Raw genomic sequence first — 57,671 nt, forward strand, 5'->3', positions numbered from 1 at the left:
CAATCGCCGGCGAGGATGTCCGCATCGTAGAAGGGGAATATCAGACCCAGACGGTCCAGCACTGCCACATTGAAGTGCCGGTCTCTTACGCATATATGGAAAAAGGCCGCGTCGTTGTAGTGTCTTCCACCCAGATCCCTCATATCGTTCGCCGCGTGATCGGGCAGGCAAACGGCATTCCGTGGGGCAAAGTCCGGGTGATCAAGCCCTACATAGGCGGCGGCTTCGGAAATAAGCAGGAGGTGCTTTATGAACCGCTGAACGCTTTCCTGACCATGCAGGTTGGCGGCCGCCCGGTGAAGCTGGAGCTTTCCCGCGAGGAAACCCTGTCCTGTACGCGTGTACGTCATGCGATTGACCTGAAAGTAAAAACCGCGGTGCGTCCGGACGGGAGACTGGTTGCCCGCCAGGTTATCGCGGTTTCCAATCAGGGCGGCTATGCGTCCCATGGGCATGCCATTGTGGCAAACGCAATCAATAACTTCCGCCATACCTATCATGACGAGAAATCCCTGCAGGCGGATGCTTACACCGTTTATACCAATATTGCATCCGGCGGCGCGATGCGCGGGTATGGAATTCCGCAGGCGGCATACGCCATGGAGTCCCATATGGACGATATCGCCCGTGCGATCGGGATGGATCCGATCGAACTGCGGGAGAAAAACTGCATGCAGCAGGGATATGTCGACCCGATGAGCGGGATCACCTGCTATTCCTCAGGGCTGCTGGAGTGCATCCGGAAGGGCAAAGAGTATATCCATTGGGAAGAAAAACGCAAAGCCTACCAAGACCAGACCGGGCCTGTCCGCCGGGGCGTCGGCATGGCGTTGTTCAGCTATAAAACCGGCGTATACCCGATTTCGCTGGAAACTTCGTCGGCTCGCCTGATCCTGAACCAGGATGGCTCCGCCCAGCTGCATATGGGCGCGACGGAAATCGGGCAGGGCGCGGACACCGTGTTTATCCAGATGGCGGCGGAAACAATCGGCTTCAGGGAAGAAAATATCCATATCGTTTCCACGCAGGACACCGATGTCGCTCCGTTTGATACCGGCGCTTATGCATCCCGCCAGACGTATGTCAGCGGCATGGCGATTAAAAAGACCGCGGAGCTGTTTAAATCCAAGATTCTCGATTATGCGAATTATATGCTGAAAATTCCGGCCGACCAGATGGATATCCGGGACGGCAATATCGTTAACAAGGAGAGCGGCGAACAGCTGCTCACCATGGAAAAGCTCGCGATGGAGGCGTTTTACAGCCTGGATTATTCAGTTCATATCACAGCGGAAACCACCAACCACTGCAAAGATAATACGTTTTCCTTCGGTGTCTGTTTCGCCGAGGTGGAAGTGGATATCCCGGTTGGGAAGGTCAAGGTTTTGGATATCATCAATGTTCATGACAGCGGAACGCTGATCAACCCCAGGCTGGCGGAGGCGCAGGTGCATGGCGGTATGAGCATGGGGCTTGGTTATGCGCTGGGCGAGCAGCTTCTGTTTGACGACAAAGGCCGTCCGCTGAACAATAACCTGCTCGACTATAAGCTCCCCACCAGCATGGATACGCCGGAACTGCATGCTGATTTTGTTCAGCCGACAGATTCCAGCGGGCCTTACGGAAACAAAGCGCTCGGTGAGCCGCCGGCAATTTCGCCGGCCCCCGCAATCCGCAATGCCGTCCTGAACGCAACCGGTGTCGCGGTGAACAGCATTCCCATGAATCCGCAGAAGCTGGTGGAACAGTTTCAGGCAGCGGGCCTGATTTGAGAAGGGGGAGAAGAAGAAATGTATGATATCGAAAAGCTGTATCTAGCGAAAAGTGTGCCGGATGCAATCGCGGCCCTTACCGCCGACCCCGACGCGGTTATTATTTCGGGCGGAAGCGATGTCCTGATTAAAATCCGCGAAGGAAAGCTGGCGGGCTGTTCGCTTGTCAGCATTCACGGGATCAGGGAATTGAACGGCGTTTTCATGGAGGAGGACGGCACCATCCTGATTCGCCCCGCAACCTCTTTCAGCCATGTGACTTATCATCCGATTATTCAAAAATACATCCCTGTTCTCGGAGATGCCGTTGATCAGGTCGGCGGCCCCCAGATCCGGAATATCGGCACCATCGGCGGCAATGTCTGCAACGGCGCAACCAGTGCGGACAGCGCGTCCACGCTGTTTGCCCTCAACGCGCAGCTGGAACTGCGGGGCCCCGACGGCAGCCGCAGGGTCGAAATCGCGGACTTTTATAAGGGGCCGGGACGCACCGATCGCGCGCATAATGAACTGCTGGTCGCTATCCGCGTCCGGAAAAAGGACTACGAGGGCTTTGGCGGACACTATATTAAATACGCACAGCGCAACGCGATGGATATTGCGACGCTCGGATGCGCTGTCAATGTGAAACTAAACCCGGCGAAAGATGCAATCGAGGATATGCGTTTGGCGTTCGGTGTGGCGGCTCCCACTCCAATCCGTTGTCACAAAGCGGAAGCGCTGGCGAATGGGCAGAAGATTTCGCAGTCGCTGTTTGACGAGGTGGGAAAGACAGCCGTTACGGAAGTGAGCCCAAGAACCAGCTGGCGCGCTTCGAAAGAGTTCCGTTTGCAGCTGGTGGAAGAACTGAGCAAGCGTGCCTTAAAACAGGCGATCATCAATGCGGGAGGTGCGGTCAATGCTTAAAATTATCCAGATGGTGGTCAACGACAAGCCGGTGGAAGTAGCGGTTGACGGGCGGGAAAGCCTGCTGGATACTCTGCGCAACCGTCTGGGGCTGACCAGTGTAAAAAGAGGCTGCGAAGTCGGGGAATGCGGCGCCTGTACCGTACTGGTGGATGGGGAAGCCATCGATTCCTGCATCTATCTGACTGCTTGGGCGGAAGGCAGACGTATCCTGACTGTGGAAGGACTGCGCGGGCCTAATGGGGAACTCAGCCCTATTCAGACCGCTTTTGTGGAAGAAGCCGCAGTCCAATGCGGTTTCTGCACCCCCGGCCTGATTATGAGCGCGGTGGAAATTGTGGGCAGCGGGAAAAAATACAGCCGGGAAGAGCTGCGCAAGCTGATCTCAGGGCATCTCTGCCGCTGCACCGGTTACCAGAACATTCTCAATGCCATGGAACGGATTGTGAATGAAACCTATAAGGTTGTCGGAGACGGAAAATAATCGATTATGGCGGCCGGGTGAACCGGCCGCCGTTTGGCATGTCTGATTTATTGATAATCTCTATATATCGCAGTTTTCTCTTGACTTTGCAGAAGACAGGGATATAATTTGAACAACCGATATGTTTTTATAAACATATCGATGGAGGGAATGAAATGGGATTACACTATTGCATACGCCTGCGGCTTGAAAATCACGCGTCTTTTTTCGGACCCGGAGTTGAGCAGATTCTGTTGCTGGTGGATGAAACCGGGTCTTTGCAGACCGCCGCCGCACAGATGGAAATGTCTTACAGCAAGGCGTGGAAGATTATCAGACATGCTGAACAGGAGCTTGGATTTCCCCTGATGGAGCGCCATGTGGGGGGAAGCGGCGGGGGCTATTCCCGCCTGACGCCCAAAGGCCGCGACTTTGTAAACCGGTACACCGATTTCCGGCAGGAGCTTTGCAAAGTTGCGGACGGCTTGTTTGAGAAATACTTTAATGCAGGTGAACAGGATGAAAAAGATTGAAACCGCCAAAGCGGTCGGCCATGTGCTTTGCCATGATATGACCCAGATTATCAAAGGCGTATCCAAGGACGCCCGGTTCCGCAAGGGGCATATTGTAACGGAAGAGGATATCCCCGTACTGCTTTCTATGGGCAAGGATTACTTGTATGTCTGGGAAAAGCAGGAGGGAATGCTGCACGAGAACGATGCCGCGGATCGTCTGTACCGCTTATGCAAGAATGAATATATGAACGAATCGCCGGTGAAAGAAGGAAAGATTGAGCTTTTCGCGGCAATCGACGGCGTGTTCTGTATAGACCTGGAAAAATTGAATGCCATCAACAGTATTGATGAACTGATGATTGCAACTCTCAGCAATTATTACCCTGTCAAAGCGGGGAATAAGCTCGCCGGAACCCGGGTGATTCCGCTGGTGGTCGATGAGAAAAAATTGCAGGAGGCGGAAAGAATCGCGGGAAATACACCGATTTTCAGCCTGAAACCGTACCGCAGAAAAAAGTGTGGCATTGTGACGACCGGCAACGAAGTATTTTACGGGCGCATCAAAGATACATTCAGCCCGGTTGTTGTGAAAAAACTGGAGGAATTCGGCGCGGAAATTCTGGGAGTAACCTATTGCGGGGACGAGCCGGAAACCATTACGGCAGCAATCAATGAATTTTTGGCGCAGGGTGCGGAAATGGTGATTTGCACCGGAGGCATGAGCGTGGACCCGGATGACCGCACACCGGCGGCCATCCGCGCGACAGGTGCCAACATCATCAGCTATGGCGCGCCGGTTTTGCCGGGAGCAATGTTCCTGCTCTCCTATCAGGACGGCCGCCCGGTTCTTGGTCTTCCGGGATGTGTGATGTACGCTAAGCGCACCATCTTCGATCTCGTTCTGCCGCGTTTGATGGCGGACATCCCGATTGCCAAAAAGGACCTGGCGAAGCTTGGAAACGGCGGGCTGTGCCTGAGCTGCGAAGTCTGCCATTTTCCAAACTGCGGCTTCGGAAAGGGAGGGCACTGATGGAAAACGGATTGACGCATCTTGATGCGCATGGCAACGCGGTGATGGTGGATGTCGGCGGGAAAGCGGTCACGGAACGTGCCGCCACCGCGAAGGGCGAAATCCGGGTGGGCGAAAAGGCATTTGCCGCAATCGAAAGCGGCACCGTCGGGAAAGGCGATGTGCTCGGGGTTGCCCGCATAGCGGGCATCATGGCTGCAAAACAGACGTCCGGCCTGATTCCGCTCTGCCATCCGCTGATGCTGACCAAATGCGCGGTGGAGTTCGAACTGCATCCGGAAACCCAGACGGTGGAGGCGATCTGTACCGTTCAGGTAAGCGGAAAAACCGGTGTGGAGATGGAAGCGCTGACCGGCGCGTCGGTGGCGCTGCTGACCATCTACGACATGTGCAAAGCGATTGACCGGGGAATGGTGATCGGAAATCTCCACCTGGTCAGCAAATCCGGCGGAAAATCCGGCGATTTCCGGTTTGAGGAAAATCAGGGTGAAACAGGGAAACCTTTTTGAGAAAAGCAGGTGAAAAGATGATTGACTCGCAGGGCAGAACCATTGATTATTTAAGAATCAGCGTCACCGACCGCTGCAACCTGCGCTGCGTCTATTGCATGCCGGAAGAGGGAATCGTCCCCATGGCGCATAACGAGATTCTTACCTATGAGGAACTGGAACGGATCTGTGCCTGCGCGGCAAAGCTGGGTATCCGCAAGCTGAAGCTCACCGGCGGGGAGCCGCTCGTCCGCCTTGGCATTGTGGACCTGGTGCGGCGTCTCAAGGCCGTGGAAGGAATCGAGCAGGTCACCATGACCACCAACGGGGTGCTGCTTGGCGAAGCTGCTTCCAGTCTGGCCACGGCCGGGCTCGACGGAATCAATGTCAGCATAGACACTTTGGACCGGCAGGAATTTGCCAGGATCACGCGCCGGGATGAACTGCCCCAGGTGCTCGGCGGCATCAACAGCGCGCTGGAAGCCGGCCTGCGGGTAAAGATCAACTGTGTGCCGACCAGGCAGGCCGATCCGGATGGGCTTTTGAAGATCGCGGCGATCGCAAAGGAAAAACCGGTGCAGGTACGTTTTATCGAGATGATGCCCATCGGTCTGGGCGAACGCTTTGAAGGGCTTCCCGAGGAAAAGCTGAAAGCCTGCATGGAGGAGCGGTTCGGAAAGCTGCTTCCCTGTTCAGACAGGCTCGGAAACGGACCCGCGGTTTATTATTCCCTGAAAGGCTTCGCCGGTCATATCGGTTTTATCAGCGCGGTGACGGAAAAATTCTGCGGCGGCTGCAACCGTGTGCGCCTGACTGCTTCCGGATTTTTAAAGCTTTGCCTGCACTATGACCGCGGCATTGACCTGCGGGCGCCTCTGCGTTCGGGGATGGATGATATAGAACTTCTGCGGCTGCTGGAGCGTGCGATTGCGCAGAAGCCGGCGGCCCATCACTTTGAGCAGGCTGAGGTGGCCCATCGGGAGCTGCACAGCATGGCACAGATTGGAGGATAACGAAATGGGAAAGGTCATTGCGGTCTGTATCAGCGAAAAACGCGGGACGCAGAAGAAAAATATAGGCTCCGCCCGGTTTCAGGAAAACTGGGGGATTCAGAATGACGCCCATGCGGGGGACTGGCATCGGCAGGTCAGCCTGCTTTCTTACGATAGGATAGAGGCATTCCGTGCGCGCGGCGCAGAGGTCGATAACGGCGCTTTCGGAGAAAACCTTGTGGTTTCCGGTATTGATTTCCGCAGCCTGCCGGTCGGAACCATTCTGGAATGCGGCGATGTGGTGCTGGAAATGACCCAGATCGGCAAGGAGTGCCACTCCCATTGTGAAATCTATCATAAAATGGGGGAGTGTATTATGCCGCGGGAGGGTGTGTTTGCACGTGTTTTAAAGGGCGGGACCATTTCCGCCGGGGACATAATGGAGGTGCGCCGTGTTTAAAGTTGCGATACTTACAGCCAGCGACAAAGGATTCACCGGACAGCGCGAGGATATCAGCACACAGGTGGCGCGGGAACTCGCGCAGGAGGCGGGCTACGAGGTAGCCTGCTGTACGCTGCTGCCTGACGAACGGGATCAGCTTGCCGCCGAGATGCGCCGCATCTGCGACGGGGGGCTTGCTGACCTGATTCTGACTACCGGCGGTACAGGATTTTCTCCGCGGGACTGCATGCCGGAAGCCACGATGGATGTGGCGGAGAGGATCGCCCCCGGTATCGCTGAGGCTATGCGTTATTCTTCGATGAACATAACGAAACGCGCAATGCTTTCCCGCGCCGTTTCCGTCATCCGGGGCTCCACGCTGATTATTAATCTGCCCGGAAGCCCAAAGGCGGTCCGCGAAAACCTGACGTTTATCCTGCCCGAACTTCGGCATGGGCTGGAAATATTAACCGGGCGTGCGCATGATTGTGCGCGTACCGAACAAAAGGAGAGAGAGTTATGAAACGAACAATCTGCAGTATGCTTGCGCTTATGATGGCGCTGTCAATGGCGGCATGCGGAGCAAACCCGGCGGCATCCTCTTCACAGGAGCCTTCTTCCGAAGCGGTCTCTTCGGCGGTTTCGCCAGAAGCTTCATCTTCCGAAGCAGCTCCCGCGGAACAGGTGGAACTGATGGTATCGGCGGCGGCAAGCCTGACCGACTGTCTGAACGAGATCAAGGGCCTTTATGAAAAGGAAAACGGCGGAATTACCATTACCTACAATTTTGCCGCTTCCGGGGCGCTTCAGCAGCAGATTGAACAGGGCGCGCCCGCCGATGTCTTCTTCTCTGCCGGCAAAAAACAGATGCAGGCCCTATCAGACGCGGGACTCATGGATGATTCCACGGTCAAGGACATTGTGGAAAACAAGGTCGTCCTGATTACGCCGAAAGGCGGCACAAAGCTGGCATCATTTGAGGAACTTGCCAATGTGAAGCAGATTGGCGTCGGGGAACCGGAAACTGTCCCGGTTGGACAGTATACCGCGGAAGTGTTTGAAAACCTGAAACTGACCGATACTATAAAGGACAAACTGGTCTACGCGAAAGACGTTCGAGAGGTGCTTTCCTGGGTGGAAACCGGAAATGTGGATGCGGGCGTGGTTTATGAAACAGACGCTAAGATCAGCGATAAAGTGGAAATCTCCTGCACCGCGCCGGAAGATTCCCATAAAAAGGTGATTTATCCGGTTGGTGTGGTCAAAGAAAGCAAAGCAGCGGATGCCGCCAAGGCGTTTGTGGAATATTTGTTTGGGGATGAAGCCAAAACAGTATTTGAAAAGTACGGATTTTCACCTGTGGCGTAAGTAATTAATCGTGATAATCACCTAACAGGAAGGAGGTGACCGCCATGCCGTTTGACTGGTCGCCGCTGGCCATATCCCTTCGAACCGTACTTTGTGCCGGAGCGCTGGTATTTATTCTGGGAATTGGCTTTGCCCGGCTGTTTTTGTATGCGGGCGGACGCGTTAAGTGGATTACGGACGTGATATTCACGCTGCCGCTTGTGCTCCCGCCCACAGTGATCGGATTTTTTCTGCTGGTGCTGTTCGGGAAAAACAGCCCGCTGGGGAGAACGCTTGCGCAGATAGGGCTGTCGTTGATTTTTACATGGCAGGCCACCGTGGCGGCTGCGGTCGTCGTATCTTTCCCATTGATGTACCGCGCGGCGAAAGGCGCTTTTGAACAGGTGGACGAAAATCTGATCTGGGCTGCCCGGACTCTGGGAATGTCCGAATGGACCATTTTTATCCGCGTACTGATTCCGCAGGCATGGCCTGGAATTGCTGCGGGCACGGCGCTTTCCTTTGCGCGTGCGCTCGGCGAATTCGGCGCGACGCTGATGATCGCCGGGAACATTCCGGGGCGCACCCAGACGATTCCGATTGCCATTTATTTTGCGACGGCAGCGGGCAACATGCGTACGGCTGGAATCTGGGTCGCGGTAATTACCGCGGTATCCTGTCTGGCGCTCGGGCTGATGAACTACTATAACGCCCGGGCGAAAGGAGGCGGCGCATGAGCCTTCTGGTGGACATCCGAAAGGAGTTTCAGGGATTTTCTCTGAATATGCAGCTGGAAACGGAAGACAAAGAAGTTCTTGGGATTCTTGGGGAATCCGGCAGCGGCAAAAGTATGACTTTACGCTGCATCGCCGGGATCGTAAAGCCGGACAGCGGCAAAATTGTTCTGAACGGCAAAACGCTGTTTGACTCCGAGAAGGGAATCAACCTGCCGCCCCGCAGCCGAAACGTCGGGCTGATGTTTCAAAATTACGCGCTGTTTCCGCATATGACAGTGGAACAGAATATCGCCGCGGGGGTAAGGGATAAACAAAAGCATGAAGCGCAGATTGCGAAAATGCTTCGGTTGCTGCATCTGGAGGGCCTGGAAATCCGCCGCCCGTGGCAGCTTTCCGGGGGGCAGCAGCAGCGGGTGGCTCTGGCGCGGATGATGGCGGCGGAACCGGAAATCCTGCTGTTGGATGAGCCTTTTTCCGCTTTGGATGGCCGCCTGCGCCAGGAGATCGAATCGGATTTCGCAGAAGCATTGGATACGTTCACAGGCCCGGCGGTGCTGGTTTCCCATAATTTCAACGAGATATATCGATACAGTACGCGCACAGCGGTTGTTTCAGGCGGCAAAAAGGTAGAGGAAGGCGGCACAAAATCGCTGCTTGCCAGTCCCGAGCGGATTGCATCGGCGAGGCTGCTCTGCTGTCCGAATTTGGCCAAACTGGACAACTCGGGGTATGCCCCGGATTGGAACCTTCATTTTGAACCGCCCGCCGCCAAAGAAGGCTGCGCATGGGTCGGGATATTCGGCGGGGATATCGAGTTTTGTGCCGAGTGGGATGGCTTTCCTGTAAAAATCCGGGAAATATCTGAGACACTTCGTGAAGCCACTGTCAGGCTGGAAATGAAGGGGGCACGGGAACCGCTTTACGCCACCTGTTCCAAAACACAGGCGGAAAAAGCCCTGCAGCTGTCCTCCGCCGGTGCACTCTTTGCAAAACTCCCCGCGACAAAGCTTCTCTTTTTACAAGACTGAAAAAGTGACTGCCGTCAACGCAGACATTAAAACTGCCCGTATTCTGCGGGCAGTTTTTAATTTATATAATAAATTTCAAATTGTGAGGGAAAATAAAATTGTGATTCTAAGAAAATATTATTTTTTTAAAAATTATTTAATAAAAATCTATTACAAGTGCTAAAAAATATGATATAATCAATTCATTCCTTATTTTTTTATTGGAGGTATTAAAACCATGAACAAAGTCATTTCCGCAAAAAATGCCCCTGCCGCTGTTGGTCCATATTCTCATGCGGTTATGGGCGGAAACGTCCTGTATACTTCCGGCCAGCTCGGTCTTGATCCGGTCAGCGGCGCTCTGCCTGAGGGAGTGGAAGCACAGGCAAAACAGGCTCTGGACAATTTGGGCGCAGTACTGAAAGAAGCCGGAATGGATTATTCTGATGTGGTTAAAACAACGGTTTTCCTTGCAAATATGGCAGACTTTGCCGCAATCAACGCCATTTATGCGGACTATTTTAAAGGGGATTGCCCTGCCCGTTCCTGTGTGCAGGTTGCAGCGCTTCCGAAAGCAGCGTTGTTTGAAATTGAAGCAATCGCAGTTAAATAAGTAATACTTATAACAAATTAAACAAAATTCGCTTTGATATTTTTTTATTAAACTTTGATAATCTTCTTGCAAACCCACCTTACATAAGCTATATTAATAACATAGCAAATAAAAATACAGTTTTCCTAAAAAAAATTTGTAAGGTTGTGTTTGAATGAAGGATCATGTTACAAAAGAACCGAGATCCATTTTTGAACTGGGCGGCGTGCCTCCCATGAAGCAAGTGGTTCCCCTCGGGCTTCAGCATGTTGTTGCGGCGATTGTCGGCGTGGTTACCCCGGCCCTGCTTGTTTCAAATACTGTGGGTCTGAGCGGTCCGGATAAGACTATTCTGGTTCAGGTATCTTTGCTGATCACTGCGATTGCGACCCTGATCCAGCTGTATCCGCTGGGTCGACGTATTGGATCGGGACTGCCTGTGATTATGGGCATCAGTTTTGCTTATGTGCCGACCCTGCTTGCGATTGGCGGAAAGTTTGACCTTGCCACCATTTTAGGTGCACAGATTGTCGGCGGCTGCGTTGCGATCCTGTTTGGAATTTTTCTCAAGCAGCTGCGCAGATTTTTCCCGCCGCTGGTCACCGGTACGGTGATCTTTACAATCGGTCTTTCCCTTTACCCGACCGCAGTGAAATATATGGCCGGCGGCGCGGCAAGCCCGACCTTTGGCGACCCGAAAAACTGGCTGGTTGCGATCATCACATTTGCCGCGGTGATCTTCTTTAACTATTTCACCAAAGGTGTCAGCAAGCTGGCTTCGATCCTGCTGGGTATGATCATAGGCTATGTGGTTGCTCTGATGATGGGGATGGTTTCCTTTGAAGCGGTTGGCACCGCCGGCTGGTTCCAGCTGGTTGCTCCCCTGCATTTCGGCTTGAAATTTAACATCAGCGCCTGTATTTCCATGGCAATTATGTATATCGTCAATTCCGTGCAGACCATTGGTGACCTGAGCTCCACCACTTTAGGCGGACTTGACCGTCTGCCTTCCGACAAAGAACTTTCCGGAGGGATCGTCGCGCAGGGTGCCGCAAGCATTTTGGGTGCGTTTTTCGGCGGACTGCCCACGGCGTCCTACAGCCAGAACGTTGGTATTGTCACTGTAAACCGTGTCGTCAATAAAATTGTATTTGCATTTGCCGCGGGCGTGATGCTGGTTGCAGGGTTTATTCCGAAATTTGCTTCCGCGCTCACAACCATTCCGCAGAGCGTGATCGGCGGCGCTACGATTTCTGTGTTCGCGACGATCACAATGACCGGTATCCGCATGATCACATCCGAAAAACTGACGCAGCGCAATGTTGCGGTGGTTGGTCTTGCGGTTGCGCTGGGCGTCGGTGTTACTTCGGTATCCGGCAGCCTTGGCGGTTTCCCTGAATGGGTAACCACAGTGTTCGGAAGTTCTTCCGTAGTGATTGCGACTTTGATGGCGATCCTGCTGAACACAATTCTCCCGAAGGATAAAGAACAAACAAAATAAACGTCAAGAAGGGGAGGATGATTTGCATAAGTTATTAACCTTCTATCTTCCCATGGTTGATTTTATCGCTGACTGCATGGGCGAGAATACCGAGGTCGTTTTGCATGACCTGACGGATTGGCACCAGTCTGTTGTTGCGATCCGCAATGGACACATCAGCGGCAGAGAGGTCGGTTCGCCCATCACGGATTTATCACTGAATATCTTAAAAACGGCATCGTTTGAACAGCTCCCTTACATGGCCAATTATCAGGGCGTTGCGAAAAACGGGCACAGCCTGAAATCATCCACCTTTTTTATTAAGGACGACACAGGCGCCATGGTGGGCATGCTTTGTGTCAACACAGACTATCACGCGCTCACGGAAGCCCGCCTGCAGCTGGAATCCCTGATTGGCGCGCTGGGCATCCAGACCGGCGGCGGGGTTACGGAGAACTTTACCATGAATGTCAGCGATCTGGTGCAGGCAAACCTGTTTCGCGTCTGTCCCAACCTTGAAGAACTGGTTGGCAGGATGAGCCAGAAGGATAAGCTGGAAATTGTGGAAAAGCTTGACGAACTTGGCACGTTTTTAGTAAAAGGTTCCATTGTCTGTGTAGCAGAAAAGCTGGGCGTTTCCGTCCCAACCATCTATCGGTACCTCAATATGATCCGAAAATAGCGAAGAAGGCGGACGCCGCGGCGCCCGCCTTCTTTGCATCATGGACGGTTCAGTTTTTCGCATCGATGTAACTGTAAAGGGTATATTTGGAAATCCCGAAATATTTGGAGACTTTATCGCCGCTTTTGGTAATCAAAAATGCGCCGGTGTTGTTTAAAAACTGGATGGCGTTGATCTTGTCGTCCTTCGTCATCAGGGCCACCGGTTTTCCGACAAGCCGGACCGACTGCTCAATCAGCTCGTCCAGCAGGTCGTTGACATTCTGCGAAATCCGTTCCGGCTCCTTTTTGTCACTTCCCGTTTCCGTTGTAATCAGCGGCTTGATGGAGTTTTCGATCATCAGAAGGCTGGTGATATCAAAGTTAATTCCAAAAACACCGATTGCCTCTCCGGAGCCGTCACGGATATAAATGGTGCTCGACTTCAGGATTTTCCCGTCTTTGGTTTTCGTCAGGTAATTCAGGTGGTCATGCAGGTTGCTGCGGTCACCGTGGAGCGCTTCCAAAACAACGTGGGAAGGCCCGTCTCCCGGCTTGCGGTTGGTAACATGCCCGTTCACGATGTCGACAATGGAGCTTTCTGTGTTATTGTCTGTCAGGTCGTGTATCACGACTTCACAGTTGCTCCCAAACTGCTGTGCGATTCCGTAAGCAATTTGTTTCAGTGTATGAAGCGTCAATTCCGGAAGCATTTTGAACATCCCTTTCTGAATGGTACTCGATAAATTCTATCATATCAATTTTTTACATAAAAAGCAACAAAAAAAGTAAATACTAAAAATTTTTTTTGAGAATATTGTTTGAAGCTATTGCGATTTGCCGCCGATTATGTTATAATAACCGCGAAACAAACAGCAAAGCTGTTTGTGGCCGCGCTTTGCGCGGTTAGCGGCGCTGGCGCGCCGCGAAACGGATGTTACACCATAATCCGGCCGACAATGTCGGCTATCGCCGCTTTGCGGCGAAGCAAACCAAAAAATGGTTTGCGATTATGTTATAATCATGTCAAAGAGAAACAGGGAATATTCCTGTGCGTTTTTCACAATTTAAGATAGGGTAGCTGCAACGGAGTGCTTCGCGCACGGGCTGGATGATCATTGAAAATTCGGCTTTCCTGCGTCCTCTGCAAGCGGCCGGGTTTCAGGGGTTCATCCGATGGGTGGACGCCTTTTTTGCTGTTACCGGTTTCAAAGCAGAAATAAAGGAGGAACAGATGATGTTGCTGGTAGGAAATGGAAGACTGATTACTCGGGGGGAAAATCATCGGCTGATTGAAAATGGCTGTGTTGCCGCTGATCAAGACCGTATTATAGCGGTCGGCACGACAGAGGAGCTGCGCGCGAACTATCCGGAGGCGGAATTTGTTGATGCGCACGGCGGCGTGATCATGCCCGGCCTGATTAATGCGCATAATCATATTTACAGCGCTTTTGCGAGAGGACTCTCCATCAAAGGCTATCAGCCGAAGAATTTTCTGGACATTCTGGACGGCCAGTGGTGGACGATCGATCGCCATCTGACCCTTGCCGATACAAAAATGAGCGCGCTTACCACCTATCTGGACTGCATCCGCTGTGGAGTAACGACCGTTTTCGACCATCATGCCAGCTATGGCGGCATCGAAGGCAGCCTGTTTGTGATTGCGGACGCAGCAAAGGAACTGGGTGTACGCACCTGCCTCTGCTATGAGGTGTCCGACCGCGACGGCGAAGAAAAGATGAAAGCCGCTGTGAAGGAGAATGCCGATTTTATCCGTTCCTGTCAAAATGATGACACGGATATGCGCAAAGGAATGATGGGCCTGCACGCATCCTTTACGCTTTCGGATTCCACGCTTGCGCTTTGCAGGGAAAACACGCCGGACGGGGTCGGCTTCCATATTCATGTCGCGGAAGGCATGGCGGACGTTTACGACTCCCTGAAAAAATACGGCAAGCGCGTCATCAACCGCCTGCACGACAACGGGATTCTCGGAAGCCAGACCATTACAGGGCACTGCATCCATGTCAATGGAATCGAAATGGACATCCTGAAAGAAACCGATACGATGATCGTGCATAATCCGGAATCCAATATGGGCAATGCGGTAGGTTGCCCGCCCACGCTTGAAATGATGCACCGCGGCCTGCTGGTGGGGCTTGGTACCGACGGCTATACGAACGATATGTTTGAGTCGATGAAAGCGGCGAACTGCCTGCACAAGCATAACCTCTGCGATCCAACCGTCGCCTGGGGGGAAGTCCCGCAGATGCTGTTTGAGAACAACGCGGTTATCGGCGCCCGCTATTTCAGCAAAAAGCTCGGCGTGCTGGAAGAAGGCGCGGCGGCGGACATCATTGTCGTAGACTACGACCCGCTGACTCCGATGCATGCGGACAACTGCAACGGGCATATGCTGTTCGGTATGATGGGGCATGACGTCGTAACTACAATTATTGACGGCAAACTCAGAATGAAAGACCGCGAACTGGTTGGCATTGACGGCGTGGAAATTCTTGCGAAGTCACGGGAGCAGGCGGCCGACCTCTGGAGCCGTATCAACGCCTGATCTTTGGAAACCATAGAACCAACAGCCGTACGGTCTATCCGGCGGCTTCACCGATAGTTGAATCAGGAGGAATACCGATGAGTGATATCATGCGCCCGATCCCGTTTGAAAAACTGATGGACTGGGTTTTGGAAGAATTTAAAACAAGGGGTTCGGTTTTTGGCATCTCGAAATTGTTCTCGCACAGACCGGACGACCAGAAGCTGCCCCTCTTTGCGGAGAAGCTGGAAGCTCCGTTCGGACCTGCCGCCGGCCCGCATACCCAGCTGGCGCAGAATATCATTGCGGCGTATGCTGCCGGCAGCCGCTTTTTTGAACTGAAAACCGTGCAGAAAATGGACGGGGAGGAGCTTTCCGCGTGTGTGAACAAGCCGTGTATTGCGGCGGAGGACGAGTGCTACAACTGCGAATGGTCCACGGAGCTGCGCGTACCCGAAGCGTTCGAGGAATATGTGAAGGCCTGGTTCGCCTGTAAGCTTCTCTCCCGCGAGTTTGAGCTTGGAAGCGACGACGGTTTTATCTTCAATATGAGCGTCGGATATGACCTTGAGGGGATCAAGGGCGAAAAGGTGGACGCTTATATCGAGGGCATGAAGAATGCGGAAAATACGCCGGTTTGGAAAGCCTGTAAGGACTATGCACTGAAAAATATTGCAAAATTCAGCCGGGTCGATCAGGCGTTTATCGAGTCGATCACACCACATGTGAGCGATTCGATTACACTTTCCACGCTGCACGGCTGTCCTCCCGAAGAGATTGAACGCATCGCGACCTACCTGATCACCGAGAAAAATCTCAACACCTATATCAAGTGCAACCCGACCCTGCTGGGCTACGACTATGCCCGCAAAACGATGGACGCGCTTGGCTATGACTATGTGAAATTTGACGATCACCACTTTAAGGAAGACCTGCAGTTTGAGGACGCCGCGCCGATGATCCGCCGCCTGATGAAACTGACCGAGGAGCGTGGGCTGGAATTCGGCGTCAAGCTGACCAACACCTTCCCGGTCGATGTCGCGGCGGGTGAGCTGCCCAGTGAGGAAATGTATATGTCCGGGCGCGCACTTTACCCGCTGACCATCTCGGTCGCGCGGATGATTGCGCGCGAATTTGAGGGCAAACTGCGCATCTCCTTCTCCGGCGGCGCCGATCATTACAATATTGAACGCCTGTTTGCGGCAGGCATCTGGCCGATTACGATTGCGACCACCCTTCTGAAGCCCGGCGGCTACCAGCGGTTCTATCAGATGGCGAAGAAATTGCAGAACTGCGGCGACCAGCCGTTTTCCGGCGTCAACGTCGCGGCTGTCTCGGATTACACCGAAGACTGTATGGCCGACCCGCATTACCGCAAATCCATCAAGCCTCTGCCGCGCCGGAAGCTGAAGAAAAAGGTACCGCTCATCGACTGCTTTACCGCGCCCTGCCGCGGCGGCTGTCCCATCGAGCAGGATATCCCCGCCTACCTGCGGCTAGTCGGGGAAGGAAACTACACCGAGGCGCTCAGGGTGATCACCGAGCGCAACCCGCTCCCATTCATCACAGGCACCATCTGTTCCCACCGCTGCATGGACAAATGTACGCGCAACAGCTATGAAAAGAGCGTGCAGATCCGCAGCAGCAAGCTGGTCGCTGCAAAAGGCGGCTTTGAGGAACTCATGAAATCGCTCAAAAAGCCGGAATCCGCTTCGGAGGATATCCGTGTCGCGGTGGTCGGCGGCGGGTCGGCAGGTATTTCCGCAGCCTTTTTCCTCGCGCGCGCCGGTATTTCTGTTACCGTGTTTGAAAAACGCGATCAGCTCGGCGGCATCGTGCGCCACGTCATTCCCGCGTTCCGCATTCCCACCACGGCGATTGAGAAGGATATTGCGTTGGCGCAGGCGCTGGGCGCGAAATTTGAGTGCGGCGTGGAAATTACCTCTGTGGACGAGCTGAAAAAGAAGGGCTATACCCATGTGATCCTTGCGAACGGCGCATGGAATCCGGGCCGTCTGGAACTGGAATATGGTAAGACTTTGAACGTGCTGGATTTCCTGGAGCAGTGCAAGAGCAATCCCGACGGGCTGAATATTGGCGGGCAAGTCGTAGTAATCGGCGGGGGAAACACCGCCATGGACGCCGCGCGCGCGGCGAAACGCGTCGAAGGGGTCAAACAGGTGCGTCTGGTTTACCGCCGCAGCAAGCGCTACATGCCCGCGGATGAGGAAGAACTGGCTCTTGCGGTTGAAGATGGGGTGGAGTTCTGCGAGCTGCTTTCTCCCGTCGGCGTAAAAGACGGCGTGCTGACCTGCCATAAGATGTCTCTGGGCGCGCCGGACGCATCCGGACGCCGCCGCCCTGTTGACACGGGCGAAGTGGTGGAAGTGCCCGCCGACACCGTAATCGCGGCGGTCGGCGAACGCGTCGACAGCGATTTTTATACCACGAACGGCATTGCGCTCGATGAGCGCGGCAGGGTGAAGGTGAACGCGGATACCCTCGAGACCAGCGTTTCCGGCGTTTATGTGACCGGCGACGCAAACAGGGGTCCGGCCACTGTTGTGGAGGCGATTGCGGACGCGATGAAAGCCGCGAAAGCAATTGCCGGCATCAAAACCGATGCTTACGAGGCGCAGAATGTTAATCCGGACGCGGGACCGGCTTACCGCAAGAAGGGCACGCTTTATTCGAACTGTTCCAAATGCACCGAAGATGAGCGCTGCCTGGAATGCGCGACCGTCTGCGAATGCTGCGTGGATGTCTGCCCGAACCGCGCCAACGTTGCGGTGCGCGTGAAAGGCAAGGCCATGCGCCAAATTGTCCATGTCGACGGCATGTGCAACGAGTGCGGAAACTGCGGCACCTTCTGCCCGTATGACAGCAGGCCGTACAAGGACAAATTCACGCTGTTCTGGAACGAAGAAGATTTCGAAAACAGCACAAACGAAGGGTTCCTGCTGCTGGATGCCGGAAAACAGCTTTACCGCGTCCGTCTGGACGGTCAGGTAGGGGACTATACCGTGTTCGGGCAGGACTGCGGACTGCCCGCGGATATCTGCAGGCTGATTTCGGCGGTTGCTTTGGAATACAGCTATATGCTTTAAAAGTGAATCAAGAAAGGGTGGGCTTTTGCCTGCCCTTTCTTGGCATCATAATCAAGACGGAATGTATGGGAAAGGGGTAAATTTCCATGAAAACACTCATTCAAAACGGCACGGTTGTTACCTCGCAGAAAAAGTTTGACGCGGATTTACTTGTGGAGGACGGCAAAATCGCGGCGATCGGGACGAATCTGCCCAAGGAAGGCTGCGAAACGTTTGACGCCGCCGGATGCCTGCTGTTTCCGGGGTTTATCGACGCGCACACGCATCTGGACATGGACACGGGAACTGCGCTGACAGCGGATGACTTTTACAGCGGCACCCGCGCGGCGATTGCGGGCGGAACCACTATGCTGCTGGATTTCGCCACGCAGGATAAGGGCAAAACATTGTCGGGGGCGCTCAAAATCTGGCACGGCAAGGCAGACGGGAAAAGCTCCTGCGACTACGGTTTCCATATGGCGATTGTGGACTGGAACCCGGCGGTTTCCGCTGAAATCGATGAGATGGTAAAAGAGGGCGTTACCTCCTTTAAGCTCTACCTTGCCTATGACAATCTGCGGGTTTCGGACGGAGAACTGTATGAAATTCTGAAACGGGTGGGGCAGGTACACGGTATCATCGGTGTGCACTGCGAAAACGGCGACCTTGTTAACCGAATGGTTGCGGAAAACCGGGCGGCCGGCAATCTGACGCCAAACTATCACCCGCTTTCCCGCCCCGATTTTGTAGAAGCTGAAGCGGTTGCGCGCTACTGCTATATCGCGCAGGCGGCAGGCGTCCCGATCAACATTGTGCACCTCAGCACTAAGGCGGGTCTGGAGGAGGTACGCCGCGCCCGTGCCCGCGGCCAGAAGGTTTATATAGAGTCCTGCCCGCAGTATTTTACGCTGGATGACAGCCTTTACAGTCTGCCCGGATTTGAGAGCGCGAAATACGTCTGCTCACCGCCGCTGCGCAAGAAAGCCGATCAGGCCGCTTTGTGGGGGGCGCTGGAAGCGGGAGAAATCGACACGATTTCCACCGACCACTGCAGCTTTAACTGGAAAGGCCAGAAGGAACTGGGGAAAGAGGATTTCAGCAAAATCCCCAACGGGCTTCCGGGTATCGAGCACCGCCCGGTGTTGATGTATACTCACGGTGTCATGACGGGGAAGATGACCGTTGAACAGATGGCGAAGCTGTTGAGCGAAAACACAGCGCGCCTGTTCGGCCTTTATCCGCAAAAAGGGGTGCTCGCCGTCGGCAGCGATGCGGATATCGTTGTGTGGGACCCTCTTTTTCAAAGCAGCATCCATGCTGAAACACAGTATCAAAATGTGGATTATACGCCGTATGAAGGCCAGAAAACGGTCGGCAGGACAAAAGCGGTATTCCTGCGCGGTACACAGGTGGTTTGCGACGGCAGGGTAGTCTGCGAAAACAGCGGCATCTATGTGTCCCGCGCACAGTCGGAGTATTACGGGCGCTAATGGGTAATCGCATCCGGTATGTGGGGAAACGCCCGCTTCAGGCGGGCGTTTCCCCTTATGCATTTTTGAATGCGGCCATAGGGCGTTCAATATCGTTGTACACTTCGGACAAAAACAAGAATTCGCGTTTATAAGAATTGCTCTTTTTTTGAAAATGCTGTTGACAATTGCAAAACAAATCGCTAGACTAAAAACATCGGGAACGTGCACGAGCACATACATAAGGACAAGAAAAACGACTCCATTTTTTTTAATTTCTAATTGTGCACGAGCACAAATCGAATTTTGTCGTAATATGAGAGAAGAAAAAGGATCAACAGAAATTATGACTTTTAAATTTTAATCGTGCTCGTGCACTGATTGCGTCGGAAACCGGTTTAACCGGATCAAATAAAGCAAATAGGAGTGAATGAAATGAAAAAGTTTTTCGCGGCTCTTCTTGCACTGTCAATGACGTTGTCTCTGGCGGCGTGCGGCGGTTCTGCGCCTGCGGCTAGCAGTTCCGCTGCCAGCGCTGCTCCTGCTCCCGCATCTTCTGCGGCGTCCTCAGAGGCGGCTGCTCCCGCCGATGATGCGGCCGGAAGCAAAGTGGGCGTCTCCATGCCGACGCAAAGCCTCCAGCGCTGGAATCAGGACGGCTCCAACATGAAATCTACGCTGGAAGGCGCGGGTTACACAGTGGACCTGCAGTATGCGGGGGACAATGATATCCCGACGCAGGTAGCGCAGATTGAAAACATGATCACCGGGGGATGCAAAGTGCTGGTCATCGCGGCAATCGACGGCTCGGCGCTCACCGAAGTCCTCAAAAGCGCAAAAGACAAAAACATTCCGGTCATTGCTTATGACCGCCTGATTATGAACAGTGATGCGGTTACCTATTATGCAACATTTGATAACTATAAGGTCGGTACATTCCAGGGCGAATTTATCCGCGACGCGTTGAAGCTGGACACCGAAGCCGGCCCGTTCAACATTGAACTGTTCACAGGTTCCCCGGACGACAACAACATCAACTTTTTCTTCGGCGGTGCAATGGATGTTCTCAAACCGTATCTCGACAGCGGCAAGCTGGTTGTCAAATCCGGCCAGACAGAAAAAGCGCAGTGCGCCACTTTGAACTGGAATACAGAAGAATCCCAGAAGAGGATGGAAAATCTGATTGCCTCCAATAACTACGGTCCGGGTGCGGATAAAACCAAACTGGACGCGGTTCTGTCTTCCAATGATTCCGTTGCCAACGGTATCACAAACGCGCTGGTAGCTGCGGGCTATACGAAAGACAATTTCCCGATTCTGACCGGTCAGGATTGCGATAAGCCTGCCGTTAAGAATATGATCGCCGGACTGCAGAGCATGTCCATCTTCAAAGATACCCGTACTCTGGCGGATAAAGTGGTCGGCATGGTGGATTCCATCATGAAGGGGACCGAAGTCGAAATCAACGACACCACGACCTATGACAACGGCACAGGCGTAATTCCGTCCTTCCTGTGCGACCCGGTTGCCGCAACAGTTGACAATTATAAAGAACTGCTGATCGACAGCGGTTACTACACCGAGGCGGATCTTGCTGCCTGAGTCCTGGGCTGACAGCGGATCTTTAAAAAACTGCGCATCGAAAGCGGGCGAGCGGATGAAACCGCCCGCCCGCCATCAATATTCGGAGATAGGAGGCGATACTATGCAAACGCCGCTGTTAGAAATGAAAAGCATCACGAAAGTTTTTCCCGGCGTGCGCGCACTTGACAACGTCAACCTTCAGGTGACGGAGGGAGAAATCCATGCGCTGGTTGGAGAAAACGGTGCCGGGAAATCCACGCTGATGAATGTGCTCAGTGGCATTTATCCTTATGGAAGCTATGAAGGCGACATTATTTATCAGGGGGAAGTCTGCAAATTCGGCAGGATTAAGGACAGTGAAAGCAAGGGGATTGTGATTATCCATCAGGAACTGGCGCTGGTTCCCTATCTGACTATTGGGGAAAACATGTTTCTCGGGAACGAACGCGGAAGCAGTCTGCGGGTCGACTGGGACGAAACATTTTCCAAAGCCGATGAAATCTTAAAAACGGTGGGGCTTTACGAATCTTCCCGCATGTTGGTCAAAGATATCGGGGTGGGCAAACAACAGCTTGTAGAGATTGCAAAAGCGCTTGCGAAAAATGTAAAACTATTGATTCTTGATGAACCAACCGCGTCACTGAATGAGTCTGATTCCCGGAAACTTCTGGATCTGATCCTCCAGCTGAAGCAAGCGGGCATGACTTCCATTCTCATTTCACATAAACTGAGCGAAATTTCTTATGTGGCGGATAAAATCACGATTCTGCGCGACGGTTCGACAATTGAAACCTTAGTGAAGGGCGAAGACGACATTACAGAGGGACGCATTGTTAAGGGAATGGTCGGGCGTGATCTGGTGGACCGCTTTCCGAAGCGGGAGGCTAAAATCGGAGGGGTCTGCATGGAGGTGAAGGACTGGACGGTCTATCATCCGGCGTATGAGGGGCGCAGGGTTTGCGACGAAGTCAATATTCAGCTGCGCCGGGGCGAGATTGTCGGTATCAGCGGGCTGATGGGCGCGGGGCGAACCGAACTTGCAATGAGCATATTCGGCAAAAGCTACGGCGCACATATCAGCGGACATCTTTTTATCAACGGCAAAGAAGTGCATCTGCACAAGGTCAAGGATGCAATTGAAAATAAACTGGCTTACGTAACGGAGGACCGGAAGAGCAACGGCTTGATTCTGAACGCACCTATTCGGGAAAATATTACCATGGCAAAAATGGATAAAATCAGCCGGCATCAGGTGCTCGATAAAGATCTGGAGATCAGCGTTGCAAGCGAATATAAAGATAAGCTGAAAACGAAATGCGCAAGCATCGAGCAAAAAGCGTCCAGCCTGTCCGGCGGCAATCAGCAGAAGGTGCTGCTGAGCAAGTGGATGTTTGCCGACCCGGAGATTCTGATTCTGGATGAACCCACCCGCGGCATCGATGTCGGGGCAAAATATGAAATTTACTGTATCATGAACCAACTGGTCGCGGAAGGAAAATCAGTACTGATGATTTCTTCCGAGTTGCCTGAGATACTGGGTATGTGTGACCGGATTTATGTCATGAACGAAGGCAAAATCGTCTCGGAATTGAACCGCGAAGACGCGAGCCAGGAAGTAATCATGTCCTGCATACTCCAATCGAGTAAAGGAGCGTAACAGTTATGACGACAATGAAAGAAGCAGTGAAAAAAAATACCATGCTCATTGCGCTGGCGGTGGTAATGGTTCTCTTTCAGATTCTGATCGGTCTGGCGGGGAAAGGGTCTTTATTCGCACCGTCCAATGTCTCCAATCTGATCAATCAAAACGCCTATGTGGTGATTCTGGCGACGGGAATGCTTTTGTGTATTCTGACTGGTGGAAATATCGACCTTTCAGTCGGCTCGATTGTTGCGATGATCGGCGCTCTTGCGGGTACGCTGATTGTTAATCTGAAACTGAACATCTATCTTTCCATACTCCTCTGTCTCATAACAGGGATTTTGATTGGAATGTGGCAGGGATTTTGGATTGCATATGTACGTATTCCGGCGTTCATCGTGACACTGGCCGGAATGCTGCTATGGCGCGGTGTGGCGCTGCTGATTCTCAACGGACTGACGATTTCCCCGTTCCCGGAAGGCTATCTGATTTACTTCACCAGTTTTCTGCCAAACAACGGCAGTCCGGCATTTGCGATGACGGCAACCATGCTGACGGCGGTGGCGGTCTGTGCAGTTTTTGTAAGCATGCAAGTCTTGGAGCGCGGAAAAAAGAAGCGCAAAAGCTATGAGGTCGAAGCCGGCGGAATGTTTGCTGCCCGGCTGGTGCTGATTTGCGCGGTTGTACTGGCAAGCGCTTATCTGCTCGGGCAGCATAAAGGAATTCCGGTGGTACTTGTGCTTTTGGCGGTAATCGTAATTGCCTATGGATATTTCACGTCGAGGACTGTGCCGGGCCGCCATTTTTACGCGGTAGGCGGCAATGAAAAAGCAGCGAAGCTGTCGGGAATCGATACCAACCGGGTCCTGTTCTTAGCCTACACCAATATGGCGTTCCTGTCCGCGGTGGCGGCGCTCACCTGTGTGGCGCGTTTCAATTCCGCAGCGCCGACAGCCGGAACCAACTATGAGCTGGATGCCATCGGCGCCTGCTTTATCGGCGGCGCGTCGGCTTATGGCGGCACGGGAACTGTCGGCGGAGCGGTCATCGGCGCGATTTTTATGGGCGTGCTCAACAACGGTATGTCCATTCTCGGAATTGACGCGAACTGGCAAAAAGCAGTCAAGGGATTGGTCTTGCTGGCGGCGGTCATTTTTGACGTTGTTTCCAAAAAGAGAAGCAGAGCCTCCTGATCTCCTACAGAAAGGATTTTGATGAATGAACTACTTAATCGGCGTGGATATCGGTACATCGGGCACCAAAACCGTGCTGTTCCGAGGGGATGGAGAACCGGTCGCTTCCGCGACAGAAGAATACCCGCTCTATCAGCCGAAAAACGGCTGGGCTGAGCAGGACCCGCAGGACTGGTGGAAAGCCACTGCGAACACCATCAAAGCAGTGCTCGGCAAAAGCGGGATTGATTCGCGCGAAATTAAGGGCATCGGGCTTTCGGGTCAGATGCATGGACTTGTCATGCTCGATGCGGGCGGTACGGTGCTGAGGCACTCCATTATATGGTGCGACGGGCGTACGGGAAAAGAATGTGAAGAAATCACCCAAAAGGTAGGGGCGCGGCGGCTGATAGAGCTGACAGCCAATCCCGCACTGCCGGGATTCACCGCAGGGAAAATTTTATGGGTACGCTATCATGAGCCGGAACTTTATCAAAAATGCAGGCATATTCTGCTTCCCAAAGATTATATCCGCTATCTGCTGACCGGAGAATTTGCAACCGAGGTCAGCGATGCATCGGGAACCAACCTGCTGGATGTCCCCCGCCGCTGCTGGTCGGATGAAGTGCTCGAAAAGCTGGAAATTGACAAGACGCTGATGCCGCGCGTCTATGAGTCGTGCGAGGTTACGGGCTGTGTCAGCGAACAGGCGGCGCAGCTGACGGGTCTTGCCAAAGGGACGCTCGTTGTGGGCGGCGCCGGAGACAACGCGGCCGCGGCGGTCGGCACCGGCGTGGTGGAACAGGGGAAGGCCTTCACTACCATTGGAACATCGGGCGTCATCTTTGCGCACTCGGATAAAGTGGCGATCCATCCGGAGGGCAGGGTGCATACGTTCTGCCACGCTGTTCCGGGCTGCTGGACGGTCATGAGCTGTACGCTGGCGGCAGGGCTGTCCTTAAAGTGGTTCCGCGACAATTTCTGTGAGGCGGAAAAACAGACCGCCGCCGGTATGGGCGTCGACCCATATTCCCTCATGGATCAGCAGGCGGCGCGGGTACCCACCGGGGCGAACCGGCTGCTTTATCTGCCCTATCTGATGGGGGAGCGCTCCCCGCTTCTGGATGCGGACAGCAGGGGCGTCTTTTTCGGGCTTTCCGCGATCCATACCCGCCAGGACATGCTGCGTGCGGTCATGGAGGGGGTTGTCTATTCGCTGCGCGACTGCTTTGATACGCTGAAAGACATGGGAATTTCTTTCGGCACGATGTATGCGTGCGGCGGCGGGGGCACCAGCCCGTTGTGGCGTCAGATGCTGGCTGACAATTACGGCTGTGACGTGCAGACAATCGCTTCCAAGGAAGGGCCTGCGCTTGGCGTGGCAATCCTTGCGGGGGTGGGCGCGGGCCTTTATCCGGATGTTCAGCAGGCCTGCCGGTCGATCATTCAAACCAATCCCGCGCAGCACCCGATTGATTCCGATTCGGAGGTCTATGAAAAATACTATCGGCTGTACCGTCAGCTTTATCCAAGCCTGAAAGAGCACTATCAGACGCTGGCGGCGCTGTAAAGGGGGATCATATCTTGCAGATCAAACAGGTTTCCGATCCGGCTTTTTGCCAATATGGAAAAATTCTGGGGCAGGATTTCAGCGCTTTGCTGAAAACGCTGAACGAACATACACCCAGACCGGATGACAGCGTGATCTATGTCCCGTCTGACCCGGTTCTGGAGGGTCTGCCCGCATTTCAGATTTTAAGGGGCTGTGTTTATGGCGGCATGCCGATTCAAATCGGTTACTGCAACGGCAGCAACCGGAAGCTGAACTGTCTGGAATATCATCGGGGAAGCGAAGTCAACATTGCCGCCGACAATGTGGTCCTTTTGCTGGCCAGCCTGCAAAAAATGCGCGGAAATTGTCTTGACACACGAGAAATTGAGGCATTTTTTGTCCCGAAAGGCACAGCTGTTCTGCTTTATGAGACAGCGCTTCATTATGCGCCCTGCAGCGAACCGGGTGGGGATGGTTTCAGGGTGGCGATTGTGCTGCCCCGCGGGACAAACGAGGAGATACCCGCTACCGCGGGTGACAGCGAAGAAGACCGTCTGCTTTGGGCACGCAACAAATGGCTGATCGCCCATCCCGATTCCGGTGAAGCAAAACAGGGGGCGTTCGTGGGTTTATCGGGTGAAAATATAGAGATACAATGAAGGAGTGGGTACATATGTTCAACAATCTTCCGGTAGTCAAGCTTGGTATTATTTCTGTCAGCCGTGACTGCTTTGTCATTTCGCTTTCCGAACGCCGCCGCAAGGCAATTGTGGATTCCTGCGCAGCAGGCGGATGCGAAATTGTGGAATCCAAAGTAACAGTGGAAAATGAAACGGATGTCAGGAAAGCGGTAAAAGAGGTTCGGGACGCCGGCTGTAACGCGCTTGTGGTGTTCCTGGGCAATTTCGGGCCGGAAACGCCGGAAACGCTGATCGCGGCGGAATTCAAAGGCCCCGTCATGTATGCGGCGGCTGCGGAGGAATCCGGAAAGGATCTGCTGGGCGGGCGCGGCGATGCCTACTGCGGGATGCTCAACTGCTCTTACAATCTGGGGCTTCGCAGACTGCGCGCGGTGATTCCGGAATATCCGGTCGGGACAGCCGAGGATATCGGCAGGATGATCGCCGATTTTATCCCTGTCGCGCGCGCGCTTCTGGGAATTTCTTCGCTGAAAATCATAACCTTCGGGCCGCGCCCACAGGATTTCTTTGCCTGCAACGCGCCGGTCAAAGCGCTCTATGATCTCGGCGTTGAAATTCAGGAAAACTCAGAACTGGATTTACTGGTATCCTACAAGGCGCACACGGGCGATGAGCGCATCGGCGAGGTTGCCGCGGATATGGCGCGCGAATTAGGGCATGAGGGGAACCAGTACCCGGATATGCTGCCGCGCATGGCACAGTTTGAACTGACATTGCTGGATTGGGCGGAACAGAACAGGGGGATGCGGAACTATGTGGCGTTTGCGAATAAATGCTGGCCGGCTTTCCCGAAGGAATTCGGCTTTGAGCCGTGCTATGTCAACAGCCGCCTTGCTTCACGCGGAATCCCGGTTGCCTGTGAGGTGGATATCTATGGAGCACTCAGCGAATACATCGGCGCATGCGTCACAGGCGACGCGGTGACCCTGCTCGATATCAATAACTCCGTCCCGCGCGACCTGTTTGACGAGTTGATCCGCGGAACCTATGGCTATACGCTGCAGGATACGTTCATTGGATTCCACTGCGGCAATACACCCCTGTGCAAGCTGTCAAAAGGCAAGGTGAACTATCAGCTGATTCAAAACCGCCTGCTGGAAAACGGCGGCACGCCGGACTTTACACGCGGAACGCTGGAAGGGGACATCGCGCCGGGAAAAATTACCTTCTTCCGCCTGCACAGCAACGCGGACACTTCCCTGCAGGCGTATATCGCGCAGGGCGAGGTCCTGCCCGTTCCGACCGGCTCATTCGGCGGAATCGGCGTCTTTGCGATACCGGAAATGGGCCGTTTCTACCGGCATGTACTGATTGAAAAACGGTTCCCGCACCATGGCGCGGTGGCGTTCGGCCATGTCGGAAAAGCGTTGTTTACCGTGTTTGACTATCTCGGGATACCCGATATTTCCTTTAACCAGCCAAAGGGGATGCTTTACCGGACAGAAAATCCGTTCGCTTAATTTTTTATTGACAGCAATGCAAAATCAAGGTAAAGTAAATTGAACATGCCCGTACACGCTAGGAGGATGTAAATGGCCGTTACGATTAAGGAGATTGCTGCCGCCGTCGGGGTTTCCCGCGGAACAGTAGATCGCGTGCTGCACAATCGCGGCGGCGTCAAACCGGAAATTGCGGAACACATCCGCAGAGTTGCCGACACGATGGGATACCTTCCTAACCGGGCGGGGAAAATCCTGGCGGCGAGAAAACAGCCGATTACGGTCGGCTGCCTGATCCCAAGCATCGGCAACCCGTTTTACGATGATGTGATCAGGGGATTTTATACCGCGCAGGAGGAGCTTGCGGACTTCGGCGTAACGGTGAAAGTAAAGGAAATCAGAGGTTATGACCCGGGCGACCATATCCGCGCCATTAAGGAACTTGTGGATGCGGGAAGTTCCGCGCTGTGCATTTCAACGGTGGATATTGCGGAAGTGCGGACATATGTCAACCAGCTGATTGACAGCGGGATCCCGGTTGTAACGGTGAACACCGACCTGTCGCACACCAAAAGGCTTTGCTATGTTGGCAGCGATTACCTCAAAGGCGGGCATACCGCCGCGGGGCTGCTTTCCCTTTGCGCGCGTCAGAAGCTGAACCTGCTGATTGTTACCGGTTCGCTGAAGATCAAAGGCCATAACGAGCGGATTAAAGGCTTTTCACGCACGCTTCGGGAAAACGGCGTCCAGTATAAGCTGGTGGATGTGTTCGAATCACAGGATGACGACGACTACGCCTATAAAACCGCTCTGGACATTCTGTGGAAGAACCCCCAGATCAACTGTGTCTTTATAGTAGCGGCGGGCGTAGCGGGCGTTTGCAGGGCAATCGCCGAGCTTGGGCTGCGGGAAAAGCAGCGCCCCATGTGGGTGCTGTCCTTTGACGATGTGGAATCCACGCGCAGGCTGGTAAACGACGGAATCATTGATTTTACAATCTGTCAGGAACCCGTTCAGCAAGGGTATCAGGCAATTCAGATTCTATTTAATTATTTTGTGGACGACAAGCGGACGATCCCGCAGAATTTTCTGACGGGGACTGTGATTAAAATTAAAGAAAACCTGTAATTCTGTTTTTCATTCAGATAAAAGGAGCCGGGCATCTGCCCGGCTCCTTTTATCTGGAATCATCAGAGATTTGATTCCGGCTGCGCAATGGCGTCCAGATCGCTGCGGTAATCAATATCCATCAGTTCCCGGCGGTTTTCCACCGGCACCAGCGTCAAAAGCTCCCGGTGCGCGTCGATCACAGCACTGCCGGCCTGTCCGGCGGGCAGCGACGACAATTCGCCAAACAGGGAACTGGGGAAAATCACGGGGTTTCCGCGTTTTCCGTGATAGGCGAGAACCGCGATTTTATCGGGGGAGGACTGGAAGGCCTGCACCAGCTTCCGGATGCTGTCGGCGGTGAGCAACGGCTGGTCGCAGACGGAAAACATACAGCCATCCATTCCCGGACGAAACGCCTCGATTCCCAGACGGATGGTTTTGCTGATATCGTCCGTTTCATCGTCGTTTTCCACAACCGAAAAGCCGCATTGTGCCGCCGAAACAGCCACGGGCGCGTAGCGCGTTACGACTACGGTCTGATTGAAAAGCTCGGCGGGATGGTTTTGGAAAACGACATCCACGAGCGTCTGCCCCCCGAAGTTTGAAAGCAGCTTATTTTCGCGGAACCGCTTGGAATGTCCGGATGCCAGAAAAATGCACGCCAGTTTCAGTGCCATAAAAAGTCCTCCGATTTCCTGCCCGAAAGGCGGCCGCCTGCAATTGCACGGCGGCCGCCTTTGCTTTGTTCTATTTCTTTCGGCTGTACGGCGTGTTTTGGAGCGGAAGAGTCGTGCGGAACTCCCCGTCACGGTTGTAGTAGGCAAGCTGGACGGCGGGCGGTGTCGGGATCGAGCAGATTTCGCCGATTCCCTTCGCTCCCCGCGCCAGATCATTATGATTTTGCTCGATGATGATTGCCTGAATATCGGGAGTCTGGGTGGATTTGAACAGCCCCAGCGTTCCGTATTTCGCGGTTGGCATTCCGTGATCAAGCGGGAAATCCTCAGTCAGCGCGTAACCAAGGCTCATCACCACGCCGCCCTGGATCTGCCCTTCGACACTGACCGGATTGATGGCCTTGCCTACATCGTGCGCCGCAAGTACCATTCTTATTCTACCATCCTCGTCAAGATCCACCAAATGGGTTGCGTAACCGTACGCAATGTGGCTGACAGGATTGGGCTTGTCGGAACCCATTTTATCCGTTACGCCCAGATATTCCCCATAGAATTCCTGTCCGTTCAGCGCCTCCAGAGGGCGGTCGCCCTTGGCTTCCAGCAGCCGCAGGGTGGCCTGCTTGGTCGCTTCGCCGGTAAATACCGTCTGGCGGGATGCGGTCGTATTGCCGGAATCGGGGCATTCTGAGGTGTCCGGAATGTCATAAACAACCTGTGCGGGCGCAAAGCCGGAAACGTCGCATACAATCTGTGTTACGATGGTACCCATTCCCTGGCCGATACAGGCGGCGCTGGTGTGGATATGCACCTTGCCGTCCTCTACGGTCAGGCGGCAGCGTCCTGTATCCGGGATGCCGACGCCGAGGCCGCTGTTCTTAATGGCACAGGCGATGCCGGCTTTCGGGTGTGCGTCGTAATAGGGCTTGATGGCTTCCAGCGTTTCCACCAGCGCGGTGGAATCATCGGCAAACTGCCCGTTGGGGAGAACCTGTCCGGGGCGGATTGCGTTGCGGTAACGGATTTCCCACGGACTGATGCCGACCATTTCGGCCAGCAGGTTCAGGTTGCATTCGGTGGCAAAACAGCTCTGAGTCACGCCGAAGCCGCGGAATGCGCCGCAGGGCGGATTGTTGGTGTAATAGGCTTTTCCGTCGATTTCAATGTCCTGATAGTTGTAGGGGCCCGCGGCGTGCGTACATGCCCGCTGCAAAACAGGTCCGCCCAGAGAGGCAAAAGAACCTGTATCGGAAATCAGGGTGGCTTTCATCGCAGTCAGATAACCGTTTTCATCACAGGCGGTGGTGAATTCCATTTCAAAGCCATGCCGCTTTGGATGGCAGAGGATGCTTTCCCTGCGGGTAAGAGAAACCTTGACCGGCTTTTGCGTGAGCAGCGCGAGAACAGCGGCATGGTGCTGTACGCTCATATCCTCTTTTCCGCCGAACCCGCCGCCGACCATTTTCGCGATGACGCGAACCTTCTCAGGCGGCAGGCCGGTCGCCTCGGCGCATTCTTTTTTGGTCTGGTAGATGCCCTGATCGCCGGAAAAAATCACGACGCCGTCATTTTCCGGCATTGCCACAGCAGTTTCCGGCTCCAAGAAAGCATGATCCGTGGGCGGCGTGGTATACTTTCTAGTAACGACATATTTGGAGCCGCGGATTTTTTCGTCGGCATCGCCGCGTACAAGGTATTCATGGGCCAGCAGATTGCCGGGTGTGGATTCGTGCACCAGGGGAGCGTTTTCCGCCATGGCTTCACGCGCGGAAAATACCCCGGGCAATTCCTCATATTCTACCTTGACCAAGGCTTTCGCCTGCTCAAGGATGTCCTTGCTTTCCGCGGCAACCAGTACGATCGGATCGCCGAGATAATGCGTGATTTCGCCCACGCCCACAAGGACAGGCTGGTCTTTTTTCAGATGCCCGATGAACTGTTTGCCGGGCAAGTCGTCGGCGGTGATTACAGCCGCCACGCCGGGCAGAGCTTTTGCCTCGCCGGTGTCGATCGACAAGACGCGTGCGCGCGGATATTTGCTGCGGAGCGCGCTGCCGTAAAGCATGCCGTCGATCTGGATATCGTCCGCATACTCCGCCGTGCCCAGCGCTTTTGCAACCGCATCGACACGCGGCAGGTTTTCTCCGACGATGCCGGAAAAGTCATGTTTTGGAACAACTGAACCTTCCCTAAAAATTTTTGAGGCAAGAAGGATCGCTTCTTCAATTTTTTGATATCCGGTACAGCGGCAGATGTTGTTCTTGATCGCATCCCTGACATCCGCGGGCGTGGGGTCCGGGATGCGGTCGATCAGGCCTTTGGCGCTGATGATCATGCCGGGGGTGCAGAATCCGCACTGTACGGCGCCCGCGTGCACGAAAGACCAGCTGTAAACATCTTTTTCCCGGTCGGAAAGGCCCTCCAGCGTAATAATCGTTTTACCGGCGGCTTTTGCGGTGGAGAGGATGCAGGCCTTGGTCGGCTTGCCGTCCACAAGAATCATACAGGTGCCGCAAGCACCCTCCGAACAGCCGTTTTTAACCGAAGTTAGCCTCAGGGTTTCCCGCAGGAACCCAAGCAGCTTCTGATCTTTATCTGTGCAAACTGTTTTCCCGTTTACAATAAATTCGTACATTGCGCAGACCTCCATTCATCATCTAAAACAATCAATTTTTATCCTAAATGCATTGTTTCGTTGATTCTATTAGTATTACTTTTATTAGTCTAACATTAAAAAACAAGGAAGGCAAGTGAATTTTACAAGAAAAATGTACAAATAACTAAAAAATTTTTAGTCACAACAAATTTTTTTTAGAAAACCATTGACTTGTCATAATTCTATGTTATGATGGTGTCATAGAAACAGAGTTTCCGCTGCCAGAAGCAGAGCAAAGGGAGGAACGATAGAATGGAACAAATTAAATGGGCGGCTAACCGGATGCCCAAATCCGACGACAAACAACTTGGCATTATGTCTTTGGAAAATATCGCAAAGGCCAGAAAATTTCACGATAGTTTTCCGCAGTACGCGGTGACTCCGCTGGCTGAGCTGAAAAATATGGCGGAACACCTCGGTCTGGGAGACCTTTTTGTGAAAGATGAGTCATACCGGTTTGGCCTGAATGCGTTCAAAGTGCTGGGAGGTTCCTTTGCCATGGCCCGGTACATTGCGCAGCAGCTTGGCCGCGATGTGTCTGAAATGACCTACGATTACCTGACCTCCGACAAACTCAGGCAGGAGTTCGGCCAGGCCACCTTCTTTACCGCCACCGACGGAAACCATGGGCGCGGTGTTGCATGGGCTGCCAATAAACTTGGCCAGAAATCCGTTGTGCATATGCCGAAAGGCAGTACGCAGACCCGTTTTGACAATATCGCCAAAGAAGGCGCAAAGGTAACCATTGAGGAAGTCAACTACGACGACTGTGTGCGCATGGCGGCCGCGGAAGCCGCGCAGACCCCGCGAGGCGTTGTGGTGCAGGATACCGCGTGGGAAGGCTATGAGGAGATTCCCGCATGGATCATGCAGGGCTACGGCACAATGGCGTCCGAAGCCGCCGAGCAGCTGAAAGCGGCCGGCGTGGACCGCCCGACCCATATTTTCGTGCAGGCGGGCGTCGGCTCTCTTGCGGGCGCGATGCAGGGCTATTTTGCAAACCTGTTCCCGGATTGCTGCCCCACAACAATTATTATGGAAGCACAGGCCGCCGACTGCCTGTATCGGGGCGCGGTCGCCGCGGACGGAAACCTGCGCATTGTGGACGGCGATCTGCAGACAATTATGGCGGGCCTCGCCTGCGGCGAGCCGAACACCATTTCCTGGGATATTCTGAAAAACCACAGCAGCTTCTTTGTCTCCTGCCCCGACTGGGTGGCTGCCAAAGGCATGCGGATGCTCGGCGCGCCCTGCAAAGGCGATCCGCAGGTGGTTTCCGGAGAATCCGGCGCGGTGGGAATGGGCCTGATTGCAACCTTAATGGAGAATGACCTTTATAAAGAACTGCGCGAGGCAATCGGACTTCATAAAAACAGCAAAGTGCTCATGTTCTCCACCGAAGGGGATACCGACCCGGAAAACTACCGCAGAATTGTCTGGGAAGGCGGATATGCGACCACAAAGTAAATGAAACCTTTTGAAATACTGAAAACAAGTAAGGAGCGGTTTATCATGGATTTGAACAAAATTAAGGCAGCGGCGGAAGGCTATCGCGCCGACATGACAAAATTCCTGCGTGACCTTGTTGCGATTCCCGGAGAAAGCTGCGGCGAAGAGGGGCACATCAAGCGCATTGAAGCGGAAATGAAAAAACTGGGCTTTGACAAAGTAGTCATCGACCCGATGGGCAACGTGCTTGGCTATATGGGCACCGGAAAAACCCTCATCGGTTATGATGCCCACATTGACACCGTCGGAATCGGAAATAAAAGCAACTGGAAATTTGATCCCTACCAGGGTATTGAAAATGAAACCGAAATCGGCGGCCGCGGCACTTCCGACCAGCTGGGCGGAATCGTATCCGCTGTCTACGGCGCTAAGATCATGAAAGATCTTGGGCTGCTTACCGACCAATATACCGTCCTTGTAACCGGTACGGTTCAGGAGGAAGACTGCGATGGGCTTTGCTGGCAGTACATTATCAATGAGGATCAGGTTCGCCCGGAATTCGTGGTATCCACCGAGCCGACCGACGGCGGCATCTACCGTGGACAGCGCGGACGCATGGAAATCCGCATCGACGTCAAGGGCGTTTCCTGCCACGGCTCCGCTCCGGAGCGCGGCGATAACGCGATCTATAAAATGGCCGACATCCTGCAGAATGTGCGTGCTCTGAATGAGAACGATGCGGAAGATAGCACTGAAATTAAGGGCCTCGTTAAGATGCTCGATGAGAAATACAACAAAGAGTGGAAGGAAGCCCGTTTCCTTGGCCGCGGCACCGTTACCGCCAGCGAAATTTTCTTCACTTCTCCTTCCCGCTGTGCTGTGGCGGATTCCTGCTCGGTTTCTCTGGACCGCCGCATGACCGCCGGCGAAACATGGGAAAGCTGCCTGGAGGAAATCCGCGCGCTGCCTGCCTGCAAAAAATACGGCGACGATGTAAAAGTCAGTATGTATCAGTATGAGCGTCCGTCCTGGACCAATCTGGTCTATCCGATCGAATGCTACTTCCCGACATGGGTCATTCCCGAGGACCACAAAGTCACCCGCGCAGTGGAAGAAGCTTACAAAGGCCTGTATGGCGATTCCCGTATCGGATGCCCGGCCACCGAGCAGATGCGCAAGGCCCGCCCGCTGACCGATAAATGGACCTTTTCCACCAACGGCGTTTCCATCATGGGCCGCAACGGGATTCCCTGCATCGGCTTCGGCCCCGGCGCGGAGGCGCAGGCTCACGCTCCCAACGAAATCACATGGAAAGACGACCTCGTCACATGCGCAGCTGTTTATGCCGCTCTGCCCGCCATCTACTGCAACAAATAATTGTTCAGTCAGATAGAGTTCGCTTCATTACAATCAGTTCAAACAAATGAAACAAAGGGGTTATAAAAATGGATCAGAAACTGCAGGCCTATATTGACAAACTGAATAAACTCAACTTTAAAGACATGTACAACGGCGACTTCTTCCTCACCTGGGAAAAGAGTGACGACGAACTGGAAGCTGTTTTTACCGTAGCCGACGCGCTGCGCTATATGCGTGAAAACAACATCTCCACCAAAATTTTCGAGAGCGGCCTCGGCATCTCCCTTTTCCGCGACAACTCCACCCGCACTCGATTCTCCTTTGCTTCCGCCTGCAATCTGCTGGGTCTGGAAGTGCAGGACCTCGACGAGGGCAAATCCCAGATTGCGCACGGTGAAACCGTCCGCGAAACCGCGAACATGATCTCGTTTATGGCGGATGTCATCGGTATCCGCGACGATATGTATATCGGCAAAGGCAACCAGTATATGCATGACGTGGTTGACGCCGTTACAGAAGGCAACAAGGACGGCGTTCTCGAGCAGAAACCTACCCTTGTCAACCTGCAGTGCGACATTGACCATCCCACCCAGTGCATGGCGGATATGCTGCATATCATCCATGAATTCGGCGGCGTGGAAAACCTCAAGGGCAAAAAGGTTGCAATGACTTGGGCTTATTCCCCGTCCTATGGAAAGCCCCTTTCCGTTCCGCAGGGGGTTATCGGCCTGATGACCCGCTTCGGCATGGATGTTGTTCTGGCTCATCCGGAAGGCTATGAAGTCATGCCCGAAGTAGAAGAAGTGGCGAAAAAGAACGCTGCTGCCACCGGCGGCACCTTCGCCAAAACCAACAGCATGGCGGAAGCTTTCAAAGATGCCGACATTGTCTATCCGAAGAGCTGGGCTCCGTTCGCCGCTATGGAGAAGAGAACCAACCTCTATGCGGAAGGAGACAGCGAAGGGATCAAGAAGCTGGAAAAAGAGCTGCTCGCGCAGAATGCGGAGCATAAAGACTGGTGTTGCACGGAAGAACTCATGAAGACCACAAAGGACGGCAAAGCGCTCTACCTGCACTGCCTGCCCGCCGACATCAACGATGTTTCCTGCAAGGACGGCGAAGTGGAGGCTTCCGTGTTCGACCGTTACCGCACACCGCTTTATAAAGAGGCTTCCTATAAGCCCTATATCATTGCGGCAATGATCTTCCTTGCCAAATGCAAAGACCCGCAGGCGACACTGAAAGCGCTCGAAGAGCGCGGCATGGACCGCTGGCTCCAGAAATAATCACGCTGTCAGTCCCTGCGATGCGTACCTGATACAACTGGCTCACCTGCATAATGCCTCTGGGTTCTTGTGGGTGAGCCTTGTTATTTTTAAAAATACATTGAAATAACAGATAGGTGGTTTCATAGAATGGGAAAAAAAATCGTCATTGCGCTGGGCGGAAACGCGCTGGGCAATAATCTGCCGGAGCAGATGGTTGCAGTCAAGGAGACTGCGAAAGCAATTGCCGATCTGATTGAAGAAGGCCATGAGGTCGTGGTATCTCACGGTAACGGCCCGCAGGTAGGCATGATTCAGAAAGCGATGACCTGGCTTGCAAAAAACGACAGCAAATATACGCTGGCACCCTTGTCGGTCTGTGTGGCAATGAGCCAGGGCTATATCGGCTATGACCTGCAAAACGCGCTTCGGGAAGAACTGCTGAACCGCGGCATCAAAAAAGCGGTTTCCACTGTATTGACGCAGGTCGCTGTCGACCCCGAGGACCCGGCGTTCCAAAACCCCACAAAGCCGATCGGTGCGTTTATGAGCAAAGAGGAAGCGGATCAGCTGATTGCAAAAGGCGACCATGTGGTGGAAGATGCCGGCCGCGGTTATCGCCGTGTCGTAGCCTCTCCAAGGCCCAGGGATATTGTGGAGCTGGACGTTGTCAAAGCGCTGCTGGAGTCGGGTCAGGTGGTCATCGCCTGCGGCGGCGGCGGAATCCCTGTGATTGAGCAGGGGAACCATCTGAAAGGCGTACCCGCTGTCATCGACAAGGACTTTGCAAGCTGCCGTATGGCGCAGCTGATTCAGGCGGATTGCCTGATTATTCTGACCGCGGTGGAGAAGGTGGCTGTCAACTTCGGAAAACCGAATCAGATGTGGCTGAGCGATATTACACCGGAGCTTGCCCGCGAATATATCGCGGAGGGACATTTTGCGCCCGGCTCCATGCTCCCCAAGGTGGAAGCCGCGGTGGAGTTCGCCGAGTCCGCACCCGGCCGTTATGCGCTGATTACATTGCTGGAAAAGGCAAAGGACGGTATCGCCGGAAAGACCGGCACGACCATCCATCAATAAGGCTGACCTGTCAGAGAACCGCTCCTTTTGGGGCGGTTCTGTTGCGCTTTCGGGGAATTTTGTGTTATTCTGATAGCATCAGGATAACATGTGATTGGAAGTGAAAACGTATGACAACGGTGGCAGCAGCCGTTTTGAAAAATGAACAGGGTGAAATCCTCATCTGCCAGCGCGGTGCGGGCGGCAGCTGTGCGTATTTGTGGGAATTCCCGGGAGGGAAACTGGAGCCCGGCGAAACGCTTGAACAGTGTGCAGTTCGCGAGTGCAGGGAAGAATTGAATGTCGATATCGCAGTAAAGGGTGTTTTGTCGGAAAGCGTTTATGAATATCCGGAAAGAAAAATTCAATTTACATTTTTTTCTTCTGAAATCAAACAGGGAAATCCGCTGCTCAAAGTACACAGTGCAATAAAATGGGTGAAGCCGGCGGAACTGAAACAGTATCCGTTCTGTCCGGCAGATCAGGAACTTGTGGAAAGTTTAAGTCAAAATAGCGAATAAGTCTTCGCATGTCCCGTTTGCTTTCGGATATACTAAAACCGAGGTGATTAGAACATGTCAAAGGAAAGCGCTTATTTTATTGTGGAAAATGTCAACGGAAAACACGATATGAAAGAAGTGAAAAACACACTCGACCAGCTGCATGGCGTAAAGTCAGTCAGTATCAATCCGCAGCATCATCTGGTTGCTGTGGACTATGACAGTTCCGGTACCTCCTATGACGAAATCGAACATTCCCTCAACAAAATCGGACATCAGGTGGTTGCTGACGCAAGCAATATTATTACGCGATAAGTTCACCAATGAAATCCTGGTCTTTTCCATTTTTTAATCATCCAGTAAAAATCAGGAAAATTTTTATCAGAGAATATCAAGAAACCCTCTTGATATTCTCTTTTTTTTGTCGATAAAATAAATAATTGGTTTCCTAATGATGTTGCAGGTTGCTTTGTGAATGATGGCCTGCGGCATATTTTGCAAGCCGTATGTGTTACACAAAGAAACGGAGGAGCTTTCTTATGAAATCCTTAGAGCGGAAATTAACGGTAATCATTGTCGCGATTCTTGTAGTGGTATTGGCGGCTACGCTTTCGGTGGGGCTGTTCACCAGCTACCAGGGAATGATTAAAAACGTGGAAACGGATTTGGAAGCGAGCAGCCTCATTGCAGACGAGGCAATTTCCGCAAATCTGGATTTGCTTAGACAGCAGGTGGAAATTCTGGCATCCTCCAATACGATGGAGGGTGCGGGCAGCACAAGGCTGAAGCTGGGTGTCCTTTTGTCCTATAAAGAGAAATACGGCTATCAGGACATCGCTTTGGTTGATGCCGAGGGCACGATTACTTCTACCAACACTTCCATGAATAATAAGAACATAGCCGATAAGGACTATTTCCAGAAGGCGATACAGGGGCAGTCGGTCATTTCCTCTACGGAGCTGAACGACGAAGGTCAGGCAACGATTATGGTCTGTGCTCCAAACAGCGACAGGAAGCTCCTGGTGCTGGCCATGCTGGACGGCAATACGTTTTCCGAAATGATCAGCGGAGTGCGCATTGGCGAGACGGGCAGTGTCTTTATGGTCGATAATACAGGAACCATCATTGCGCATAAAGATCCCGCGCTCATTCAGGGGCGGCGGAATTTTGCGGTGGAGGGCCAGCAGGATGCTTCTCTGTCCTCGGTTGGCAAGGTGTTTGAAAAAATGGTTGCGGGCGAAAGCAATGTGGGACGTTATTTCTATGAGGGCGTTGAGAAACTCTGTTATTACCGCCCGGTATCCCGCTCTGAAGGCTGGGCGCTGTGTATTTCCGCCCCTGTCGGTGAGATGACTTCTTCCATCCGGGTGGCTATTTTTGGGCAAGTGATTGCCGCTCTGGTAATGCTCATTATTGCGTTTATTATCATGAACAGGGTTTCCAAAAAAATTGCCGTGCCGATTGTCAAAATTACAAAGCGTATGGAACTGCTTGCAGAAGGGGATCTTTCTACAGAGGTTCCTGTTATTAAGTCGAAAGATGAAGTGGGCGTTCTTACCCGCAGTGTCGCGGAGACAGTTGTAACGCTGAGACAATATATTGCAGAGATATCTGAAATTTTAGGAAGCGTTGCGGCGGGGAATCTGAATGTCACAGTTTCAGAGAACTTTAAAGGCGAGTTTGTACAGTTGGGAGAATCTCTCAACAACATTGTCAAATCGGTAAGCAGCGCTATGGCGGATATCGGACGTGCGGCCGATCAGGTGTCCAGCGGAGCGGGACAGGTGTCCGGCGGAGCACAGGCCCTTTCTCAGGGTGCTACGGAACAGGCCAGCTCGGTAGAAGAACTTGCCGCTACCATCAATGAAATTTCCGCGCAGATCCAGAAGACTGCGGAGTTTGCAAACCATGCCAGAGGGGAAACCAATAAGGCTGGCGCAGAGATTGAAAAGAGCAACAGCGAAATGCATGAAATGACGCTCGCAATGAGCAACATCAGCAATAAATCCGGCGAGATTGCGAAAATCATTAAAACCATTGAGGATATCGCGTTCCAGACCAATATTCTTGCGCTGAACGCGGCGGTGGAAGCGGCCCGCGCGGGCGCGGCCGGCAAAGGCTTCGCGGTTGTCGCGGATGAAGTACGCAACCTGGCGGGCAAGAGTGCGGATGCCGCCAAGAATACCACAGAACTGATTGAAGGTACTGTGAAGGCGGTTGACGATGGGACAAAGATCGCGGACCGTACGGCTAAGTCCCTGTCTGCGGCAGTTACGATTGTACATGATGTTGTGGAATCGGTTGACCGCATTTCCGAGGCGGCAAACCATCAGGCGGAGTCCATTACACAGGTTACGTCGGGCGTCGACCAGATTTCCGGCGTTGTACAAACCAACTCGGCAACTGCTGAAGAGAGTGCCGCAGCCAGTGAGGAACTTTCCGGCCAGGCGCAGGTGCTTAAAAATCTGGTTGGCCTGTTCCACCTTAAGGATCAGGAATCTGCGGAAGAACCCGCCGAAGAAGAAGCCGGTGAGCTTATCTGGACGACGGAAGATGCCGACTCCAAATATTAAGCGGAACTTCAATTGAAATCCCCATCCAAAATCCCCATTTTCGGATGGGGATTTTTTATGGCTGAATGCTGCCCTGCCGCAAAAAAATACTGCTGAAAGGAATAGACATGCGAGCGAAAGGAATTGGTTATACGATTTTATCCGCGTTGCTGTTCGGCGTAACTCCGGTTTTGGCAACGCTATCTTATCAGCTTGGAAGCAATGCTGTAACTTTGACTTTTTACAGGAATTTAATGGTCACCCCCATTCTTTTCATGATCCTTTTGATCCGTAAAACGGAACTGCGTGTCACGAAAAAACAATTTTTGGAAATCCTGGCGGTTGGAATCCTGGGACGTGGTGTGACCACACTGATGCTTTACTCGGCGTACTCGTATATCGGAATCAGCACCTCGACAACCCTGCACTTTCTTTATCCGGTATTTGTCGCTTTGATCTGCCGCATCTTTTATCGCGAAAAGCTTGGGATGATCCGCCTGATCGCTTTAGCTTGCGCGGTCGTCGGAGTTCTCCTTTTCATGGAACATGGCGAAAGCCTTACACTTTCCGGGACGTTTCTCGCGGCCGGGTCGGGACTGACCTATGCCATTTATATGGTTGGCGTGGATAAGCTTGGACTCAAAGAAATTGATCCATTTAAGCTTTCGTTCTATATGGCGGCCGCAGTCGCGGCCGGGATGTTGCTTTATGACTTCCCCGGCGGGAAAATTGTTTTTATTCTGCCGATGAAGGTTTTTTTGTATACCTTTATTTTGGCGGTTTCCACTTCATTCTTTGCCGTTGCGCTCCTGCAAATCGGAATTAAATATCTCAGCGCGACAACGGCGGCATTATTCAGTTTGTTTGAACCGATATGCGGCAGTTTGACAGGCACTTTTTTTCTCAACGAACCGATGACTATGTCCAAAGTGGCTGGAAGTGGGATCATCCTGTCTGCCGCAGTGATTTTAGCTATAGCCGGGAAAAATTCTGGCAGGCGCAGAACAGCGGATTAAGATCTTTGTGTGTACCTTAGCAATTGAAGAAAATTTTATTTCACATTTTTATGCTTGCTTATTTTCAATAGAATTATAGAATCTGTTTAGAGATCGTTAAAAATTTCATTTATTTTTCCAAATTTATCCTAAATCAGAAATAAATACTTTGGTTTCCTCCATAAAGTACGATGTATTAATTAGTGGAGGGTATCTATGAAGAAATTATTTTTTACAATAAACGTTATTATAACTCTGGCAATTTGCAGTGTTTATCTTTCCGGCTGTTCTCTTGTAACCACTTTACTTCGGGATGAAAAAGTCGAGGTTATGGATTTTAACCAGCCGCTGGAATTGAAAAAACCGGTTCAGCCGGTCAAAAAGAATCCCAGTATTCTTTTTATTGGAAACAGCTTCACTTATTATCATGAACTTCCGTCAGTGTTTTTGGAACTTTCCGTGAGCGGGGGCTTCGAACCGGATATCTATGATTTGACGGCCGGGTCCTATCGGCTCCAAATGTTCGCGGATGAGAACGACGAAGTGGGCTCTCAGGTCTATGACGCGCTGAAAAACTACAAATGGGATTATGTTGTTTTGCAGGAACAGAGCCGGATTCCGGCCATGGCACCGGAGGATCTGATGTATCCCGCCGCAAGGACTTTGGACACGATGATTCATCAGGCAAACGGGGAGACAGTCTTCTTCATGACCTGGGCCTATAAGGAAGGCGACAGCTACGAGGTATTCGGTAAGGAACATACAAACACACGGGAAGAGATGCAGACAAAGCTGGCACAAGGCTACATAAAGATTGCTGATGAACTGGATTCCATGCTTGTTCCTGCCGGTATCGCTTTTATAAGATGTGCTTCCCAACATCCGGATATTGAATTATGGGATGAGGATCTCAACCACTCCTCTCCCGCGGGGACCTACCTGACGGCATGTGTTTTTTATGCCAGCTTGTTTGGCCAGTCGCCGGCAGGGTTGGCGTATACGGCGGAGGTGAACGCGCAGACTGCCGCAATTCTCCAGAGGTTGCCGCGGAAACGGTTCTGACTGAATAAGTTCAGATCCTTGGCCTCATAGCGAAAGCCGTGTGGCTGTCAAATCGGTTTTTTATTTTCCAATAATAAAGATATTATTTTAGGAGGGTATTTTAATGGCAAAAGCATGGAAAGTAACTGTGGATGGAGTGCCCCACGATGTTGTCTACAAAAAGGGTGTGTTTAAGTCACGCAAGGTAGTTGACGGCGTGGAAACCCCGATCAAGAGCAAAAGTTTCTTCATTCAGATGATTGATGAACCAGTTGAATTAGGCAGCAAAACCGCATATCTGACGGCGATTGGTGCCAAGGCGGACCTGGCTGTTGACGATGTTTATTTAGGCTCCGGAAAACCCTATGTATCTCTGAGCAATGTACCCGGATGGGCAAATGGCCTGGCAATCGCACTGATCCTGATCGGCTGGTTCCTTAGCGGTATTTTCGGCATTCTGATTGGAGTGTTCGGCGGTATGTTTATAATTTCGAAATCTATTTCCGTTGATCAGAAAAATCCGCTTCCGGTCTGTGTGACGATATCAGTGGTCTGTGTGGTCGTGGATATTTTGATTGCGCTCCTTGTTTCCGGAATCCTATAATAATCTGCTGGGGCTGGATGGAAAGGCACGCTCTGTGCCTTTCTTTTTTATTTATGACAAGAGGCCTTCCAATGTGCGTGATCTTGACAAATATTGACAATGGTTTATACTTTTATATAATATATCCGTTACGAAAACAACAGGGCAATCGAAGATTTGTCCAACTGGTTTCTGAGTTCAAACAGTCAAATGAAAGGGGAATCGTTATGAAAATTTTCAAAAAACCATCAGCATGGGTCTCCCTTGTAGTTTTGTCGGCACTTTTGTCGGTGAATGTTTTCGCTGAAACGGGTAGACCCGCCTGTTTACAAATTAACGCCGCGCAGGTTGATGTGATTACCGTGATTGACCGGGATCTGCATGCGGGGTACACCGTAGCCGGAGCGGGCGACCGGCTGGCAGTGGTCCAGAAGCTGAATACCATAGAATATCGCCCGTCTACAAATGCGGTGCCGGATATGGATGATCTGCGCTTATTGCAGGTTCGCTTCAAAAACGGCCAGACCTATGATTACTGGTGCCACCGCAATGTGCTTATGAACGGCGATACCCAGCTTACCGACGGGCTCGCATGTGCGGACCTTTATAAAGTCCTTGACCGCTGCGTCCAGAATAATCCGGCAAATATCGAATGGCTCGGGTATCTGAATCCTTACCGGATTACATCGATGGAAGTTGCGGGAAACGGCAAGAATGTTGTTTATCATACCACCTCTTCTGAACTGAGCCGGAAAACCATTCTGGATGTTATCGCAAAGCTGCGGTCGGTCGTTCCTTCGAAGGTGCGGACAGTAAATGCCGGCGGGAATTTGAGCTACAGCGGAACAGGAATCCCGGTTTATACCATACTTCTGAACGTTGAAGGCGGAAAAGGCAGTTATCAGATCGATCTGTTCAATAACGGCGAAATCGGAATTTCGGTAGATAACATCAGTTATTCCCTTGCCTATACAAGCGGCGATCAAAATCGTTTCGACGCGCTGCTTTCCGCTCTGAAAACATGTACCGCATGAGGAAAGCTCCTTCATTCGGACAATAGCTTTTGGCGCTTAGCGGAGATTCATTGTGTTCGGTATTATAAAAAAATAGCATTGTGCGGTTGTAAACGCACAATGCTATTTTCTGTATCATAACGGGACAGCCGTTATTTGTGAGCGTCTATGTAAGCCGCCAGTTTTTTGTCCTCTTGTTTGATATGGTTGATAAACCAGTCCCCCATAGAGTGATTGATTTTACCAACAAGCACAATGGATGCCCCGGTTTTGGACAACTCGTCCGCCAGTTGGTTTACCACCTGCTTAAAGCCCTCATGGTATTGCTTATGGTGTGTAAAATCCGGATAACCGGTTTTCAGCTGCAGCTGTTCTTCGTCGTGAAAATGCTTGGCGGTGTACTGTTTTAGAAACTCCATCGTATGGTTCAGTTCTGCGCGGCCTTTTCCCGCGGAACATGCGTTCAAGAGGTTGTTAATTGCGTCCATCCACTGCCGATGCTCCGAATCGATCAGAGCGTTGCCTGTTTCCAAATCTTTTGTGATGGTATAAGCCATATTGATCGCTCCTTTTTAAAAAATTTAATCAGTTTATCAGCTGCATCGAATCCAAAAGTGATAATTATTCCTTTTTCAGTTTAACACATATTCCGACGAAAGTCACCATATTTTGCTAATATTTTCAGAAAGAAACAGGTGTTTAACATGTCCATTGAAAAAGCAAGAGCCTATTTAAAGCAGTTCGGCATGGACTCCAGAATACAGAAATTTGCAACCTCCTCCGCGACGGTGGAGCTGGCTGCGCAGGCGCTGAACTGCAAGCCGGAGCGGATTGCAAAAACCTTATCTTTTAAAGTCGATGAAAAGGCGATTTTGATTGTGGCAGCCGGTGACGCGAAGATTGATAATGCGAAATTCAAAGCGCAATTTCAGACAAAAGCGAAGATGCTTTCTCCGGAGGAGGTAGAATCCATGATCGGCCATTCTATCGGCGGTGTCTGCCCGTTTGGCATCAACGATCAGGTGGAGGTCTATCTGGACTCTTCTCTCAAAAGATTTAATTCCGTATTTCCAGCCTGCGGAAGCAGCAGCAGCGCGATTGAACTGACGATCAGCGAATTAGAACGCTGTTCCAACAGTGCCGCTTGGGTGGATGTCTGCAAAAACTGGCAGGATGTTTAAAATTTCTTCAGATAAAATCTTTCATACAGAAAATCAGCCGGCAGTTTCCTGATGCTTTGGAAACGCCGGCTGATTTTGCATGTTGCAGGTCTGTGACAGCGATTTATCTTCTTATTTTATATCATCCAATTTCATTTTCTTTGCGCGGCGGGCGGCAATCCGATTGCCGATGATTCTGCACAGCAGATATAAATAAGCTCCCATGAGCAGCAGCGCGGTAAAGAAATTGTCTTTGACTGTATAGATCTGCAGATAGTCCCATAAAAACAGCGGACAGATCAGCACCAGCATCTGAATCACCAGAACTGCCAGATAAAGGCGGCTTTTCAACGTTTCTTCTGAAACATTGAGAAGCGCGGCAAAAAGCAGCCCAATCAGCAGGCAGAGCGCATATGAGATGCCGTACAATCCTATCGAAAATGAAAAAGAACTCACAATGTATATGTAAATCCTGTTGCGCAAAGATAAGATTCCCCAAATCATGTATTGGCCCAAAAGCAGTTTCCAGAGGTCTTTAGAATCTTTTAGGCGTGTCATCGGATTTCCTCCAATCATTTCATAAATATTGAATCCAATATTTCATATTTAGTCTACATCAAATTCCAGAGACTGTAAATATATCCATGATAATCCCTTATTATGATGATCAATCAAATAGTTTCAGCGCGGTTGAACATAATAATGGAAAAAGATTGGAGTGAACAGAATGAGCCAGATTCATTTGTCCTATTGGAATAAAACTGCCATAAAAGATCAATATCAGCCACTCAAGGAAGACCTGGAAGTTGACACGCTGATAATCGGCGGCGGTATCACCGGAGTTACCTGCGCATACTGCCTCGCGCGAAAGGGGATGGAGCCCGTTCTCATTGAATCGGGCGAGCTTTGTGAAGGCACAACGGGCAACACAACCGGTAAGCTGACGGTTCAGCACGAAATTATTTATAATAATATTGTAAAAAAATATGGATGGGATTTTGCGAAATCTTACGCGGATTCCCAGAACAGCGCGATCAATTTTATCAGGCAGGCGGTAAAGAAGGAGTCTGTTGACTGTCAGTTTGCCGACAATACCGCATATGTCTATGCGATATTGGAGAGCGAGGTTGAGACGCTTGAAAAAGAATATGAGACCGCGGTAAAACTCGGCATCGACGCGAAATTAAAATTAAAGCCGCCGTTCCCCGAGGGCTGCAGGAGCATCCTTGGTTATTCTCATCAGGCTGTGTTCCATCCGGTCAGATATGTAAACGCACTTGCGAAAGCAGCGGCGGCAGACGGTGCGAAGCTGTACTGCGGCACCAAGGCGGTCAAGGTAGAGGACGGGGATCGGATCACGGTATATTGCGAAAACAAGTGCAGAATAAAAGCCAAACATCTTGTTATGGCGACCCAGTATCCAATCTTTGACGGACCGAATCTCTTTTTTGCCCGTCTGTTTGCGAAACGAACCTACGGAATCGCTGTTCAGGCGAAGAGGGACTGGCCCGACGGCAGTTATATTAATATGGACGATCCCTCGCGGTCAGTCCGTACGCATGTCGAGAGCGGAAAGCGCATTTTGATTGTGGTCGGAGAAGGGCATGCCACAGGGCGCGGCGAGGAGGATATGGAACAGCATTTTGAACGTCTGATGCAATTTGCAGAGGAGATTGCCGGAATCGAAACCGTGCTCGGCAAATGGTCGGCGCAGGATTATGAGACGCCCGATCAAATCCCGTACATCGGAAGAATTTCTGACCATTCGAACGTGTTTGTCGCCTCTGGATTTGGAAAGTGGGGTCTGACAAACGGGACACTTGCGGGGAATATGATTGCGGACTTGATCACAGACGGCAGCTGCCAATATGAACAGGTATACTCCAGGAAACGCGCGGACTACTTGACTTCACCCGGTAAGGCCATCACAGGAGTTTTCACTCCCGTTGGAGAACTGATCAAATCCAAGCTGGAAAGGCCGGAGAACATCGATCAGTTAAAACTGGGGGAGGGGCGGGTAATCAGATACCAAGGGCAAAAGGCCGGCATTTACCGCGATGTTGACAATACTGTTACTATTTTGGATATTTCCTGCACACACATGTCGACCGAGTTGAATTTTAATTCCGCTGAAAAAACCTGGGACTGCCCCGCACATGGCGGACGGTTCCGCACGGACGGAACTCTGCTGGAAGGTCCGCCGAAGCATTCGCTGAAGGTTCTCTTTCATGGAAATTATTCCGATCTGACAGCCGAAAATTAAAAACGAGCGCGGGCAGATACAATCTCTGCCCGCGCTTTTTTGGTTCGGAATCTCTTAAAAACGGATTATCTTAACAATTGCTTCAGGGTCTTGCTGTCCAGCTTGCCTTTGTCACCTAGATCTTCGGCACTCTGGTAGGCTTTCAAAGCATTCACTGACTTTGTATCCCAAACGCCTGTCGGCGTTCCTGTATAATATCCCTTATAGAACAAGGCAGTCTGCACAACATAAGTCAGATTGCTCTGTTCTCCGTTTTTCAGGGAGAGGGAACTGAAATACTTCATGGTATTGGCATCCAGCGTACCGCTCACATTCAGCTTTGCACCGGACCGGTTGATTAATTCTGTTTGCAGCGCTGTTATACTTGCACTTTTAATTTGGGACATGTCAAGCTGTTCAATCGGGATATTGGTGCCGTAGTTCGCATTGAACCAGGTCTTGATAGAATCGGAATCGCTTTTGTTCACCGAAACTTTTCTGCCGCCCGACATATTCTGGTAGGCGATATTGATATCAACCCGTGTGCCGATTCCGTCAACCTGTCCGTAGGAGGTATGCTGCCAGATTTTATGAGTAACCTTGGTCGGCTGCTCGATGTAGTTGGCTACCCAAAGATCATAGCCTTTTTTTTGTACGGTTTTTGCGTCAATGTGGCTGATAAAGAAATTTTCATTGCTGTAAAGCATCACCTTGTAGCCTGCCTGTTTTACGGCATCCATAAAGGCAAGGCCGGCGGCGGTCAGATTGGATTTGGAGACACTGCGCGTCGCGCGGTTGTCTTCCAGATCAAGAACTACCGGGTAGGTAACCTGGATAGATTTCAGCAGCTTGATGAAATATTCGGCTTCTTTCTTCGCCTGCGCGGTATTCGAAAAAGTGGCATAATGGTAGGCACCCACGAGAATCCCGTTATTATGAGCTCCCTGCGCATTGACTTTAAATTTTTTATCTGTCGCAAGTCCTGCTGATGCACGGACAAAGGCAAACTGAATACCATCATTCGATACCCGTTTCCAGTTGATGTCTCCCTGATATTGCGACACGTCGATCCCCTTGATCCCGTTTTTGATACTGTTAGCCGCTTTTTGCGTTTTGATGACAATCGGCAGGCCCTCGGTATGATCTGAGTTGCTGGAACCCAAAGCAGGCAGACTTTCCAGCGCGTTTAGGGTTTGAGGGGTTAAAAGAGAACTGAGTACAATGAGCAATGCCATACATAGATAAAGTGCCTGTAAATTCCAGCGTCTTACAATTGCCATTTTTTCTTCTCCGTTTTTCAAATATTTGTAAATTAATTATAACAATAGATGTTATGAAATTCAACAAATTTCGACAGCTTTTTATACCAAAAACAGGGTAGTAATTTCTGGAAGAATAAACACTTTATATTTGCAGAAAAAAATACCAATAAAAGGCTTGTAGTATATAAACACATTGGTATACTGAAGATAACGGCGCCGTAAATAAACAGAACAGGAGATTTATTTATGGAACAATTGATAGTAAGACCAATTGGGAAAGTGCAAATTGACGACGAGGGCATGAGGCTGGAGCTTTATGAAGCTTATCTTCCGGCATTGACCAATCTGGATGGGTTCGGTTATATCCAGGTCCTTTGGTGGTTCAGCCAATGTGATCACGAAGACAGCCGCGCTAAACTGCTGGAAAAGAGCCCTTATAAAAACGCTCCTGAGCTTTTAGGGACTTTTGCAACGCGCTCTCCGGAGCGTCCGAATCCGATTGCGCTGTCCTGCTGCCAGGTAACTTCCATAGACACTGATAAAGGCATTATCTGGCTGGCGTATATTGATGCTGAGGAAGGAACACCGGTTTTGGATGTGAAGCCCTATACGCCCAGCTTAGACAGGGTGGAGCACCCGTCTGTGCCGGAGTGGTGCACCAAGTGGCCCCGAGCTGTTGAGGACTCGGGAACATTTGACTGGAGCGCGGTTTTCAACTTTTAGAATTAGAAACGGATCGTTTTCATAGTGAACGAATAACAAGCAGCCCGGACACGTAAGTCCGGGCTGCTTGTCTGCATCCCACTATTACCGGCCAATTACATGCAAAGCGAAAGCGCCAGCTCCGAAGCGGTTGCCGCGTCGGGGGTATAGTAATCGGCTCCGATTTTATTGCAGAATTCCTGTGTAACCGGCGCCCCGCCGATCATAATCTTCACCTTTCCCACAAGGGGAGATTCTTTGAGCAGGTTCACCACATTCTGCATTTCCTGCATGGTAGTTGTCAGCAAAGCGGAACAGGCGATGATCTGCGCACCGTGCTGCTCGGCGGCAGCCAGATATTTGGCCGCCGGGACATCGGTGCCGAGGTCAATGACTTTTAGCCCCTTTCCCTCCAGCATCATTTTGACAAGATTCTTGCCGATGTCGTGCATGTCGCCTTTTACGGTACCGATGACGACCGTGCCTTTTGTTTCCACACCGGAATCCGCTAAAAGCGGTTTCAAAATTTCCAGCCCGGCGTTCATCGCTCTCGCCGCCAGCATGACCTCAGGTATAAATACTTTGTTGTTTTTAAATTTCTCACCGATAACGTTCATTCCGTTCAACAGGCCGTTTTCCAAAATGTCTTCAGCGGAAATCCCTTCGGCAACCGCTTTGCTTACCTGCTCTTTTACGGACGGCACACGTCCCTGCTGTAAAAACCGGCTGATTTCTTCCAATATTGCGGACAACGACGGATCCCCCCACACCATATCGTAATGACCTATATTTTATCGTAAAAAAGTGTTTCTTGCAAGAGTTTTTCCTCTTCAGCAGGAAACATACGCCTTTCATGGGAAATCATAGGGTTTTGCTTGGTATTACGTCCCAATATCGTAAAACTTTCATGAATAAAGCTCTCCGTTCATATTTCGTTCATAGACTGACGTTAAAATAGATGCAATAGAGTCCGGACAGGGAGGCTGATTTATGACCAATCCTGCGGTCAGACAACAAAAGCCGACAGCAGGGAAAGTGACAAAAGCATTTCAAAGATGGATTACAGCAGGGATTACCATGTGCGGGCTGGTACTGTTTTATACCGGTTCCACTGCTTCTTACATAGGAGCGCAAGCTATGGTGTTCCGGGAAATACGCACGATAAAAGCAGTGGAAACGCTGCCGTTTGATACGACTTATATTGATGATCCTACTCACTATAAAGGGTATACAGAGCTGGTAAGCGAGGGTGTTACAGGGGAAAAGGAGCTGGCGGCACAGATCCTTTATGAAAACGGAAGAGCCGTCAGGGTGGTATCTATCAGAGATGTGCAGACGGGTACCCCGGTCAACCGTGTGGTTCAGCGGGGGAGCAAAGTGCTGACCACCCCGAATATCAACGGGCAGATGTCGGAGGTCTCGTTTATCCGTCCGGTGAAGACGGGTTGGATTTCCGAACCATTTAATGGCTATCCGGGGCATACCGGAGTTGATTTCGCGGCCCGTTATGGTTCTCCCGTTTACGCTTCGGCTGGCGGAACGGTGGTGTATTCGGGCTGGAACGGGGACTATGGGAAATGTGTGATCCTTCGTCATGAGGACGGCTCTATCACGCTGTACGCGCATAACAGCGTTTTAAGGGTGTATTACGGGCAGACCGTGAAACAGGGGGAGCACATCTCCGATGTAGGCTCCACGGGGAATTCCACGGGCAGCCACCTGCATTTTGAAATCAGGACGGCAGAAAACGAAATATTAGACCCTTTAATCTATATTGATCAATAATAACAAAGTAAACGGCCTTGCAGACGCAAGGCCGTTTACTTTGTTATTTCTTTACAAGTGCCGAATCTGTCACCACAACAGTGTTTCCCATATTTGTGGTAAAGTGCAGGTTGCCCGACTGATCAAACCAGAAGTTCGGAGCGGCTATTTCCGTCAAGGCCTTTTTCGTGCGGTCATAGGTATAAAACCGAAGCGTATTTTGATTGAATCCGGTGAAATCAAGCTTTGCCGTTACAGTGACATCCATACCGAAAGCGCCGGTCTGGCTGAATTTTATCAGCTGCATTTTATTGCGGTAAACCTTGGAAAGCGCTGTGCGTGAGGCTTTGTCATCTACCGCGACTCCAAGTTTTATATTGGTTTTGGAGGTGAATTTCAGAGGATTAAAGGAAATGCTGCTCACAAGCTTCCCGTTGCTTGCCTTGGTCAGTGTCAGCATCGGCGTGACAGCGACAGGTTTGCCTTTTGTGACTGCCGAAATAGCGCGTACAATGGATTTCACTGCGGCTGGAGAAATTTCATTGCCGGAAGGAATGGCAATCGAAACGGTTGCGGCAGCCAGTTTGTTTTTGATTGCCGCGGCAATAGCAGCGTTGATAGAGGTGGTTGCGTTCCTGCTGACAGCGGAAGCTTTTACAAGGTTCGCGGAAGCACTGCCACCGCCGCCTCCTCCGCCACCGCCACCACCACCGCCACCGCTACCGCCGCCTCCTCCTCCGCCAGATGTGGTGGTAGTGGCGGAACTTGCAGTTGTCCAGCTGGCAGTTAGAGTGAGATTGCCGGTGACAGGGGTGGAGGAAGTCCAGAGGGTGCCGCCATTGTACCAGCCGTTAAAGGTGTAGCCTGACCGGGTGGTTGTTGGCAAAGAAACGGTTGCGTTATCCGATATCATTAATGCTGCCTCGCAATAACTTCCTCCATTACTTTTAAACGCGACAGTTTTTGTTGTGATGCTGACTGGGTATGCTGCGCCGTTCAATTCGGGATAAGTAAACACTTTTCCACTTTCTGAAATGGTGCCAATTGGCAGATGATAGTTATTGCCGTCCCAGGTGTTCAGAAAATAGGTATGCTTAATTCCGGATGCGTCTGTGCTTGCTCCCGCGTCTTTGTCATCATGTGTGGTATCTACTAAATACCAGCCACCATCTATTTCGACATAGTTCCACATGTGATTCAGTTGCCCGGAACTGTTGCCACTTCCGACTACTTCTATGCACGTTAAGCCCGCTTTGTCACAAAGCAGTTTGAATGCCTTGCTGTAGCCTTCACAAACGGCGGAGCGGGTTAAAAAAACCCCGGTAGGAGAATAAATATAGGAGAAAGTGCCATTGTTCAGGGTATTTGCGCCAGCGGAATTATAAACTGTATTTGCTGCGACATAATCGTGAAAATATTGCAGTTTCTCAAGTTCTCCGTCTGGTGCGGCGGCGACGACACGATTGATGACAGCGTTCATAGCGGCTTGTACGGATGCTGCTGCCGCTGCAGTACCATACTTTGCGGTACCATCCATATTAGCTATCCCATGGATACCGTCTCCGCTAAAGCGTAAATATGCGCTCGTGATTTGGCCTCCGGATAACGTATAATATGCAGAAATACCATCTTTAATGGTTCCGTTACCAATCCGAAGCCAGAAAATTTCTGGGTGGTCCATCTTAAGAGCATCAATCGCCTGCTGAATTGCAGAAATTAAACTACTGTCATCTAAACCGCTTAAAAGAGTAAGATCATTGCATAAAAGGAGATCATTTTCGGACGGGGTTTGCATTCCGGCAATCATATGAGAAGAGATGTCAGCGGCTAGGTCGGCAATTTGCTCATGAAACCAGGAGTTGTTCGCAACATCAAGCTCTGCGGTGCTGATTTTTAAATCTGAATTTTCTTGGAAACCCGGTGCAATGGGCCGATCTGTCGGAGAGAACAAATAGTGCAGCTCTTGTTCTTCCGCCTCAAACACCGCGTTCAGTTCGACCGCTTCTGCGGGCATGACGAAGCTGTAAACGCCGTCCGCAGCTTCCAGCGCTTCGCCATTCCATGTGAGGGAGGCAAGCTGCATTCCCTCATCAGGGGTTACAGTGACTGTAACAGGTTCCCCTTCTGCGGCGGTGCACTGACCGACGGCGATACTGCCCCCTGTGATACCGTCTGCGACTGTTACCGGGAATACATCGGGCAGGGCTTGTTTAGGCTCCAGCCCGGCGCTGTCTTCGGCGTCGGGCCGGGAAACCGTAGTCAGATCATCCGGTTGTTCATTCGCATCCTTCGCGGCCGGATCAGTCTCTTCCGATGAAATTTCTTCAGGCGCAAGGCCCGTTTCTGCTGTGACATCCTCTGAAACGGAAGAGGAGCCGGAGTCGGCCGGAAGCTGTGCGGTATCCACGGCGGCAGCGACAGAACCGAGGAGGCTCAGCGATAGGAAACATGCTAAAAAACCGGATAAAATGCGCTTTTGCATAATAGGTCCTCCACCTGGCAATATAATCATAAAACAATGGCAGATATTGTAAAACCATTTTATCATGTTACCGTAGGAATGTCTATGGCAGAAATCCCTATTTAATTTCCATAATTGCACTGCTATGGCGATTTTTCTTGAATTTTAGAAGAAAAAAAGCTATAATACAAAGGATTGTAAGTAAGCAAATTTCACATATTGGGGGAAATAAAATGCGCAAGGAACTGGATAAGGTCTATGACCCGAAACAGGTCGAAGATAGAACCTATCAATTCTGGCTGGACGGGCATTATTTTCATGCAGAGGTTGACCCGGAAAAAGAGCCGTATACAATAGTCATTCCGCCGCCCAACATCACCGGGCAGCTTCATATGGGGCACGCGCTGGATGAGACACTTCAGGATATTTTAATCAGATGGCGCAGGATGCAGGGCCGTAATACGCTCTGGCTCCCCGGTACCGACCATGCTTCCATAGCAACGGAAGCCAAAATCGTGGAGGCAATGCGCAAGGAAGGGCTGACCAAGGAGCAGATCGGCCGCGAAAAATTTCTTGAGCGCGCCTGGGAGTGGAAAAAGACCTATGGCGGGCGCATTATTGAGCAGCTGAAAAAGCTCGGCTCCTCCTGCGACTGGGACCGCGAGCGTTTTACGCTGGACGAGGGATGTTCCAAAGCGGTCCGCAAGGTCTTCGTCAACCTTTATGAAAAAGGGCTGATCTACCGCGGGGAACGCATCATCAACTGGTGCCCCCACTGCAAAACTTCCATCTCCGAGGCGGAGGTGGAATATGAGGAGAAGGACGGCTTCTTCTGGCACATCAATTACCCGATTGTCGGTACGGACGAGATGCTCGAAATTGCGACAACCCGTCCCGAAACGCTGCTGGGCGATACCGCTGTCGCGGTTCACCCCGACGATGAGCGTTACCGGCACCTGATCGGCAAAAAAGTTCTTCTGCCGCTGGTCGGGCGGGAAATCCCGATTGTGGCGGACACCTATGTCGAAATGGATTTCGGCACCGGCGTTGTGAAGATCACGCCCGCGCACGACCCGAATGACTTCGAGGTCGGTCTGCGCCATGACCTGCCGGTCATCAACGTGTTCAACGAGGACGCTACGATCAACGAAAACGGTGGCAGTTACCAGGGTATGACCCGCGAAGAATGCCGCAAAGCAATTGTGGCGGGTCTGGAAAAAGGCGGCTTCCTGAAAAATGTGGAGCCCTATAAGCATAATGTGGGCGGATGCTACCGCTGCAGCACAATTGTGGAGCCACGCGTTTCCAAACAGTGGTTTGTGAAGATGGAGCCGCTTGCGAAACCTGCTGTCAAAGCGGTCAGAACAGGGGAAACGAAGTTTGTTCCCGAGCGGTTTGACAAGATTTATTATCACTGGATGGAAAACATCAAGGACTGGTGCATTTCCCGTCAGCTTTGGTGGGGCCATCGGATTCCGGCATGGTACTGCCATGACTGCGGGGAACTGATTGTGTCGATGGAGGATCCCACCGAATGCCCGAAGTGCCACGGGAGGCATCTGGATCAGGACCCGGATACGCTGGATACCTGGTTCTCTTCGGCCCTGTGGCCGTTCTCCACGCTCGGATGGCCGGATGAAACCGCCGAGCTGAAACACTTCTATCCGACCAATACGCTGGTCACCGGCTATGACATTATCTTTTTCTGGGTTGCCCGCATGATTTTCTCCGGCATCGAGCATATGGGGGAAGTTCCGTTTGATACGGTGCTCATCCACGGCCTTGTACGCGACGCGCAGGGACGCAAGATGTCCAAATCTCTCGGCAACGGCATTGACCCGCTGGTGATGATTGACGAATTCGGTGCGGACGCGCTGCGCTTTACGCTGGCGACCGGCAACAGCCCGGGCAACGACATGCGCTTCTCGGACGACAAGGTGCGCGCATCCCGGAACTTCTGCAATAAACTGTGGAACGCCGCGCGCTTTATCATGATGAACCTGTCCGACGAGGCGGATTCGGTTGAACTGCCGGAAACGGTGATGATGGAAGATCGTTGGGTGCTGAGCAAATTTAATACTCTGGCCAAAGAAGTCAACGATAATCTTGAAAAATTTGAACTGGGCATCGCTGTCCAGAAGCTGTATGACTTTATCTGGGACGTGCTCTGCGACTGGTATATCGAGCTGTGCAAGGCGCGTCTGAACGCGGGAGGAGAGACCTCTCTGGCGGCGCAGAAGGTGCTGGTTTATGTCATGAGCAGCACGCTCAAACTGCTGCACCCGTTTATGCCGTTTATCACCGAGGAGATCTGGCAGGCGCTTCCGCATGACGGGGAAAGTATTATGGTCTCGAAGTTCCCGGCTTATGACGAGCGGCTGAACTTTGCGCAGGACGAGGCGGACTTTGAGAAGATTATGGATGCCATCAAAGCCATCCGCAACCGCCGCGGCGAAATGAACGTGCCGCCTTCCCGCAAAGCGCATGTTTCCATCGCAACCACGGAGCAGGCGGTGTTTGAGGCGGGAAAACCGTTCTTTGAGCGGCTGGCCTCTGCTTCCCATGTTGAAATCGGCGACAGCTTCTCCATGGAAGGCGCTGTACAGGTTATCACCGACGCCGCCAGAATCTTTATTCCGATGGGTGACCTGATCGACTACGAAAAGGAACTGGCGCGCCTGAACAGGGAAAAAGCGGCGGCGGAGAAGGATATTGCGATGCTTTCGGGCAAACTATCCAATGAAAACTTTGTTTCAAAAGCGCCGGCGGCGGTTGTCGAGGCGGAGCGAGAGAAGCTTGCGAAGCATCGGGAGCGGCTTGCGAAAATTGAAGAATCCATAGCGGCGCTGGGCTGACTGGAAACGTATGAATCGGGAACGCTGTGAGACGGCGTTCCCGGTTTTGGCTTTTATCTTTTATTCGAGAATAGGAGTGATTGAATTGCAATATAAAGAAGCGCTGGATTATATCCATGCCCGCGCCCGGTTCGGCAGCAGGCCGGGCCTTGAGCAGATCGGAAAGATGATGCGGCTGCTGGGCGACCCGCAGGAAAAGCTGCGGGTGGTACATGTGGCGGGCACAAACGGGAAAGGCTCGACAGCCGCGATGACTGCCGCTTTGCTGCGTGCGGCCGGTTACCGGACAGGGCTGACGATCTCGCCGTTTGTTGTGGATTTCTGTGAACGGATTCAGATTGACGGGGAATTTATTTCCCATGAGGACCTCGCGAAAGAAATCACGCTGCTGCAGCCGTTTGCCGATCAGGTGGAGGAATTGACCGAATTTGAGCTGATCACCGCGGCGGCTTATGATTATTTCTACCGCAGGAACTGCGATGTTGTGGTGGCGGAAGTCGGGCTGGGAGGCCGGTTCGACGCGACCAATATTATCCGGAATCCCATTGTTTCGGTCATTACGCCGATCGGCCTCGATCATACGGACATTCTCGGCGACACGATTGAACAGATCGCCTTTGAAAAGTGCGGGATTATCAAGCCCGGTGCCCCGGTGGTGACCAGCCCGGAGCAGGACACGGACGCGCTGGCGGTGATTCTGGAGCAGTGCGCACAAAAGGGCTGCACCCTCGCACAGCTGACGATCAATGCGGCGGGAGATGTGAGACTGAGTCTGGACGGCGCGCGGTTTCTTTACAGGGATGTCGAGATGCATCTTCCGCTTTTGGGCAGGTATCAGATTGCCAACGCGCTGACTGCTTTAAAGGCCGCTGAACTGGCGGTGCAGCGCTGCGGCGGGCAGACGCTTTCCATGCAGGCGGTCAGGGAAGGCCTCTCGAAGGTGCACTTCCCCGCACGGATGGAAATTCTGTGCCGAAACCCGCTGACAATTCTGGACGGCGCGCATAACCCTCACGGCGCGAAGGCGCTTGCGCAGAGCCTTCCCCTGCTGGGAGACAGGCCGGTGACAGCGGTGATGGGCGTGCTGGCCGACAAAGACAGCACAGCCGCGCTGAAAGCGCTGGCGCCCCATTTCCGCAGGCTCATCTGTGTAACGCCGGATAATCCGAGGGCTTTGGACGGGCACGAGTTGGCGGCACGCGCGGACGCGCTGGGGCTGACCGCTTCCGCCGCGCACTCGGCGCAGGAAGCATGGGAACTCGCTTCGGCGGTAGCGGCGTCGGAAAACGGCGCGGTGGTGGTCTGCGGATCGCTTTATCTTGCCGGACAGATGCGAAAGGTG

Annotated in this window: 50 protein-coding genes (2 of these 50 running past the window's edge); 42 read left to right on the forward strand and 8 right to left on the reverse strand. The window is 52.1% G+C overall.

Translation table 11 applies throughout. The features are described 5' to 3' along the window. From xdhA to C1A10_RS13630, 15 genes are all read left to right on the forward strand, one after another. Window positions 1–1,772 carry the 3' portion of a xanthine dehydrogenase subunit XdhA gene (gene xdhA / locus C1A10_RS13560; RefSeq protein ID WP_101910764.1) on the forward strand. Its footprint begins 517 nt before the window's first position, so the window shows 1,772 of its 2,289 coding nt (coding positions 518–2,289); its start codon lies off the left edge, out of view; its stop codon occupies window positions 1,770–1,772. Window positions 1,773–1,790: 18 nt separating this feature from the next. Then, window positions 1,791–2,678, forward strand: coding sequence for a xanthine dehydrogenase subunit XdhB (gene xdhB / locus C1A10_RS13565; protein WP_101910765.1), 888 nt, complete (start codon window positions 1,791–1,793; stop codon window positions 2,676–2,678). Beyond that, entirely contained in the window at window positions 2,671–3,162 is a 492-nt protein-coding gene (gene xdhC / locus C1A10_RS13570) for a xanthine dehydrogenase subunit XdhC (RefSeq protein WP_101910766.1), read from the forward strand. The genes xdhB and xdhC overlap by 8 nt, the downstream gene beginning before the upstream one ends. 155 nt (window positions 3,163–3,317) lie before the next feature. Beyond that, entirely contained in the window at window positions 3,318–3,674 is a 357-nt protein-coding gene (locus tag C1A10_RS13575; protein ID WP_101910767.1) for a winged helix-turn-helix domain-containing protein, read from the forward strand. Next, window positions 3,661–4,686 carry a molybdopterin-binding protein gene (locus C1A10_RS13580; RefSeq protein ID WP_101910768.1) on the forward strand — a complete coding sequence of 342 codons (1,026 nt, stop codon included), beginning with the start codon at window positions 3,661–3,663 and terminating at the stop codon, window positions 4,684–4,686. The genes C1A10_RS13575 and C1A10_RS13580 overlap by 14 nt, the downstream gene beginning before the upstream one ends. After that, a complete protein-coding gene (moaC, locus tag C1A10_RS13585) occupies window positions 4,686–5,195 on the forward strand; it encodes a cyclic pyranopterin monophosphate synthase MoaC (RefSeq protein ID WP_101910769.1) in 510 nt (169 codons plus the stop codon). The genes C1A10_RS13580 and moaC overlap by 1 nt, the downstream gene beginning before the upstream one ends. Before the next feature lie 17 nt (window positions 5,196–5,212). Beyond that, complete coding sequence (moaA, locus tag C1A10_RS13590; protein ID WP_101910770.1) at window positions 5,213–6,187, forward strand: GTP 3',8-cyclase MoaA; 975 nt, start codon at window positions 5,213–5,215, stop codon at window positions 6,185–6,187. A gap of 4 nt (window positions 6,188–6,191) precedes the next feature. Then, window positions 6,192–6,626 (forward strand): MOSC domain-containing protein, encoded by a 435-nt coding sequence (locus C1A10_RS13595; protein WP_101910771.1) that lies wholly within the window; start codon window positions 6,192–6,194, stop codon window positions 6,624–6,626. Next, the gene (locus C1A10_RS13600) at window positions 6,619–7,131 is read left to right on the forward strand and encodes a MogA/MoaB family molybdenum cofactor biosynthesis protein (protein ID WP_101910772.1); all 513 of its coding nucleotides are present in this window, start codon (window positions 6,619–6,621) and stop codon (window positions 7,129–7,131) included. The genes C1A10_RS13595 and C1A10_RS13600 overlap by 8 nt, the downstream gene beginning before the upstream one ends. Next, window positions 7,128–7,976 carry a molybdate ABC transporter substrate-binding protein gene (gene modA / locus C1A10_RS13605; protein ID WP_242968935.1) on the forward strand — a complete coding sequence of 283 codons (849 nt, stop codon included), beginning with the start codon at window positions 7,128–7,130 and terminating at the stop codon, window positions 7,974–7,976. Before C1A10_RS13600 ends, modA begins: the two co-directional genes overlap by 4 nt. Window positions 7,977–8,020: 44 nt before the next feature. Then, window positions 8,021–8,692 carry a molybdate ABC transporter permease subunit gene (gene modB, locus C1A10_RS13610; protein WP_101910773.1) on the forward strand — a complete coding sequence of 224 codons (672 nt, stop codon included), beginning with the start codon at window positions 8,021–8,023 and terminating at the stop codon, window positions 8,690–8,692. Continuing rightward, on the forward strand, window positions 8,689–9,720 hold the full coding sequence (locus C1A10_RS13615) for a sulfate/molybdate ABC transporter ATP-binding protein (RefSeq protein ID WP_101910774.1): 1,032 nt from the start codon (window positions 8,689–8,691) through the stop codon (window positions 9,718–9,720). Before modB ends, C1A10_RS13615 begins: the two co-directional genes overlap by 4 nt. Window positions 9,721–9,937: 217 nt before the next feature. After that, window positions 9,938–10,312, forward strand: coding sequence for a RidA family protein (locus tag C1A10_RS13620; protein ID WP_101910775.1), 375 nt, complete (start codon window positions 9,938–9,940; stop codon window positions 10,310–10,312). 154 nt (window positions 10,313–10,466) lie between these two features. Next, window positions 10,467–11,792 carry a uracil-xanthine permease family protein gene (locus C1A10_RS13625; RefSeq protein WP_101910776.1) on the forward strand — a complete coding sequence of 442 codons (1,326 nt, stop codon included), beginning with the start codon at window positions 10,467–10,469 and terminating at the stop codon, window positions 11,790–11,792. Window positions 11,793–11,814: 22 nt separating this feature from the next. Next, the gene (locus C1A10_RS13630) at window positions 11,815–12,453 is read left to right on the forward strand and encodes a helix-turn-helix transcriptional regulator (RefSeq protein WP_101910777.1); all 639 of its coding nucleotides are present in this window, start codon (window positions 11,815–11,817) and stop codon (window positions 12,451–12,453) included. A gap of 49 nt (window positions 12,454–12,502) precedes the next feature. On the opposite strand, the gene C1A10_RS13635 is transcribed toward C1A10_RS13630, so the two are convergent. Beyond that, window positions 12,503–13,144, reverse strand: a complete 642-nt coding sequence (locus C1A10_RS13635; protein WP_101910778.1) for a helix-turn-helix transcriptional regulator — start codon at window positions 13,142–13,144, stop codon at window positions 12,503–12,505. 524 nt (window positions 13,145–13,668) lie between these two features. Here C1A10_RS13635 and ssnA point away from each other — a divergent pair. From ssnA to C1A10_RS13685, 10 genes are all read left to right on the forward strand, one after another. Further along, window positions 13,669–15,000, forward strand: a complete 1,332-nt coding sequence (ssnA, locus tag C1A10_RS13640; RefSeq protein ID WP_101911673.1) for a putative aminohydrolase SsnA — start codon at window positions 13,669–13,671, stop codon at window positions 14,998–15,000. Window positions 15,001–15,077: 77 nt separating this feature from the next. Beyond that, entirely contained in the window at window positions 15,078–18,086 is a 3,009-nt protein-coding gene (gene ygfK, locus C1A10_RS13645; protein ID WP_101910779.1) for a putative selenate reductase subunit YgfK, read from the forward strand. Window positions 18,087–18,172: 86 nt separating this feature from the next. Next, a complete protein-coding gene (hydA, locus tag C1A10_RS13650) occupies window positions 18,173–19,555 on the forward strand; it encodes a dihydropyrimidinase (RefSeq protein WP_101910780.1) in 1,383 nt (460 codons plus the stop codon). Window positions 19,556–19,969: 414 nt separating this feature from the next. Then, window positions 19,970–21,136, forward strand: coding sequence for a multiple monosaccharide ABC transporter substrate-binding protein (chvE, locus tag C1A10_RS13655; RefSeq protein ID WP_101910781.1), 1,167 nt, complete (start codon window positions 19,970–19,972; stop codon window positions 21,134–21,136). 103 nt (window positions 21,137–21,239) lie between these two features. Beyond that, window positions 21,240–22,775 carry a multiple monosaccharide ABC transporter ATP-binding protein gene (gene mmsA / locus C1A10_RS13660; RefSeq protein ID WP_101910782.1) on the forward strand — a complete coding sequence of 512 codons (1,536 nt, stop codon included), beginning with the start codon at window positions 21,240–21,242 and terminating at the stop codon, window positions 22,773–22,775. Between the two features lie 5 nt (window positions 22,776–22,780). After that, window positions 22,781–23,953, forward strand: a complete 1,173-nt coding sequence (gene mmsB / locus C1A10_RS13665) for a multiple monosaccharide ABC transporter permease (RefSeq protein WP_101910783.1) — start codon at window positions 22,781–22,783, stop codon at window positions 23,951–23,953. A gap of 25 nt (window positions 23,954–23,978) precedes the next feature. Further along, the gene (gene xylB / locus C1A10_RS13670; RefSeq protein ID WP_101910784.1) at window positions 23,979–25,502 is read left to right on the forward strand and encodes a xylulokinase; all 1,524 of its coding nucleotides are present in this window, start codon (window positions 23,979–23,981) and stop codon (window positions 25,500–25,502) included. 14 nt (window positions 25,503–25,516) lie between these two features. Continuing rightward, on the forward strand, window positions 25,517–26,143 hold the full coding sequence (locus C1A10_RS13675) for a DUF4867 family protein (protein WP_101910785.1): 627 nt from the start codon (window positions 25,517–25,519) through the stop codon (window positions 26,141–26,143). Window positions 26,144–26,157: 14 nt separating this feature from the next. Continuing rightward, entirely contained in the window at window positions 26,158–27,645 is a 1,488-nt protein-coding gene (locus C1A10_RS13680) for an L-fucose/L-arabinose isomerase family protein (RefSeq protein WP_101910786.1), read from the forward strand. 72 nt (window positions 27,646–27,717) lie between these two features. Continuing rightward, the gene (locus C1A10_RS13685) at window positions 27,718–28,752 is read left to right on the forward strand and encodes a LacI family DNA-binding transcriptional regulator (RefSeq protein WP_101910787.1); all 1,035 of its coding nucleotides are present in this window, start codon (window positions 27,718–27,720) and stop codon (window positions 28,750–28,752) included. Between the two features lie 62 nt (window positions 28,753–28,814). Here C1A10_RS13685 and C1A10_RS13690 read toward each other — a convergent pair whose 3' ends face one another. After that, window positions 28,815–29,411 carry a nucleotidyltransferase family protein gene (locus C1A10_RS13690; RefSeq protein ID WP_101910788.1) on the reverse strand — a complete coding sequence of 199 codons (597 nt, stop codon included), beginning with the start codon at window positions 29,409–29,411 and terminating at the stop codon, window positions 28,815–28,817. 70 nt (window positions 29,412–29,481) lie between these two features. Further along, window positions 29,482–32,043, reverse strand: a complete 2,562-nt coding sequence (gene xdh, locus C1A10_RS13695; protein WP_101910789.1) for a selenium-dependent xanthine dehydrogenase — start codon at window positions 32,041–32,043, stop codon at window positions 29,482–29,484. A gap of 273 nt (window positions 32,044–32,316) precedes the next feature. Here xdh and dpaL point away from each other — a divergent pair, with 273 nt between their 5' ends. The 11 genes from dpaL (at window position 32,317) to C1A10_RS13750 (ending at window position 43,904) form a co-directional block, all read left to right on the forward strand. Continuing rightward, a complete protein-coding gene (dpaL, locus tag C1A10_RS13700; protein WP_101910790.1) occupies window positions 32,317–33,531 on the forward strand; it encodes a diaminopropionate ammonia-lyase in 1,215 nt (404 codons plus the stop codon). A gap of 45 nt (window positions 33,532–33,576) precedes the next feature. Then, window positions 33,577–34,890 (forward strand): YgeY family selenium metabolism-linked hydrolase, encoded by a 1,314-nt coding sequence (locus C1A10_RS13705; RefSeq protein ID WP_101911674.1) that lies wholly within the window; start codon window positions 33,577–33,579, stop codon window positions 34,888–34,890. Window positions 34,891–34,958: 68 nt separating this feature from the next. Next, window positions 34,959–36,158, forward strand: coding sequence for a knotted carbamoyltransferase YgeW (gene ygeW, locus C1A10_RS13710; RefSeq protein ID WP_101910791.1), 1,200 nt, complete (start codon window positions 34,959–34,961; stop codon window positions 36,156–36,158). A 129-nt stretch (window positions 36,159–36,287) separates the two neighbouring features. Further along, the gene (arcC, locus tag C1A10_RS13715; RefSeq protein WP_101910792.1) at window positions 36,288–37,220 is read left to right on the forward strand and encodes a carbamate kinase; all 933 of its coding nucleotides are present in this window, start codon (window positions 36,288–36,290) and stop codon (window positions 37,218–37,220) included. Window positions 37,221–37,330: 110 nt separating this feature from the next. Next, complete coding sequence (mutT, locus tag C1A10_RS13720; RefSeq protein ID WP_101910793.1) at window positions 37,331–37,720, forward strand: 8-oxo-dGTP diphosphatase MutT; 390 nt, start codon at window positions 37,331–37,333, stop codon at window positions 37,718–37,720. A 54-nt stretch (window positions 37,721–37,774) separates the two neighbouring features. Continuing rightward, window positions 37,775–38,014, forward strand: a complete 240-nt coding sequence (locus C1A10_RS13725) for a heavy-metal-associated domain-containing protein (protein ID WP_101910794.1) — start codon at window positions 37,775–37,777, stop codon at window positions 38,012–38,014. 224 nt (window positions 38,015–38,238) lie between these two features. Continuing rightward, window positions 38,239–40,272, forward strand: coding sequence for a methyl-accepting chemotaxis protein (locus tag C1A10_RS13730; protein ID WP_180951141.1), 2,034 nt, complete (start codon window positions 38,239–38,241; stop codon window positions 40,270–40,272). A gap of 107 nt (window positions 40,273–40,379) precedes the next feature. Beyond that, the gene (locus C1A10_RS13735; protein ID WP_180951142.1) at window positions 40,380–41,267 is read left to right on the forward strand and encodes a DMT family transporter; all 888 of its coding nucleotides are present in this window, start codon (window positions 40,380–40,382) and stop codon (window positions 41,265–41,267) included. 195 nt (window positions 41,268–41,462) lie between these two features. Further along, window positions 41,463–42,308 (forward strand): DUF4886 domain-containing protein, encoded by an 846-nt coding sequence (locus tag C1A10_RS13740; protein WP_101910797.1) that lies wholly within the window; start codon window positions 41,463–41,465, stop codon window positions 42,306–42,308. A 103-nt stretch (window positions 42,309–42,411) separates the two neighbouring features. After that, entirely contained in the window at window positions 42,412–42,891 is a 480-nt protein-coding gene (locus C1A10_RS13745; protein WP_101910798.1) for a hypothetical protein, read from the forward strand. 206 nt (window positions 42,892–43,097) lie between these two features. Then, the gene (locus C1A10_RS13750; protein ID WP_145997743.1) at window positions 43,098–43,904 is read left to right on the forward strand and encodes a hypothetical protein; all 807 of its coding nucleotides are present in this window, start codon (window positions 43,098–43,100) and stop codon (window positions 43,902–43,904) included. A gap of 131 nt (window positions 43,905–44,035) precedes the next feature. On the opposite strand, the gene C1A10_RS13755 is transcribed toward C1A10_RS13750, so the two are convergent. After that, complete coding sequence (locus tag C1A10_RS13755) at window positions 44,036–44,440, reverse strand: bacteriohemerythrin (RefSeq protein ID WP_101910800.1); 405 nt, start codon at window positions 44,438–44,440, stop codon at window positions 44,036–44,038. Window positions 44,441–44,587: 147 nt separating this feature from the next. Here C1A10_RS13755 and C1A10_RS13760 point away from each other — a divergent pair, with 147 nt between their 5' ends. Further along, complete coding sequence (locus C1A10_RS13760) at window positions 44,588–45,064, forward strand: YbaK/EbsC family protein (protein WP_101910801.1); 477 nt, start codon at window positions 44,588–44,590, stop codon at window positions 45,062–45,064. 111 nt (window positions 45,065–45,175) lie between these two features. Here the strand turns inward: C1A10_RS13760 and C1A10_RS13765 are convergent, their stop codons facing one another. Then, complete coding sequence (locus C1A10_RS13765) at window positions 45,176–45,601, reverse strand: hypothetical protein (RefSeq protein ID WP_101910802.1); 426 nt, start codon at window positions 45,599–45,601, stop codon at window positions 45,176–45,178. A gap of 169 nt (window positions 45,602–45,770) precedes the next feature. Here C1A10_RS13765 and C1A10_RS13770 point away from each other — a divergent pair, with 169 nt between their 5' ends. Next, a complete protein-coding gene (locus C1A10_RS13770; RefSeq protein ID WP_101910803.1) occupies window positions 45,771–47,306 on the forward strand; it encodes an FAD-dependent oxidoreductase in 1,536 nt (511 codons plus the stop codon). Between the two features lie 65 nt (window positions 47,307–47,371). Here the strand turns inward: C1A10_RS13770 and C1A10_RS13775 are convergent, their stop codons facing one another. Continuing rightward, on the reverse strand, window positions 47,372–48,565 hold the full coding sequence (locus C1A10_RS13775) for a GH25 family lysozyme (protein ID WP_101910804.1): 1,194 nt from the start codon (window positions 48,563–48,565) through the stop codon (window positions 47,372–47,374). A gap of 228 nt (window positions 48,566–48,793) precedes the next feature. Between C1A10_RS13775 and C1A10_RS13780 the strand changes: the two genes are divergently transcribed. Then, window positions 48,794–49,270 carry an SAM-dependent methyltransferase gene (locus C1A10_RS13780; RefSeq protein ID WP_101910805.1) on the forward strand — a complete coding sequence of 159 codons (477 nt, stop codon included), beginning with the start codon at window positions 48,794–48,796 and terminating at the stop codon, window positions 49,268–49,270. A gap of 95 nt (window positions 49,271–49,365) precedes the next feature. On the opposite strand, the gene C1A10_RS13785 is transcribed toward C1A10_RS13780, so the two are convergent. Beyond that, a complete protein-coding gene (locus tag C1A10_RS13785; RefSeq protein WP_101910806.1) occupies window positions 49,366–50,022 on the reverse strand; it encodes a corrinoid protein in 657 nt (218 codons plus the stop codon). A 217-nt stretch (window positions 50,023–50,239) separates the two neighbouring features. On the opposite strand from C1A10_RS13785, the gene C1A10_RS13790 reads away from it, so the two are divergent. Further along, complete coding sequence (locus tag C1A10_RS13790; protein WP_101910807.1) at window positions 50,240–51,034, forward strand: M23 family metallopeptidase; 795 nt, start codon at window positions 50,240–50,242, stop codon at window positions 51,032–51,034. 43 nt (window positions 51,035–51,077) lie between these two features. Here C1A10_RS13790 and C1A10_RS18795 read toward each other — a convergent pair whose 3' ends face one another. Then, on the reverse strand, window positions 51,078–53,495 hold the full coding sequence (locus C1A10_RS18795) for an InlB B-repeat-containing protein (RefSeq protein ID WP_242968936.1): 2,418 nt from the start codon (window positions 53,493–53,495) through the stop codon (window positions 51,078–51,080). Between the two features lie 212 nt (window positions 53,496–53,707). Between C1A10_RS18795 and C1A10_RS13805 the strand changes: the two genes are divergently transcribed. After that, entirely contained in the window at window positions 53,708–56,329 is a 2,622-nt protein-coding gene (locus C1A10_RS13805) for a valine--tRNA ligase (protein ID WP_101910808.1), read from the forward strand. An 85-nt stretch (window positions 56,330–56,414) separates the two neighbouring features. Next, window positions 56,415–57,671, forward strand: the 5' portion of a protein-coding gene (locus C1A10_RS13810; protein ID WP_101910809.1) for a bifunctional folylpolyglutamate synthase/dihydrofolate synthase. 18 nt of this gene lie beyond the right edge of the window; only the first 1,257 of its 1,275 coding nucleotides appear in the window; the start codon lies at window positions 56,415–56,417; the stop codon falls past the right edge of the window.

It is taken from the genome of Marasmitruncus massiliensis, assembly GCF_900186535.1.
In the GTDB taxonomy this organism is placed as follows: domain Bacteria; phylum Bacillota; class Clostridia; order Oscillospirales; family Ruminococcaceae; genus Anaerotruncus; species Anaerotruncus massiliensis_A.

Excerpts from the sequence above, each read along its gene's own strand:
- C1A10_RS18795 (WP_242968936.1), bottom strand. The coding sequence starts at position 53,495 with ATGCAAAAGCGCATTTTATCCGGTTTTTTAGCATGTTTCCTATCGCTG.
- C1A10_RS13790 (WP_101910807.1), top strand. The coding sequence starts at position 50,240 with ATGACCAATCCTGCGGTCAGACAACAAAAGCCGACAGCAGGGAAAGTG.
- C1A10_RS13705 (WP_101911674.1), top strand. The coding sequence starts at position 33,577 with ATGGATTTGAACAAAATTAAGGCAGCGGCGGAAGGCTATCGCGCCGAC.
- C1A10_RS13775 (WP_101910804.1), bottom strand. The coding sequence starts at position 48,565 with ATGGCAATTGTAAGACGCTGGAATTTACAGGCACTTTATCTATGTATG.
- C1A10_RS13680 (WP_101910786.1), top strand. The coding sequence starts at position 26,158 with ATGTTCAACAATCTTCCGGTAGTCAAGCTTGGTATTATTTCTGTCAGC.
- arcC (WP_101910792.1), top strand. The coding sequence starts at position 36,288 with ATGGGAAAAAAAATCGTCATTGCGCTGGGCGGAAACGCGCTGGGCAAT.
- C1A10_RS13635 (WP_101910778.1), bottom strand. The coding sequence starts at position 13,144 with ATGCTTCCGGAATTGACGCTTCATACACTGAAACAAATTGCTTACGGA.
- C1A10_RS13725 (WP_101910794.1), top strand. The coding sequence starts at position 37,775 with ATGTCAAAGGAAAGCGCTTATTTTATTGTGGAAAATGTCAACGGAAAA.
- xdhC (WP_101910766.1), top strand. The coding sequence starts at position 2,671 with ATGCTTAAAATTATCCAGATGGTGGTCAACGACAAGCCGGTGGAAGTA.
- C1A10_RS13805 (WP_101910808.1), top strand. The coding sequence starts at position 53,708 with ATGCGCAAGGAACTGGATAAGGTCTATGACCCGAAACAGGTCGAAGAT.
- hydA (WP_101910780.1), top strand. The coding sequence starts at position 18,173 with ATGAAAACACTCATTCAAAACGGCACGGTTGTTACCTCGCAGAAAAAG.
- C1A10_RS13785 (WP_101910806.1), bottom strand. The coding sequence starts at position 50,022 with ATGGTGTGGGGGGATCCGTCGTTGTCCGCAATATTGGAAGAAATCAGC.
- mmsA (WP_101910782.1), top strand. The coding sequence starts at position 21,240 with ATGCAAACGCCGCTGTTAGAAATGAAAAGCATCACGAAAGTTTTTCCC.
- C1A10_RS13685 (WP_101910787.1), top strand. The coding sequence starts at position 27,718 with ATGGCCGTTACGATTAAGGAGATTGCTGCCGCCGTCGGGGTTTCCCGC.
- modA (WP_242968935.1), top strand. The coding sequence starts at position 7,128 with ATGAAACGAACAATCTGCAGTATGCTTGCGCTTATGATGGCGCTGTCA.
- C1A10_RS13745 (WP_101910798.1), top strand. The coding sequence starts at position 42,412 with ATGGCAAAAGCATGGAAAGTAACTGTGGATGGAGTGCCCCACGATGTT.
- chvE (WP_101910781.1), top strand. The coding sequence starts at position 19,970 with ATGAAAAAGTTTTTCGCGGCTCTTCTTGCACTGTCAATGACGTTGTCT.
- ssnA (WP_101911673.1), top strand. The coding sequence starts at position 13,669 with ATGTTGCTGGTAGGAAATGGAAGACTGATTACTCGGGGGGAAAATCAT.
- C1A10_RS13730 (WP_180951141.1), top strand. The coding sequence starts at position 38,239 with ATGAAATCCTTAGAGCGGAAATTAACGGTAATCATTGTCGCGATTCTT.
- C1A10_RS13750 (WP_145997743.1), top strand. The coding sequence starts at position 43,098 with ATGAAAATTTTCAAAAAACCATCAGCATGGGTCTCCCTTGTAGTTTTG.
- dpaL (WP_101910790.1), top strand. The coding sequence starts at position 32,317 with ATGGAACAAATTAAATGGGCGGCTAACCGGATGCCCAAATCCGACGAC.
- C1A10_RS13780 (WP_101910805.1), top strand. The coding sequence starts at position 48,794 with ATGGAACAATTGATAGTAAGACCAATTGGGAAAGTGCAAATTGACGAC.
- C1A10_RS13575 (WP_101910767.1), top strand. The coding sequence starts at position 3,318 with ATGGGATTACACTATTGCATACGCCTGCGGCTTGAAAATCACGCGTCT.
- C1A10_RS13760 (WP_101910801.1), top strand. The coding sequence starts at position 44,588 with ATGTCCATTGAAAAAGCAAGAGCCTATTTAAAGCAGTTCGGCATGGAC.
- C1A10_RS13765 (WP_101910802.1), bottom strand. The coding sequence starts at position 45,601 with ATGACACGCCTAAAAGATTCTAAAGACCTCTGGAAACTGCTTTTGGGC.
- C1A10_RS13595 (WP_101910771.1), top strand. The coding sequence starts at position 6,192 with ATGGGAAAGGTCATTGCGGTCTGTATCAGCGAAAAACGCGGGACGCAG.
- xylB (WP_101910784.1), top strand. The coding sequence starts at position 23,979 with ATGAACTACTTAATCGGCGTGGATATCGGTACATCGGGCACCAAAACC.
- C1A10_RS13740 (WP_101910797.1), top strand. The coding sequence starts at position 41,463 with ATGAAGAAATTATTTTTTACAATAAACGTTATTATAACTCTGGCAATT.
- moaA (WP_101910770.1), top strand. The coding sequence starts at position 5,213 with ATGATTGACTCGCAGGGCAGAACCATTGATTATTTAAGAATCAGCGTC.
- C1A10_RS13690 (WP_101910788.1), bottom strand. The coding sequence starts at position 29,411 with ATGGCACTGAAACTGGCGTGCATTTTTCTGGCATCCGGACATTCCAAG.
- ygeW (WP_101910791.1), top strand. The coding sequence starts at position 34,959 with ATGGATCAGAAACTGCAGGCCTATATTGACAAACTGAATAAACTCAAC.
- xdh (WP_101910789.1), bottom strand. The coding sequence starts at position 32,043 with ATGTACGAATTTATTGTAAACGGGAAAACAGTTTGCACAGATAAAGAT.
- modB (WP_101910773.1), top strand. The coding sequence starts at position 8,021 with ATGCCGTTTGACTGGTCGCCGCTGGCCATATCCCTTCGAACCGTACTT.
- mmsB (WP_101910783.1), top strand. The coding sequence starts at position 22,781 with ATGACGACAATGAAAGAAGCAGTGAAAAAAAATACCATGCTCATTGCG.
- ygfK (WP_101910779.1), top strand. The coding sequence starts at position 15,078 with ATGAGTGATATCATGCGCCCGATCCCGTTTGAAAAACTGATGGACTGG.
- C1A10_RS13735 (WP_180951142.1), top strand. The coding sequence starts at position 40,380 with ATGCGAGCGAAAGGAATTGGTTATACGATTTTATCCGCGTTGCTGTTC.
- moaC (WP_101910769.1), top strand. The coding sequence starts at position 4,686 with ATGGAAAACGGATTGACGCATCTTGATGCGCATGGCAACGCGGTGATG.
- C1A10_RS13625 (WP_101910776.1), top strand. The coding sequence starts at position 10,467 with ATGAAGGATCATGTTACAAAAGAACCGAGATCCATTTTTGAACTGGGC.
- xdhB (WP_101910765.1), top strand. The coding sequence starts at position 1,791 with ATGTATGATATCGAAAAGCTGTATCTAGCGAAAAGTGTGCCGGATGCA.
- C1A10_RS13615 (WP_101910774.1), top strand. The coding sequence starts at position 8,689 with ATGAGCCTTCTGGTGGACATCCGAAAGGAGTTTCAGGGATTTTCTCTG.
- C1A10_RS13580 (WP_101910768.1), top strand. The coding sequence starts at position 3,661 with ATGAAAAAGATTGAAACCGCCAAAGCGGTCGGCCATGTGCTTTGCCAT.
- C1A10_RS13770 (WP_101910803.1), top strand. The coding sequence starts at position 45,771 with ATGAGCCAGATTCATTTGTCCTATTGGAATAAAACTGCCATAAAAGAT.
- C1A10_RS13755 (WP_101910800.1), bottom strand. The coding sequence starts at position 44,440 with ATGGCTTATACCATCACAAAAGATTTGGAAACAGGCAACGCTCTGATC.
- mutT (WP_101910793.1), top strand. The coding sequence starts at position 37,331 with ATGACAACGGTGGCAGCAGCCGTTTTGAAAAATGAACAGGGTGAAATC.
- C1A10_RS13620 (WP_101910775.1), top strand. The coding sequence starts at position 9,938 with ATGAACAAAGTCATTTCCGCAAAAAATGCCCCTGCCGCTGTTGGTCCA.